This window comes from Cryobacterium sp. BB736 (genome assembly GCF_014980265.1).
In the GTDB taxonomy this organism is placed as follows: domain Bacteria; phylum Actinomycetota; class Actinomycetes; order Actinomycetales; family Microbacteriaceae; genus Terrimesophilobacter.
Genome location: NZ_JABXWQ010000001.1, coordinates 456,270 through 512,622 on the forward strand (window position 1 = coordinate 456,270; position 56,353 = coordinate 512,622).

Annotated in this window: 56 protein-coding genes and 1 riboswitch (2 of these 57 only partly in view); of the genes, 29 read left to right on the forward strand and 27 right to left on the reverse strand. The window is 67.1% G+C overall.

What is annotated here, in order from left to right:
* Window positions 1–664 carry the 3' portion of a succinate dehydrogenase iron-sulfur subunit gene (locus tag IRG63_RS02140; RefSeq protein WP_168625591.1) on the forward strand. It extends 113 nt beyond the left edge of the window, so the window shows 664 of its 777 coding nt (coding positions 114–777); its start codon lies beyond the left edge, outside the window; the stop codon is at window positions 662–664.
* 104 nt (window positions 665–768) lie between these two features.
* Here IRG63_RS02140 and IRG63_RS02145 read toward each other — a convergent pair whose 3' ends face one another.
* The gene (locus tag IRG63_RS02145) at window positions 769–2,265 is read right to left on the reverse strand and encodes a sigma-70 family RNA polymerase sigma factor (RefSeq protein ID WP_193509071.1); all 1,497 of its coding nucleotides are present in this window, start codon (window positions 2,263–2,265) and stop codon (window positions 769–771) included.
* 117 nt (window positions 2,266–2,382) lie between these two features.
* Here IRG63_RS02145 and IRG63_RS02150 point away from each other — a divergent pair, with 117 nt between their 5' ends.
* From IRG63_RS02150 to IRG63_RS02195, 10 genes are all read left to right on the forward strand, one after another.
* Complete coding sequence (locus IRG63_RS02150; RefSeq protein ID WP_193509072.1) at window positions 2,383–3,468, forward strand: YihY/virulence factor BrkB family protein; 1,086 nt, start codon at window positions 2,383–2,385, stop codon at window positions 3,466–3,468.
* 10 nt (window positions 3,469–3,478) lie between these two features.
* Window positions 3,479–4,312: an exodeoxyribonuclease III gene (locus IRG63_RS02155; RefSeq protein ID WP_193509073.1), complete on the forward strand. Its 834-nt coding sequence runs from the start codon at window positions 3,479–3,481 to the stop codon at window positions 4,310–4,312.
* Between the two features lie 150 nt (window positions 4,313–4,462).
* Window positions 4,463–5,467: a tryptophan--tRNA ligase gene (trpS, locus tag IRG63_RS02160; RefSeq protein ID WP_168625595.1), complete on the forward strand. Its 1,005-nt coding sequence runs from the start codon at window positions 4,463–4,465 to the stop codon at window positions 5,465–5,467.
* 2 nt (window positions 5,468–5,469) lie between these two features.
* Complete coding sequence (locus IRG63_RS02165) at window positions 5,470–6,015, forward strand: GNAT family N-acetyltransferase (RefSeq protein ID WP_193509075.1); 546 nt, start codon at window positions 5,470–5,472, stop codon at window positions 6,013–6,015.
* Between the two features lie 140 nt (window positions 6,016–6,155).
* Window positions 6,156–6,308, forward strand: a riboswitch (FMN riboswitch).
* A gap of 86 nt (window positions 6,309–6,394) precedes the next feature.
* A complete protein-coding gene (ribD, locus tag IRG63_RS02170; RefSeq protein WP_227411696.1) occupies window positions 6,395–7,489 on the forward strand; it encodes a bifunctional diaminohydroxyphosphoribosylaminopyrimidine deaminase/5-amino-6-(5-phosphoribosylamino)uracil reductase RibD in 1,095 nt (364 codons plus the stop codon).
* Window positions 7,490–8,095, forward strand: coding sequence for a riboflavin synthase (locus tag IRG63_RS02175; protein ID WP_168625597.1), 606 nt, complete (start codon window positions 7,490–7,492; stop codon window positions 8,093–8,095).
* Window positions 8,092–9,363, forward strand: a complete 1,272-nt coding sequence (gene ribB, locus IRG63_RS02180; RefSeq protein ID WP_168625598.1) for a 3,4-dihydroxy-2-butanone-4-phosphate synthase — start codon at window positions 8,092–8,094, stop codon at window positions 9,361–9,363. Before IRG63_RS02175 ends, ribB begins: the two co-directional genes overlap by 4 nt.
* Window positions 9,360–9,830: a 6,7-dimethyl-8-ribityllumazine synthase gene (ribH, locus tag IRG63_RS02185; protein WP_193509076.1), complete on the forward strand. Its 471-nt coding sequence runs from the start codon at window positions 9,360–9,362 to the stop codon at window positions 9,828–9,830. Before ribB ends, ribH begins: the two co-directional genes overlap by 4 nt.
* 261 nt (window positions 9,831–10,091) lie before the next feature.
* Window positions 10,092–11,450, forward strand: coding sequence for an MFS transporter (locus IRG63_RS02190; protein WP_193509077.1), 1,359 nt, complete (start codon window positions 10,092–10,094; stop codon window positions 11,448–11,450).
* Between the two features lie 187 nt (window positions 11,451–11,637).
* Window positions 11,638–11,988 carry a hypothetical protein gene (locus IRG63_RS02195; RefSeq protein WP_193509078.1) on the forward strand — a complete coding sequence of 117 codons (351 nt, stop codon included), beginning with the start codon at window positions 11,638–11,640 and terminating at the stop codon, window positions 11,986–11,988.
* A 13-nt stretch (window positions 11,989–12,001) separates the two neighbouring features.
* Here IRG63_RS02195 and IRG63_RS02200 read toward each other — a convergent pair whose 3' ends face one another.
* The 3 genes from IRG63_RS02200 to IRG63_RS02210 are packed head-to-tail and all read right to left on the reverse strand — an operon-like array spanning window position 12,002 to window position 14,594.
* A complete protein-coding gene (locus IRG63_RS02200; RefSeq protein WP_349236082.1) occupies window positions 12,002–12,832 on the reverse strand; it encodes an ABC transporter permease in 831 nt (276 codons plus the stop codon).
* Complete coding sequence (locus IRG63_RS02205) at window positions 12,829–13,671, reverse strand: ABC transporter permease (protein ID WP_193509079.1); 843 nt, start codon at window positions 13,669–13,671, stop codon at window positions 12,829–12,831. Before IRG63_RS02205 ends, IRG63_RS02200 begins: the two co-directional genes overlap by 4 nt.
* A complete protein-coding gene (locus tag IRG63_RS02210; protein ID WP_168625604.1) occupies window positions 13,668–14,594 on the reverse strand; it encodes an ATP-binding cassette domain-containing protein in 927 nt (308 codons plus the stop codon). Before IRG63_RS02210 ends, IRG63_RS02205 begins: the two co-directional genes overlap by 4 nt.
* 205 nt (window positions 14,595–14,799) lie before the next feature.
* Here IRG63_RS02210 and IRG63_RS02215 point away from each other — a divergent pair, with 205 nt between their 5' ends.
* Entirely contained in the window at window positions 14,800–15,030 is a 231-nt protein-coding gene (locus IRG63_RS02215) for a hypothetical protein (RefSeq protein WP_168625605.1), read from the forward strand.
* Between the two features lie 18 nt (window positions 15,031–15,048).
* On the forward strand, window positions 15,049–16,941 hold the full coding sequence (locus tag IRG63_RS02220; RefSeq protein WP_193509080.1) for an ABC transporter ATP-binding protein: 1,893 nt from the start codon (window positions 15,049–15,051) through the stop codon (window positions 16,939–16,941).
* Window positions 16,942–17,065: 124 nt separating this feature from the next.
* Here the strand turns inward: IRG63_RS02220 and IRG63_RS02225 are convergent, their stop codons facing one another.
* Window positions 17,066–17,857, reverse strand: a complete 792-nt coding sequence (locus IRG63_RS02225) for an RNA methyltransferase (protein ID WP_193509081.1) — start codon at window positions 17,855–17,857, stop codon at window positions 17,066–17,068.
* A gap of 147 nt (window positions 17,858–18,004) precedes the next feature.
* On the opposite strand from IRG63_RS02225, the gene IRG63_RS02230 reads away from it, so the two are divergent.
* Window positions 18,005–18,409 carry a YjbQ family protein gene (locus IRG63_RS02230; protein WP_193509082.1) on the forward strand — a complete coding sequence of 135 codons (405 nt, stop codon included), beginning with the start codon at window positions 18,005–18,007 and terminating at the stop codon, window positions 18,407–18,409.
* 76 nt (window positions 18,410–18,485) lie between these two features.
* Here the strand turns inward: IRG63_RS02230 and IRG63_RS02235 are convergent, their stop codons facing one another.
* The 12 genes from IRG63_RS02235 to gabT all read right to left on the reverse strand — a co-directional run bounded on the left by IRG63_RS02235 (window position 18,486) and on the right by gabT (window position 31,232).
* Window positions 18,486–19,223, reverse strand: coding sequence for a 3-hydroxyacyl-CoA dehydrogenase (locus IRG63_RS02235; protein ID WP_193509083.1), 738 nt, complete (start codon window positions 19,221–19,223; stop codon window positions 18,486–18,488).
* A gap of 2 nt (window positions 19,224–19,225) precedes the next feature.
* Complete coding sequence (locus tag IRG63_RS02240; RefSeq protein ID WP_193509084.1) at window positions 19,226–20,386, reverse strand: thiolase family protein; 1,161 nt, start codon at window positions 20,384–20,386, stop codon at window positions 19,226–19,228.
* Window positions 20,387–20,518: 132 nt separating this feature from the next.
* A complete protein-coding gene (locus IRG63_RS02245; RefSeq protein WP_168625611.1) occupies window positions 20,519–21,508 on the reverse strand; it encodes an Lrp/AsnC family transcriptional regulator in 990 nt (329 codons plus the stop codon).
* A gap of 70 nt (window positions 21,509–21,578) precedes the next feature.
* The gene (locus IRG63_RS02250) at window positions 21,579–22,631 is read right to left on the reverse strand and encodes an ABC transporter ATP-binding protein (RefSeq protein ID WP_193509085.1); all 1,053 of its coding nucleotides are present in this window, start codon (window positions 22,629–22,631) and stop codon (window positions 21,579–21,581) included.
* Window positions 22,631–23,431 (reverse strand): ABC transporter permease, encoded by an 801-nt coding sequence (locus IRG63_RS02255; RefSeq protein ID WP_168625613.1) that lies wholly within the window; start codon window positions 23,429–23,431, stop codon window positions 22,631–22,633. The genes IRG63_RS02250 and IRG63_RS02255 overlap by 1 nt, the downstream gene beginning before the upstream one ends.
* 4 nt (window positions 23,432–23,435) lie before the next feature.
* Window positions 23,436–24,257: an ABC transporter permease gene (locus tag IRG63_RS02260; RefSeq protein WP_370566156.1), complete on the reverse strand. Its 822-nt coding sequence runs from the start codon at window positions 24,255–24,257 to the stop codon at window positions 23,436–23,438.
* On the reverse strand, window positions 24,254–25,327 hold the full coding sequence (locus tag IRG63_RS02265; RefSeq protein WP_168625615.1) for an ABC transporter substrate-binding protein: 1,074 nt from the start codon (window positions 25,325–25,327) through the stop codon (window positions 24,254–24,256). Before IRG63_RS02265 ends, IRG63_RS02260 begins: the two co-directional genes overlap by 4 nt.
* Window positions 25,328–25,399: 72 nt before the next feature.
* Complete coding sequence (locus IRG63_RS02270; protein WP_168625616.1) at window positions 25,400–25,873, reverse strand: DUF3830 family protein; 474 nt, start codon at window positions 25,871–25,873, stop codon at window positions 25,400–25,402.
* Between the two features lie 36 nt (window positions 25,874–25,909).
* Window positions 25,910–26,659: a gamma-glutamyl-gamma-aminobutyrate hydrolase family protein gene (locus IRG63_RS02275; protein WP_193509087.1), complete on the reverse strand. Its 750-nt coding sequence runs from the start codon at window positions 26,657–26,659 to the stop codon at window positions 25,910–25,912.
* 1 nt (window position 26,660) lies between these two features.
* Window positions 26,661–28,145, reverse strand: coding sequence for an aldehyde dehydrogenase (locus IRG63_RS02280; protein ID WP_193509088.1), 1,485 nt, complete (start codon window positions 28,143–28,145; stop codon window positions 26,661–26,663).
* Between the two features lie 219 nt (window positions 28,146–28,364).
* Window positions 28,365–29,840 (reverse strand): NAD-dependent succinate-semialdehyde dehydrogenase, encoded by a 1,476-nt coding sequence (locus IRG63_RS02285; protein WP_193509548.1) that lies wholly within the window; start codon window positions 29,838–29,840, stop codon window positions 28,365–28,367.
* A 54-nt stretch (window positions 29,841–29,894) separates the two neighbouring features.
* A complete protein-coding gene (gene gabT, locus IRG63_RS02290) occupies window positions 29,895–31,232 on the reverse strand; it encodes a 4-aminobutyrate--2-oxoglutarate transaminase (RefSeq protein WP_193509089.1) in 1,338 nt (445 codons plus the stop codon).
* 102 nt (window positions 31,233–31,334) lie between these two features.
* Here gabT and IRG63_RS02295 point away from each other — a divergent pair, with 102 nt between their 5' ends.
* Window positions 31,335–32,750 carry a PucR family transcriptional regulator gene (locus IRG63_RS02295; protein WP_193509090.1) on the forward strand — a complete coding sequence of 472 codons (1,416 nt, stop codon included), beginning with the start codon at window positions 31,335–31,337 and terminating at the stop codon, window positions 32,748–32,750.
* A 109-nt stretch (window positions 32,751–32,859) separates the two neighbouring features.
* Here the strand turns inward: IRG63_RS02295 and IRG63_RS02300 are convergent, their stop codons facing one another.
* The gene (locus tag IRG63_RS02300; protein ID WP_193509091.1) at window positions 32,860–34,758 is read right to left on the reverse strand and encodes an FAD-binding monooxygenase; all 1,899 of its coding nucleotides are present in this window, start codon (window positions 34,756–34,758) and stop codon (window positions 32,860–32,862) included.
* 103 nt (window positions 34,759–34,861) lie between these two features.
* On the opposite strand from IRG63_RS02300, the gene IRG63_RS02305 reads away from it, so the two are divergent.
* The 8 genes from IRG63_RS02305 (at window position 34,862) to IRG63_RS02340 (ending at window position 41,974) form a co-directional block, all read left to right on the forward strand.
* On the forward strand, window positions 34,862–35,560 hold the full coding sequence (locus tag IRG63_RS02305) for an IclR family transcriptional regulator (protein WP_193509092.1): 699 nt from the start codon (window positions 34,862–34,864) through the stop codon (window positions 35,558–35,560).
* Window positions 35,561–35,721: 161 nt separating this feature from the next.
* Window positions 35,722–37,251: a fumarylacetoacetate hydrolase family protein gene (locus IRG63_RS02310; protein WP_193509093.1), complete on the forward strand. Its 1,530-nt coding sequence runs from the start codon at window positions 35,722–35,724 to the stop codon at window positions 37,249–37,251.
* Window positions 37,248–37,943 carry a GntR family transcriptional regulator gene (locus tag IRG63_RS02315; RefSeq protein WP_193509094.1) on the forward strand — a complete coding sequence of 232 codons (696 nt, stop codon included), beginning with the start codon at window positions 37,248–37,250 and terminating at the stop codon, window positions 37,941–37,943. Before IRG63_RS02310 ends, IRG63_RS02315 begins: the two co-directional genes overlap by 4 nt.
* Window positions 37,940–38,887, forward strand: coding sequence for a 4-hydroxy-tetrahydrodipicolinate synthase (gene dapA, locus IRG63_RS02320; RefSeq protein WP_193509095.1), 948 nt, complete (start codon window positions 37,940–37,942; stop codon window positions 38,885–38,887). The genes IRG63_RS02315 and dapA overlap by 4 nt, the downstream gene beginning before the upstream one ends.
* A complete protein-coding gene (hpaE, locus tag IRG63_RS02325) occupies window positions 38,884–40,380 on the forward strand; it encodes a 5-carboxymethyl-2-hydroxymuconate semialdehyde dehydrogenase (RefSeq protein WP_193509096.1) in 1,497 nt (498 codons plus the stop codon). The genes dapA and hpaE overlap by 4 nt, the downstream gene beginning before the upstream one ends.
* Entirely contained in the window at window positions 40,377–41,423 is a 1,047-nt protein-coding gene (hpaD, locus tag IRG63_RS02330; protein ID WP_193509097.1) for a 3,4-dihydroxyphenylacetate 2,3-dioxygenase, read from the forward strand. The genes hpaE and hpaD overlap by 4 nt, the downstream gene beginning before the upstream one ends.
* A 159-nt stretch (window positions 41,424–41,582) precedes the next feature.
* Window positions 41,583–41,792: a hypothetical protein gene (locus tag IRG63_RS02335; protein ID WP_193509098.1), complete on the forward strand. Its 210-nt coding sequence runs from the start codon at window positions 41,583–41,585 to the stop codon at window positions 41,790–41,792.
* Window positions 41,792–41,974: a hypothetical protein gene (locus tag IRG63_RS02340; RefSeq protein ID WP_193509099.1), complete on the forward strand. Its 183-nt coding sequence runs from the start codon at window positions 41,792–41,794 to the stop codon at window positions 41,972–41,974. Before IRG63_RS02335 ends, IRG63_RS02340 begins: the two co-directional genes overlap by 1 nt.
* Window positions 41,975–42,066: 92 nt before the next feature.
* Here IRG63_RS02340 and IRG63_RS02345 read toward each other — a convergent pair whose 3' ends face one another.
* Entirely contained in the window at window positions 42,067–42,588 is a 522-nt protein-coding gene (locus IRG63_RS02345) for a DUF488 family protein (protein ID WP_193509100.1), read from the reverse strand.
* Between the two features lie 119 nt (window positions 42,589–42,707).
* Here IRG63_RS02345 and IRG63_RS02350 point away from each other — a divergent pair, with 119 nt between their 5' ends.
* Complete coding sequence (locus IRG63_RS02350) at window positions 42,708–43,229, forward strand: DUF2231 domain-containing protein (protein ID WP_349236084.1); 522 nt, start codon at window positions 42,708–42,710, stop codon at window positions 43,227–43,229.
* Window positions 43,210–44,163 carry an SDR family oxidoreductase gene (locus IRG63_RS02355; RefSeq protein ID WP_193509101.1) on the forward strand — a complete coding sequence of 318 codons (954 nt, stop codon included), beginning with the start codon at window positions 43,210–43,212 and terminating at the stop codon, window positions 44,161–44,163. The genes IRG63_RS02350 and IRG63_RS02355 overlap by 20 nt, the downstream gene beginning before the upstream one ends.
* Here the strand turns inward: IRG63_RS02355 and IRG63_RS02360 are convergent.
* The 7 genes from IRG63_RS02360 to IRG63_RS02390 all read right to left on the reverse strand — a co-directional run bounded on the left by IRG63_RS02360 (window position 44,160) and on the right by IRG63_RS02390 (window position 48,716).
* The gene (locus IRG63_RS02360) at window positions 44,160–44,672 is read right to left on the reverse strand and encodes a hypothetical protein (RefSeq protein ID WP_193509102.1); all 513 of its coding nucleotides are present in this window, start codon (window positions 44,670–44,672) and stop codon (window positions 44,160–44,162) included. The genes IRG63_RS02355 and IRG63_RS02360 overlap by 4 nt on opposite strands.
* A gap of 98 nt (window positions 44,673–44,770) precedes the next feature.
* Window positions 44,771–45,595 carry an SDR family NAD(P)-dependent oxidoreductase gene (locus IRG63_RS02365; RefSeq protein ID WP_193509103.1) on the reverse strand — a complete coding sequence of 275 codons (825 nt, stop codon included), beginning with the start codon at window positions 45,593–45,595 and terminating at the stop codon, window positions 44,771–44,773.
* A gap of 19 nt (window positions 45,596–45,614) precedes the next feature.
* Window positions 45,615–45,980 carry a PIN domain-containing protein gene (locus tag IRG63_RS02370; RefSeq protein WP_193509104.1) on the reverse strand — a complete coding sequence of 122 codons (366 nt, stop codon included), beginning with the start codon at window positions 45,978–45,980 and terminating at the stop codon, window positions 45,615–45,617.
* Entirely contained in the window at window positions 45,977–46,126 is a 150-nt protein-coding gene (locus IRG63_RS13670) for a hypothetical protein (RefSeq protein WP_227411699.1), read from the reverse strand. The genes IRG63_RS02370 and IRG63_RS13670 overlap by 4 nt, the downstream gene beginning before the upstream one ends.
* A 251-nt stretch (window positions 46,127–46,377) precedes the next feature.
* Window positions 46,378–47,625: an NAD(P)/FAD-dependent oxidoreductase gene (locus IRG63_RS02380; RefSeq protein WP_193509106.1), complete on the reverse strand. Its 1,248-nt coding sequence runs from the start codon at window positions 47,623–47,625 to the stop codon at window positions 46,378–46,380.
* Window positions 47,626–47,856: 231 nt separating this feature from the next.
* On the reverse strand, window positions 47,857–48,321 hold the full coding sequence (locus IRG63_RS02385; RefSeq protein WP_193509107.1) for a hypothetical protein: 465 nt from the start codon (window positions 48,319–48,321) through the stop codon (window positions 47,857–47,859).
* A 23-nt stretch (window positions 48,322–48,344) separates the two neighbouring features.
* Window positions 48,345–48,716 carry a YccF domain-containing protein gene (locus IRG63_RS02390; protein ID WP_193509108.1) on the reverse strand — a complete coding sequence of 124 codons (372 nt, stop codon included), beginning with the start codon at window positions 48,714–48,716 and terminating at the stop codon, window positions 48,345–48,347.
* A 115-nt stretch (window positions 48,717–48,831) separates the two neighbouring features.
* On the opposite strand from IRG63_RS02390, the gene IRG63_RS02395 reads away from it, so the two are divergent.
* The 3 genes from IRG63_RS02395 (at window position 48,832) to IRG63_RS02405 (ending at window position 52,121) form a co-directional block, all read left to right on the forward strand.
* Complete coding sequence (locus IRG63_RS02395) at window positions 48,832–49,182, forward strand: YciI family protein (protein ID WP_193509109.1); 351 nt, start codon at window positions 48,832–48,834, stop codon at window positions 49,180–49,182.
* Window positions 49,183–50,088: 906 nt separating this feature from the next.
* A complete protein-coding gene (locus IRG63_RS02400) occupies window positions 50,089–51,621 on the forward strand; it encodes a hypothetical protein (RefSeq protein ID WP_193509110.1) in 1,533 nt (510 codons plus the stop codon).
* On the forward strand, window positions 51,618–52,121 hold the full coding sequence (locus IRG63_RS02405) for a WD40 repeat domain-containing protein (protein ID WP_193509111.1): 504 nt from the start codon (window positions 51,618–51,620) through the stop codon (window positions 52,119–52,121). The genes IRG63_RS02400 and IRG63_RS02405 overlap by 4 nt, the downstream gene beginning before the upstream one ends.
* A 21-nt stretch (window positions 52,122–52,142) precedes the next feature.
* Here IRG63_RS02405 and IRG63_RS02410 read toward each other — a convergent pair whose 3' ends face one another.
* Complete coding sequence (locus tag IRG63_RS02410; protein WP_193509112.1) at window positions 52,143–53,078, reverse strand: DarT ssDNA thymidine ADP-ribosyltransferase family protein; 936 nt, start codon at window positions 53,076–53,078, stop codon at window positions 52,143–52,145.
* 679 nt (window positions 53,079–53,757) lie between these two features.
* Here IRG63_RS02410 and IRG63_RS02415 point away from each other — a divergent pair.
* On the forward strand, window positions 53,758–56,353 hold the 5' portion of the coding sequence (locus IRG63_RS02415; RefSeq protein WP_193509113.1) for a VWA domain-containing protein. The gene runs 170 nt beyond the window's last position; the window shows 2,596 of its 2,766 coding nt (coding positions 1–2,596); the start codon lies at window positions 53,758–53,760; its stop codon lies off the right edge, out of view.

Genomic DNA, 56,353 nt, shown 5'->3' on the forward strand with positions numbered 1-56,353 from the left:
CGAGGAACCGCGCTGGCAGGACTTCGACGTCGAGATGTTCCCGACAGACCGGATCCTGGACGCGCTGCACAAGATCAAGTGGGAGCAGGACGGTTCGCTGTCGTTCCGGCGCAGCTGTGCGCACGGCATCTGCGGCTCGGATGCGATGCGCATCAACGGCCGCAACCGCCTGGCCTGCAAGACGCTGATCAAGGATCTCGACATCTCGCAGCCGATCTACGTCGAGGCGATCAAGGGCCTTCCGCTGGAGAAGGACCTCATCGTCGACATGGAGCCGTTCTTCGAGAGCTACCGTGAGGTGCAGCCGTTCCTCATCGCGAGCTCGAAGCCGAAGGATGGCAAGGAGCGCCTGCAGTCGGTTGAGCAGCGCGCGATCTTCGACGACACCACCAAGTGCATCCTGTGTGCCGCGTGCACCTCGAGCTGCCCGGTGTTCTGGACCGATGGGCAGTACTTCGGCCCGGCCGCGATCGTCAACGCGCACCGCTTCATCTTCGACTCGCGCGATGACGCGGCCGACGTGCGCCTGGACATCCTGAACGACAAGGAAGGTGTGTGGCGCTGCCGCACCACCTTCAACTGCACCGAGGCGTGCCCGCGTGGCATCCAGGTGACGCAGGCAATCGCGGAGGTCAAGCAGGCGATCCTGCGGGGCAAGCCCTAGGGTCACGAGTTGCCCACTTCGGCCCCTTTTCCAGCGAAATCAGGGGCCGAAGTGGGCGACTCGCGGTTAAGGGGTGCCTCTCGGCGCGCCTGAGCCGGCGGGCGTCAGCCGGCGAGGGTCACGTTCGCCGGCAGGTTCGGCACACTGAGCGGTCGCATCAGGTCCGCAACGAGCGGGTCGCCCGTTCTCGTGAGCTTGTTGGGCACTCCGCTTCCGTCGGAGCCGGCGATCGGGCTGCTCTCATCGATGGCCTGCACCAGTTCGAGTGACCCCACACCGCTCGGCACCGCAGTCGCGACAAGCGAGAAACTGCCGTCAGCTGCGATGGAGGTCGTCGCGTAGATCTGGCCGGCTGCCTGCAGCGACACTCTGGCACCCGGGGTGCCGGTGCCCGCCAGCGAGATGTCGGCGCCGACCACTCCGCCTGGCGCACTGTGCGCTGGCGGCGGCGCGTCGGATCCGGTCAAGGTGTCGATCACTCCCCCGACCAACCGTTCCAGGTCCGGAACGGCGCTCGGGTCGACCGCCGGGACGTCCGACTGGGCCGGCGCCTGGTCGCGCACGATCTCCGGCACCTCGACCAGCTCGGTGTTGGGCGCCTCCGCGCTGACCGGGGGCGGTGGCTCCTCCGCGGGCGGCTCTGCCGTGACACCAGCTGCAACACCGGCGAACATCGCCACTCCGCCGGCAATCGGCGCCATCACCGTCGTGACGAACGACGACGCAGCGCTCGGGGCGGCTGCGGCGGCGGATACTGCGGCATCCGGAATGAACAGCTCGGCGGCCGAATCCGGGATATGCGCCGACCGGCCCGCGCCGAACGCGGCGAGCATGCTCCCGCCGACCACACCCCCGAGCGTGAGCGGAAGCAGCACCGCTGCTAGGCGTGCGCTGATGTCCTCGACTTCCTCCGCCACGATCCCGCAGCGCGCGCAGGACGCGATGTGGTCGTCGAAGCGTTTGCGGTCGCGTGCACCGAGCCCGTCCCGCGACCGGTCGCCGATGCGGGCCGAAACCCACCGGCACTCCCGGGTGACGCCCGCGTGGCTGACGTGCGCTTGCAGCCACGCGCGGCGCAGCCCCTCGCGGGCGCGGTAGGCGAGAGCTGCGACACTGTTCGCGTTCATACCCAGGTAGGGCGCGACCTGGTGCGGGTCGAGACCTTCGACCTCGGTGTACCAGAGCACCGCCTGCCAGCGCGCCGGCAGCGCGCCGAACGCCCGCGCGGTCAGCGACCTGTCGAGCTCCAGCGACGGGTCATCGGGCAGAATCGGTTCGGCCACCGCGTCAAGGTCGGGAACCTGAACCGCCCGGTCTGCGCTTCCCCAGCGGGCGGCGAGATTCCGGATGACGGTGTACAGGTAGGGGCGGAATGCGCCGGTCGGGCCACCGCCGGCGCGGACCTGCTCGTAGATGCGCAGGTACGCCTCGGAGACCAGATCGTCGGCATCGAGGCTGGTGGTGAATTCACCGGCGACCCGGCGTGCGGCGGTGGCGTGGCGACGCCAGAGTTCAGCGAACGCGCGCGAATTGCCGCTGCGGGAGCGTAGGACGAGAGCCTCGTCCGACGCCTCCCCCTCTTTTCTTCCCCTGATCCCCACGTAAGGCCTCCGGCAATTCACGGGTAAGCGAGTCGTCGGACTGACCTCAATCGTCCGCTGGATCGGCCCGGGAGTCCATACCCCCAATTCGACCCCCCGATGGGGGAGACTGGTGCCGTGGCGAGCGGGCTGGGTGAGCGGGCGAAGCGGGCCGTCGAATGGGCGAAGCAACTGCGCCCGGTACGGGTGTTCGTTCACTTCATCGAGTTCCGCGGGCCGCTGATGGCCGCGGGCCTGGCCTTCCACGGCATCTTCGCGACGTTCGCGGCGATCTGGGTGGCGTTCGCGAGCGCCGGGCTGTTCATCGAAGCCAATCCGGAGCTCAGGGACGCCCTGTTCGACATCATCGATGCGTCGGTGCCGGGACTGCTTGAGTGGAACGGGACGGGTGCGGTCGACACGCAAGTGCTGCTCGAGGCGCAGATTCTGGGCTGGACCGGCCTGATCGCCGCCGTCGGTCTCCTCATCACGGCACTGAACTGGCTTGCCGCTGCGCGTGACGCGGTGCGCGCCCTGTTCGACCTGCCCAACCAGGAACTCAACTTCTTCCTCCTCAAGCTCAAAGACGCCGGCCTCGCCGTCGCATTCGGCATCGCGCTCGTGATCTCGTCCGGGCTCTCGGTGTTCAGCACCGCGGCCCTGGACACCATGCTCGGCTGGCTCGGCATCCCCACGGACTCGCCAGTCGCATCCGTCGCCGTGCGCGTTATCGGTCTCCTGCTCATGCTCAGTCTCGACACGGTCGTGCTCGCCGCGCTTTTCCGGGTGATGTCGGGGCTGGTCATCCCAGCAAGGCGGCTGTTCGCTGGGGCGCTGATCGGCGCGGTCGGACTCGGCGTGCTCAAGGTGCTCGGAACGGTGCTGCTCGGCGGGGCGACCCGCAACCCGCTGCTCGCATCCTTCGCTGCGATCATCGGTCTGCTGATCTGGTTCAACCTGGTGTGCTCGGTCATTCTGCTCGCGGCGTCCTGGATCTCGGTCGGGATGACCGATGTCGGGCTCATCGCCGACCCGCACGTCGCGGCCGAGCGCAAGGAGGCGGCTCGACGCGAACGGGAGCTCATTGCGCGGCAGCTCGAGGCGGAGCATCGTCGACGTCATGGTCGGCTGTGGCGGCTGTTGCATCCCGGGCGGCGCGACGAGCCGGATGCGAGGGACGGCCTCGCTGCGGCGGCGGACGAGCGCGTCGGGGGCGATCGGTAGGCTGGAATGCATGCCTCAACCCCTCCGCATTGCCAGTGTCAACGTCAACGGGGTTCGAGCGGCTTTCCGCAAGGGCATGGGCGACTGGCTCGAAAATCGTGGGGTCGACATCCTCGCGCTGCAGGAGGTTCGCGCCTCCAGCGATGACCTTGAGAACCTGCTCGGCAGCGAATGGGACATCCTGCACGACCCGGCCACCACGAAGGGCCGCGCGGGTGTCGCGCTGGCCAGCCGGCACCGGGCGAGCATCCACCGGGTCGACCTGGGGCATCCGGATTTCGACACCGCGGGCCGCTGGCTCGAGGCCGACTACGAGGTCGACGGCAGCGTCATCACCGTCGTCAGCACCTACGTGCACTCCGGCGAGGTCGGCACCCCGAAGCAGGACGACAAGTACAAGTTCCTCGACGCGATGACCGCGCGGATGCCGGAGTTGGCCAAGCATTCCGAGCACGCGGTCGTGCTGGGTGACCTGAACGTCGGGCACCGCACCCTGGACATCCGGAACTGGAAGGGGAACCAGAAGAACGCCGGGTTCCTGCCGGAGGAGCGCGCCTACTTCGACCGCATCCTCGGCGCTGAGGACCACCCGCGGTACAACGCGGGCGCCGGGCTCGGCTGGGTCGACGTCGGTCGCAAGTGGGCGGGCGAGGTCGAAGGCCCGTACTCCTGGTGGAGCTGGCGCGGCAAGGCGTTCGACAACGACTCCGGCTGGCGCATCGACTACCAGCTGGCGACACTGCCGCTCGCGGAGAAGACCGTCGGCTACTCGATCGACCGCGCTGCCGCGTGGGACGAGCGATGGTCGGACCACGCTCCCGTCGTGGCCGACTACGCCATCTGAGCCACATCGCTGGACGAAGCCACGCGCGCACAGCCTCGAGGGGTCAGAAACAGCCCCTCCCGCCGCCCACGAAGGCCCCTTTGCGACCCCTCGGGCTACCGGCCGCGCCCCTGCACGAAACACCCTCTCAACACCTGAAAGACTGAACCCATGACCAAGACCCGCCTGTTCTCGGGCATGCAGCCCTCCGCCAACAGCCTCCACATCGGCAACTACATCGGCGCGCTGGAGCAATGGAAGCGGATGCAGGCCGAGTACGACGCGATCTTCTCGATCGTCGACCTGCACGCGATCACCGTCGCGCAGGACCCGGCCGAGTTGCGGGCGAACACCCGCCGCACCGCAGCCCAGTACATCGCCGCCGGCATCGACCCGGCCGAATCGACGCTGTTCGTGCAGTCACACGTGGCCGCGCATCCGGAACTCGCCTGGGTGCTGAACACCATCACCGGCTTCGGCGAGGCGAGCCGGATGACCCAGTTCAAGGACAAGTCGACCCGGTTCGGAGCCGAGTCGACGACGGTCGGCCTGTTCGCCTACCCGGTGCTGATGGCGGCCGACATCCTGCTCTACGACGCCGCGGTGGTGCCGGTCGGTGACGACCAGCGTCAGCACGTCGAGCTCACGCGCGATGTCGCAGGGCGGTTCAACTCGCGCTTCGGCGACACCTTCGTGGTGCCGGAGGCGCAGATCATGAAGGAGACCGCGCGCATCTACGACCTGCAGGATCCTGCAGCCAAGATGAGCAAGTCTGCCTCGAGCGAGGCCGGCGTGGTATGGATGCTGGATGAGCCGTCGGTGACCGCGAAGAAGATCAAATCGGCGGTGACGGATGCCGAGCGCGACATCCGCTTCGACCGCGAGTTGAAGCCGGGCATCGCGAATCTGCTGACCATCTACTCGGCGATCGACGGCCGGTCGATCGGTGAGCTCGAGCAGGACTACGCGGGCCGCGGCTACGGCGACCTGAAGAAGGAGCTCGCCGAAGTCGTCGTCGAGGCGTTCACGCCGATCCGGCAGCGCACGCTCGAGCTGCTGGACGACCCGGCAGAACTCGACCGGGTGCTCGCGGGCAACGCCGACCGGGCCGCCGAGATCGCGAACGCGACCCTCGCGCGGGTGTACGACCGCATCGGGCTGCTGCCGAGGGCCTGAGCGTGGAGCCGTTCGACCTGACCGCAGGGCCGCTCGTGCTGGACCAGCCGACGCGCGCCGACGTGCCGCTGATCACCGAGTACTGCCAGGATCCGCTCTTCGAGGCGTACATGACGCTGCCGTGGCCGTACGAGCCGAAGCACGCCGAGTTCTTCGTGGACGAGTTCGTGCCGCGCGGCTGGTCGAGCGACACCGAAGTGACGTGGGCGCTCCGGCGTGATGGGGAGTTCCTCGGCGTCGTGGGCCTTCGCAAGAACACGATGATCGGCTTCTGGCTTGGCGCCCCGCACCGCGGTTCCGGCTACACGCCGCTCGCGGTGAACGCGGTCGTCGACTGGGCATTCGAGTCGGGCTGGGTGCCCGAGGTGCGCTGGGAGGCGATCGTCGGCAACACGGCGTCGCTCGCGGTCGCGCGGAAGGCCGGCTTCACGTACACGGGCGTCGAATCGGCCATGGTGGCCGGTCGCGACGGCTCGCATCCGGATTCCTGGCAGGCCGTACTCCGGCCAACCGACTCCCGCTCGCCGAAAGCCGGCTGGCCCGCTTAACCGTGTCAAGGAGATTCAGCGCCCGATCACCCCGGTTGACTGAATTTCGGCTCTCAAACCGCAGGTTTCCTTGAAACGGGTTAATCGCCTTCGGTGGGAGCGGGAATAGTTTCGCACTGGGTGCGTTTGTATACTCGAAGCACGTGCTCCGGGGTCGGTGAAAGTCCGAACCGGCGGTTACAGTCCGCGACCCGCGACTTGGCGCAAACCAAGAAGCGGTTGAGCTGGTGAAATTCCAGCACCGACGGTTATGGGATGGCGACATTCCTCAGTCCGGATGGGAGGTGCACGCGCGAACGCCCAAAAGCGGTCGCGTTGTCGGCATTCGCCGACCATTCCCGGGGCTCGTCTCTTGACTTACAGGGACTAGAGGGACCGGATGATCGACCACACGACCGAGCGAGCTATGCGGCACGCATTGACTCTCGCCGCGCGCGGTCCGCGCCCCGGCGTGAACCCCCAGGTCGGCTGCGTCATCATCTCCCCCACCGGCGACATTCTGGCCGAGGGCTGGCACCGCGGCGCCGGTACCCCGCACGCCGAGGCGGACGCCCTCGCGAAACTGTCCCCCGGGCAGGCCCGCGGTGCGACCGCCATCGTCACTCTCGAACCGTGCAACCACACCGGCCTGACCGGGCCGTGCACCGAGGCACTCGCCAACGCCGGCGTCGCCCGCGTCATCTACTCGGTTTCCGACCCGAACCCGGTTGCGAGCGGCGGCAGCGACCGGCTCCGCGCAGCCGGCGTCGAGGTCGAGGGCGGACTGCTCGTAGATGAGGTCGGCGAGTTCATGCACCGCTGGCTCACCGCGGTGCGCACCGGCCGGCCGTTCGTCACACTCAAGTGGGCGGCGAGCCTGGACGGACGCACCGCCGCCGCCGACGGCACCAGCCAGTGGATCACCGGCGCAGCCGCCCGCCAGCGCGTGCACGAGCAACGCGCCGCCCACGACGCGATCGTCGTCGGCATCGGCACCGTGCTCGCCGACAACCCATCGCTCACCGCACGCGGCGATGCGGGCGAGTTCCTGGCCGAGCAGCCGATCCCGGTCGTGGTCGGGGAGCGAATGATCCCGGAAGACGCGCGCGTGCTGCAGCACCCGCGCGACGTGCTGCACTTCCCCGGCCATGACCTCGAGGTGATGCTGCGCGAACTGTTCACCGCAGGCATCCGCTCGGCGTACGTCGAGGGCGGGCCGACACTCGCCAGCGCATTCGTGGCAGCCGGGCTGGTCGACGAGTACGCGGTATTCATCGCGCCGGTGCTGATCGGCGGCCCGCGGGTCGCAATCGGCGACATCGGCGCCTCCACCCTCGGCGAGGCCCGGCGGCTGCAGTTGAGGGAGATCGAGCAGCTGGGCGAGGACATGCTGATGGTGGCGCGGCCGGGTCTCGACAGGCTCGACCACCGAGGGGGTCTCGACCACCAGGAACGACTTGAGCAGCAAGACGAAGCCAACAAGGAAGGCAACTGAGTGTTCACCGGAATTATCGAAGAGCAGGGCGAGATCCTCGCGTGGGAGCCCTCGGGCGACGCCGCCCGTATCACGGTGCGCGCACCGCTGGCGGTGTCGGATGCCGGTCACGGCGACTCGATCTCGGTCTCCGGGGTGTGCCTGACTGTGATCGACCAGGGCGCCGACTGGTTCACCGCCGACGTCATGGCGGAGACCATCCGGATGAGCACCCTCAAGCAGCCCCAACCAGGCGACCGCGTCAACATCGAGCGCGCAGCCGCGCTCGGCGACCGACTCGGCGGGCACATCGTGCAGGGCCACATCGACGGCACCGCCGAACTGCTCACCATCACCGACGGCAGCGCGTGGCGTGTCCTGCGCTTCAGCCTCGATTCGGAACTCGCACCGCTGGTTGCCCGCAAGGGCTCCATCGCCCTCGATGGCATCTCACTCACCGTGAGCGACGTCGGCGACGACTGGTTCGAAGTCTCCCTGATCCCCGAAACCCTCACCGCCACCTCGCTCGGCACCAAGAAGCCCGGCGAGAAGGTCAATCTGGAAACGGACATCGTCGCGCGTCAGGTGCAGCGGATGCTCCAGTTCACCGAAAGGACTCAGCCATGAGCCTCGCCGACATCCCCAGCGCCCTCCGGGAGCTCCGCGCCGGAAAGCCGATCATCGTGATCGATGACGAGGGCCGCGAGAACGAGGGCGACCTCATCATCTCGGCCGAGCTGGCCAGTCAGGAGTGGATGGCCTTCATAGTCCGCCACACCTCCGGCTTCGTGTGCGCGCCGATGACCAACGAGATCGCCGACCGCCTCGACCTCCCGATCATGGTGCCCACCAACGAGGACCCGCGCAGCACCAACTACACGATCACGGTGGACGCCTCCGACCGCAACACCACCGGCATCGCCGCCTCCGATCGTGCACACACCCTCCGGGTGCTTGCCGACCCGGCCTCGACACCGGGCAACCTGCGCCGCCCCGGCCACGTCATCCCGTTGCGCGCGGTTGACGGCGGCGTGCGCGAACGCGACGGCCACACCGAGGCATCCGTCGACCTGATGAAGCTCGCCGGGCTGCACCCTGTGGCCGCGATCGCCGAGATCGTGCAGGACGACGGCGAGATGATGCGCCTGCCCGCTCTGCTGCAGTTCGGCGAGCGCGAGGGGCTCGTGGTCGTCACCATCGCCGAGCTGATCGAGTACCTCAACGCCCACGGCGAGGGCATCGTCGACGAAGCCACCAGCATCCCGGAGTCCGGACGCGTCATCTTCGAGGTGGAGACCAACGTGCCCACCATCCACGGCATGTTCCGGATGCGCGCCTACCGTGACCGGGTCACCGGCGCCGACCATGTCGCCATCATCGCCGGCGAGCTGGGCGCGAACCCGTTCGTCCGGGTGCACTCGGAGTGCCTGACCGGTGAGGCATTCGGCTCCATGAAGTGCGAGTGCGGGCCGCAACTCGACACAGCGCTCGAGCACATCCAGCGCGAGGGCGGCATTGTCATCTACCTCCGCGGCCACGAGGGACGCGGCATTGGGCTGGTCAACAAGCTCAAGGCCTACAAGCTGCAAGAGCAGGGCCTCGACACTCTCGACGCCAACCTGCACCTCGGCCTGCCTGCCGACTCGCGCGACTACGGCGCTGCCGTCGCGATGCTGGACCACATAGGCGTCGAGTCGGTGCGCCTGCTCACCAACAACCCGGAGAAGGCGCGTCAACTGCGCGACCGGGGCATGAACGTCTCTGAGAGCGTTCCGCTGGTCGTCGGCATCGGCGAGCACAACGAGGCCTACTTGGGCACCAAGCGGGATCGCATGGGACACCTCCTTCCCGAGGACGTCTCTGCCCTTATCGAACTGGAAGGACACCCGTCATGAGTGGAGCAGGCACCCCCGACATTGAGGTCGACGGCACCGGCCTGAAGGTGACCATCGTCGCCGGGCATTGGCACGAAGAGATCACGAACGGGCTGCTTGCCGGTGCGCACCGGGTGCTCGATGCATCCGGGGCAGAGGTCACCGAAATCCGCGTCCCTGGCAGCTTCGAGCTGCCGGTCGTCTGCAAGGCGGCGCTGGAGAGCGGCGCGGATGCGGTGGTCGCGTTGGGCGTGATCATCCGGGGCGGCACGCCGCACTTCGAGTATGTGTCGGCGGCGGCGACGGATGGGCTCACTCGCGTCGCGCTCGACACCGGCAAGCCGATCGGGTTCGGCGTGCTCACCCTCGATGACGAGCAGCAAGGCATCGACCGTGCTGGACTCCCCGGCTCACAGGAGGACAAGGGCGCCGAGGCTGCGTCAGCGGCGCTCGCCACGGCGGTCGCCCTGCGCGAGGTGCGCGCCTAGCCATCCCCTCAGGATGCGAGCTGCCCACTTCGGCCCCTCCTGGCGCCTGATTCAGGGGCGAAAGTGGGCAACTCGGAATCGGGTGGTGAACTCATGCCCGCTGTGGGGGCCGAGACGGGGCTCCCATTTCGAGCGGGTACACTAACCCGGTTGGCCGCCACAAGCGGGCCCTAACCCGAGCGCCGTTGCCCGAGTCCTCTTATTCGCGCAACTGCGACGGGCTTGGGTGGGCCATTTCCTCGCTCCCCGGAGATCCCTCTTTTGTCATCCACGACCGTCACACAAGCATCCGCACCAGCCAACTCCCGATCGCGCGTCATCCTCGCGAGCCTCATCGGCACCACGATCGAGTTCTACGACTTCTACGTCTACGCGACTGCCGCAGTTCTCGTCTTCCCGCACCTCTTCTTCCCGGCCGGTGACGCCACCACCGCGCTGCTCTCCAGCTTCGCCGTCTTCGGCGCCGCGATGGTCGCCCGGCCCCTCGGCGCGATCTTCTTCGGACACCTCGGCGACAAGGTGGGCCGCAAGACCACGCTGGTCGCCGCACTGCTTACCATGGGCATCGCGACGTTCCTGATCGGCCTGCTGCCGACCTACGCGATCGCCGGATGGTTCGCTCCGCTGCTGCTCGTGCTGCTGCGCCTCGCGCAGGGCTTCGCCCTCGGCGGCGAGTGGAGCGGTGCCGCACTCGTCGCGACCGAGAACGCCCCTGAGGGGAAGCGCGCCTGGTACGGCACCTTCCCGCAGCTCGGCGCCCCGCTCGGCTTCATCATCGCCAACGGACTGTTCCTGGTCATCGCCGCGCTGCTGCCGTCAGCTGACCCGTCGATGCCGTCGACGGCGTTCCTCGAGTGGGGCTGGCGCATCCCGTTCCTGTTCTCCGCCGTGATGGTCATCGTCGGCCTGTGGGTACGGCTGCGTCTGGTCGAGTCGACCGCGTTCACCAAGACGGTCGAGTCCGGCAAGGTTGTCAAGCTGCCGCTGGCCGAGGTGTTCCGCAAGAACTGGAAGGAACTGGTCCTCGGCACGTTCTTCATGCTCGCCACCTACGTGCTGTTCTATCTGATGACCACGTTCTCGCTGAGCTACGGGCGTGCGCCGATCGAGCCGGCGGACGCGACCCAGCTTCCAGGGCTCGGCTACAGCTACACGACCTTCGTGCTGATGATGATCGTCGGCGTGGTCTTCTTCGGTATATTCACCCTGGTCTCCGGACCGCTGGCCGACCGGTACGGCCGCCGCAAGACGCTCATCTGGGTGACGCTCGGCATCATCGTCTTCGGCCTGGTGTGGGTGCCGCTGCTCGGTGCCGGGTTCGCCGGTGTCATGGCCTGGCTGATCATCGGGTTCACCCTCATGGGCATGACCTTCGGGCCGATGGGTGCGCTGCTGCCCGAGCTGTTCCCAACCAACGTGCGCTACACCGGATCAGGCATCTCCTACAACGTGAGCTCCATCCTGGGGGCAGCAGTCGCGCCGTTCATCGCGGTCTGGCTGTGGGGCCTCGCCGACGGAAGCCCGGTGCTGGTCGGGGTCTACCTCGCGGCATCCGGCGTCCTCACGCTCGTCTCGCTGCTGATCAGCAAGGAGACCCGCGACATCGACATCGACCGATAATGTTGGAGCCATGAAGTTCAACGGCCCCCGCATCCTTCTCGCCCTCTGCACTCTCGCGGCACTCGCGCTGTTCGTACTGTGGGCGCTGAACGTGTTCCCGCTGGACAACCCGATCCTCTAGCAGCACCGGAAGGCGCAAGGACCACCACGGTCCTTGCGCCTTCCGCATGTCTGGGAGGATTGAGGCATGGAAATCGCGTACAACATCCTGCTCATCCTGCACTTCGTCGGTCTCGCCTCGCTGCTCGGAGGAGTGATGGTGCAGTTCCGGCCGCTTGCTGCTGGCAAAGCTGTTGTGAACGCGGCGATGTTCCACGGTGTACTCACTCAGCTGGTCACGGGCCTGCTGATGGTCGGTATCGCCGAGATGGGCGACGGCGACGTCAACCACATGAAGATCGGCATCAAGCTCGCGGTGCTGATCGTCATCACGGTGCTCGTGTTCATCTACCGGCGCCGGCAGAACGTCGCGTCGTGGGTCGTCTGGCTGATCGGCGCGCTGACCGTCGCCAACATCGCGATCGCTGTGCTGGTCTAGCTGTCCCCGAGCGTCACTCCAGGAAGAGCGCCTTCAGCCTGCGCGTCGTCAGGGTCAGCCCGACAACCACCATCACGACGTAGTAGAGCACGTGCCAGATCATCCCGCCGGTCATGATCCCGGTGGTGAGTCCGCGCATCAGCTCGACGCCGTGCCACAGTGGCATCGCTTGAATGATCCACTGGATCCACTCCGGGTAGACGCTCAGCGGGTAGAAGGTCGCCGAGAACAGGAACATCGGCAGCAGGATGAAGTTGATCCAGTCCATCTGCTGGAACGTCTTCATGTAGCTCGTGATGCCCATCCCGAAGCTCGCGAAGCCGAAGGCGATCAGCAGCACGGCCGGTAGCGCCAGAATCGCGGTCCAGGACAGGTTCAGCCCGAGCACCTGCATCACGAGCATGAACCCGCAGGCGTAGGCGAGACCGCGCGCGAGCGCCATCATGATCTCGCCGAGCGCGACGTCGAACGGGCCGAGCGAAGTGGCGAGCATCCCGTCATACAGCTTGCCGAAGTTCATCTTGAAGAAGACGTTCCACGTCGAGTCGAAGATCGCGCCGTTCATGGCGGCAACCGCGAGCAGCGCCGGTGCGATGTACGCAGCGTATGGGATCTCCTGCCCGCCAGCGGTCTGGATCGTGCCGATGTACGCGCCCAACCCGATGCCCATCGCGAGCAGGTAGAAGACGGGCTCGAAGAAGCCGGATACGACAATCAGCCAGTTCGAGCTCGCCGTGGCCTTCACAGCGCGCTCCATCACCGAGCGGGCGTTGCCCGCGTACAGCGACGGCAGCAGGAACGGACGGTTGACGTGCGCGACGGGTGGCGCCTCGATGGTTGTCACTTGTTCAGCCTCCTCACCGCGAGTCGCTGGGCGACCACCCAGCCGATGACAGTCAGTGCGATCAGGTAGATGACGTGCACGGCGGTGAGCCATCCGGGCTCGTCGAGGCCGTACGCAAACACGCGGGACAGCTCGACGCCATGCCACAGCGGTGAGATCCACCCGATCCACTGCAGGAAGGACGGCAGCGTCTCGAGCGGGAAGAACGTGCCGGAGAACAGCGTCATCGGGATGACGCCGAAGCGCATCACGTAGTTGAACTGGCCGCGATCCTCGTCGAGGTGGGTGGCGTAGGCCATGATGAGCGTGCCGACAGCCATCCCGGTGAGGGTCGCGACTGGAATGGTGAGCCAGCCGAGCGGGCTGGGGACCGCGCCGAAGAGCAGCATGAACGCGTAGTAGACGATGCTCTGGCCGAGCATCCGGATGATGACCGCGTAGACGACGCCGTTGATGATCTGCTGGCCGGTGAGCGGGGCGGAGTTCATGCCGAAGAAGGTCGGGTTCCACTTGAACCCGAGCATGATCGGGTAGCTGAACTCCTCGGTCGCGGTGGTCAGTGCCGCGCTGCACAGCAGTGCTGGGGCGACGAAGACCAGGTAGGTGACCGCGGCCTGCTCGGAACCGACGCTCGCGTCGACGATGGTGGCGAGCCCGACGCCAAGCGCGTACAGGTAGAGCAGCGGCGATCCGATGCCGGTCGCGATCATGGTCTGCAGGTAGGAGCGCATGACCATCAGCCGGTGCTCGGCGACGTACCAGCCGCCGAATCGGCGCGGCTTCACACCGCCAGCGACGGCCTGTTCCTTGGCGCGCTCGAGGGAAACGTCGATGCTCATTCGATCAAGCTTCTTCCGGTGAGCCGCAAGAACACGTCCTCCAGGCTGGACCGGCGGACGAGCGAGGTGATCGGGTTCAACCCTGCCTCGGTCACGCGCTGCAGCTCAGCCTCGCCGTTGTCGCTGTAGATCAGGATGCGGTCGGGCAGCACCTCGATGCGATCACCGATACCGGCGATCTGCTCGGCCACTGCGGCGTTGCGGTCGGAGCCGAAGCGCAGCTCGAGCACCTCGCGGGTCGAGTACTGGCGGATGAGCGACGCCGGAGTGCCCTCAGCCATGATCGACCCCTTGTCGATGACGACGAGTCGGTCGCACAGCTGCTCGGCCTCGTCCATGTAGTGGGTGGTGAGCACGAGGGTTGTGCCCTGCTCCTTGAGCCGGAACAACCGGTCCCAGAGCACGTGCCGCGCCTGCGGATCGAGACCGGTCGTCGGCTCGTCGAGCAGCAGGATGCGCGGGTTGTTGATCAGCGCGCGCGCGATGGTGAGGCGGCGCTTCATCCCGCCGGACAGGTCATCGACGCGGGACTTCGCCTTGTCGGTGAGCTGGGCGAATTCGAGCAGCTCGTCCGCCTTCGGGCCGAGGTAGTTGCGCGGGAACCCGAAGTAGCGGCCGTAGATGATCAGGTTGTCGCGCACCTTGAGATCGGCATCGAGGTTGTCCGCCTGCGGCACGACCCCAAGCTGAGACCGGATCTCCGGACCGTTCTGGTTGGGGTCGAGCCCGATGATCGACAGGTCGCCCGCGGTGCGCGTGGACACCGCACCGACCATGCGCATGGTGGTGGACTTGCCTGCACCGTTCGGTCCGAGGAAGCCAAAGGACTCACCGGGCGCGATGTCGAAGGAAATCCCATCGACCGCCGGGAAATCCTTGTACTTCTTGACGAGATTCTTCGCGCTGATGACTGCTTCTGGCACGGGAGCCAAGCATAGACTGCGGCACCGACATCCGTGTGACGCGCAGCTCGTGCTCTCGCCGCAGCATCCGCCTGCATGCCTCGGCGAGACTGCGGAAACCTGCGCTTTGGGCGCTCAGAGCGCAGGTTCGTGCAGTTTCGCGGGTCCGATCGGCGGCTGTCAACCTCGGTTGACGAGTGTGCGATTGTCAACTAAGGTTGACGGCATGTCCGAGCCGCTGCACACCGCGAGCGCCGAGCGGGAACCCAACCCGCTGACGGAGCTCCGGGCGCTCGCCGGGCGGCGCGAGGAACTCGCCGAGCTGCACGCGAACCTCGACCGGGAGCAGGCGGCGCTGGTGCGCAAGGCGCGTAACGGCGGGTACGGCTGGCAGATGATCGCGAGCGCGCTCGGGGTCAGCAAGCAGGCGGTGCACAAGAAGTACGGACGCAGCTGAAACGATGGAAGAGAGACGATGAGCACCACGAATGCCCGGCCGGGGCGACGCAGGAACAAGGACGTGCCGGAGGGCCCGCGCGCCAAGTTCTCGCAGCTGCTGCCGTACATCCTCGCCCACAAGGGCGTCGTGGCCGGGGTGATCGGGCTGAGCATCGTCGGGGCAGCCGCATCCCTCGCGCAACCGCTGCTCGTGGCCCAGGTGATCGCGCTGGTCGAGCACGAGCGGGATCTCGGCTCGCTGATCTGGTGGCTGGCCGCGCTCGTGGTCGCCGCGGCGGTGATCAGCGGATTCCAGCACTACCTGCTGCAGCGCACCGGAACCGGCATCGTGCTGGACGCGCGCCGCTCCCTCGTGCGCCGGATGCTTCACCTGCCGATCAGCCAATTCGACACCCGCCGCACCGGCGACCTGGTCTCCCGGGTCGGCAGCGACACCACCATGCTCTACGCGGTGATGACGCAGGGCCTCGTCGACGCGGTCGGCGGCGCGCTGATCTTCGTCGGCGCTCTGATCGCCATGCTCATCCTCGACGCGGTGCTGCTGGGCATCACCCTGCTCGTCATCGCGATCGCGTTGGCGCTCGTGATCGGGCTGAGCTCGCGCATCCGGGTCGTCAGCCAGAAGCAGCAGCGCAAGGTCGGCGACCTCGCGGCCAGTGTCGAGCGGGCGGTGAGCGCGATCCGCACGGTGCGCGCGGCGAACGCGACCGAGCGGGAAGCGGATGCGATCGATGAGGAGGCGCGCGGCGCCTACCGGATGGGCATCCAGCTCGCGAAGGTGTCGGCGTTGGTGGTGCCGGTGGCGGGCATCGCGCTGCAGGTGACCTTCCTGACCATCATCGGCGTCGGCGGGTACCGGGTCGCCACCGGGGACATCACGCTGGCGACGCTGGTGTCGTTCATCCTGTTCCTGTTCCTGATGATCGGCCCGCTCGGGCAGGCGTTCGGCGCGATCACGTCAGTGAGTCAGGCGCTGGGCGCGCTCGGTCGCATCCAGGAGATCATCGACCTGCCGAGCGAGACCGAGGCGGATGCCGGGATCGTGCCGGCCGCGGCGATCGAGACCGACGATGTGATCCGCTTCGAGGACGTGTCGTTCGCGTACCCGGCCGCGCCTCCTGCTGACGGTGCCGCGACATCCCCGTCGGTTGACGGCGCTTCGAACTCCACTCCGCTGGTTGAGGGATCGCGAAGCGAGCGTCTCGAAACCAGCCCCGACAGCGACCCCCGCCCCGTCCTCCACAACATCTCCTTCACCGCCCCGCGCGGCAAGCGCACCGCGCTGGTGGGACCATCCGGTGCCGGCAAGTCCACAATCCTGGCGCTCATCGAGCGTTTCTACGACCCGACGTCCGGGGTGATCCGGTTCGGCGGGGTGGACATCCGCGGCCTCGACCGCACGGAGCTGCGGTCGCAGATCGGCTATGTCGAGCAGGATGCTCCGGTGCTGGCCGGCTCGCTGCGCGACAACCTGCTGCTGGCCGCTCCGGACGCGTCGGATGCCGATTGCGTTGAGGTGCTGCGCTCGGTCAACCTGACCGGCGTGCTCGAGCGCGACGAGCGCGGGCTGGACGCGCCGGTCGGCGAGGACGGTGTGATGCTCTCCGGCGGTGAGCGTCAGCGGCTCGCGATCGCGCGGACCCTGCTGGCCGCGCCGCCGGTGCTGCTGCTGGACGAGTCGACGTCCTCGCTCGACGGGCTCAACGAGAGACTGCTGCGGGACGCGATCGACGCCGTTGCGCAGAACCGCACGCTGATCGTGATCGCGCACCGGTTGTCGACGGTGGTCGACTCGGACCAGATCGTCGTGGTCGAGGCCGGCCGGGTTGTCGGTGTCGGCACGCACGACGAGCTGGTCGACTCGACACCGCTGTACCGGGCGCTCGCGGAGCACCAGCTGCTCGCCTGACCCTTGCACCGTCGCCCGCTTGTGGCCTAGCAGTTCCGAGGGGTCGAAAACTGCCCTTCGCGCGCCCGGAAGGCCTCTTTTCGGCCCCTCGTGGGCGGCAGGTACAGCTAGCGAGTGCGCGCGACTACTCGCCGACCGCCCACATGGCGACGGCGGCCGCCGCGGCGACATTCAGCGAGTCGATGCCGTGCCGCATCGGGATCTGCACGACAGTGTCCGCCGCGGCGATCGCATCCGGGGTCAGCCCGTCCCCCTCGGTGCCGAGCACGAGCGCCAGCCGCTCGGGCGGTGCAAACTCGCGCAGGCTGACAGCATCGTCGGTCAGGGCGAGCGCTGCAAGGTGGAATCCGGATGCGGTGAGCAGCTCGCGCGTGGACGCCCAGTCGCCGACCCGCGTCCACGGCACCTGCAGCACGGTGCCCATGCTGACCCGGATAGCGCGACGGTAGAACGGGTCTGAGCAGCGCGGGGTGATGAGCACCGCGTCCGCGCCGATTCCCGCGACCGAGCGGAAGATCGCGCCGACGTTGGTGGGCGCGACGACGTTCTCGAGGATCACCACGCGGCGGGCGGCTGCAAGCAGCTGCTCCGGGGCTGGCAGCGGCGGACGGTGCACGGACGCGATCAGCCCGCGATGCAGGGCGTACCCGGTCAACTCGGCGAGCAGCTCGCCCGGCCCGGAGAACACCGGCACGTCGTCTCCAACCAGGGCGACGGCCTCGTGGACAGTGCCGCCGAGAGCGAGCACCGATCGGGGACGGTGGCCGGCACGCAGTCCCCGTTCCAGCACGAGCGCCGACTCGGCGATGTACAGCCCGTGCCCCGTGCCGCGTGCCTTCTTCAGTGCGACATCGTTCGCGCGCGTAAAGTCGGCCAGGCGCGGGTCGGAGAGGTCCGTGATGTCGATGACCGGCATCCGACCAGTCTTCCGCACCCCATTCACGCTCCCTGCTCATCGATGCTCCGGTTTGTTATCGATGCGCCTGCTGTAAAGGGCGCATCAATAACAAGCGGGCACATTCGTTCGGGCGCTGACCGCCGGGGACTCTGTCAGCATGAATGCATGCGCTCGGAGACCATCCAGTTCACGACCGGCGACCGCGAGGTGGTGCTCGACATCACGCGCGAGTGCGCCGATCTCGTCGCCGGCGAAGGCGACGGGCTTCTGCACGTGTTCGTGCCGCATGCCACCGCCGGCATCGCGATCATCGAGACCGGCGCCGGCAGCGACACCGATCTGCTGCGGGCGCTCGACGACCTGCTGCCCGCGGACGACCGGTGGGTGCACCGGCACGGCAGCCGCGGCCACGGACGCTCGCACGTCGCACCCGCGCTCATCCCGCCGTACGCGAGCATTCCGGTGCTCGGCGGCGCGCTCGCGCTCGGCACCTGGCAGAGCATCTGTCTCGTCGACCTGAATGTGGACAACCCGGTGCGCTCGGTGCGACTGTCGTTCCTGCCCGGCTGAGAACCCCACCCACATTGAGTCGGGAGTATTGGCCGTTTTGAGCGCGCCAAAGCGGCCATAACTCCCGACTCGATGACTACTTGGGGGCCATCCGGATCGCGCCGTCGAGGCGGATCGTCTCCCCGTTCAGCATCGGGTTCTCGATGATCTGCCGCACGAGCAGCGCATACTCCTCCGGCCGGCCCAGCCGCGACGGGTGCGGCACCTGCTGCCCCAGCGACTCGCGCGCCGCCTCCGGCAGCCCGGCCATCATCGGCGTGTCGAAGATACCGGGCGCGATCGTCATCACCCGGATGAGCCGTGGCGCGAACTCCCGCGCGAGCGGCAGCGTCATCGCGGCCACCGCGCCCTTCGACGCCGAATATGCGGCCTGCCCCACCTGACCGTCGAACGCGGCGACGGATGCGGTGTTCACGATCACCCCGCGCTCCCCCTCATCCGGCTCGGTCGCCGCGATCGCCTCGGCCACGAGGCGGGTCACGTTGAAGGTGCCGATCAGGTTGACCCGGATGACGCGCTCAAAGTTCTCGAGCGGCTGCGGCCCCTCGCGTCCGAGCGTGCGCTCCGCGGTCGCGACCCCAGCGCAGTTCACGGCCACCCGCAGCGGTGAGCGCGCTGCGCCGATCGCCGCGCGCACCTGCGCCTCATCGGTGACGTCGCCCTGCACGAACTGGATGCCGTCCACCGGCTCGCGCGGCTCGGCGCGGTCGAGCGCGATCACCTGCGCACCCGCAGCGGCGAGTTCGCGGGCCGTTGCCAGCCCGAGGCCGGAGGCGCCGCCGGTGACGAGCGCCGAGCATCCGGAAATCCGCATTCTTAGAGCCTCTCGATGATCGTGGCGTTGGCCATGCCGCCGCCTTCGCACATGGTCTGCAGTCCCCAGCGGCCGCCGGTGGACTCGAGCTGGTTCACCAGCGTGGTGAGGAGACGAGTGCCGGATGACCCGAGCGCGTGCCCGAGCGCGATCGCCCCGCCGCGCGGGTTGAGCTTGTCCGGGTCGGCGTCGAGGTCCTGCAGCCAGGCGAGGGGCACGGATGCGAATGCCTCGTTGACCTCGTAGGCGTCCATGTCGTCGATGTTGAGGTCGGCGCGCTCCAGCACCTTGCGCGTCGCCGGGATGATGCCGGTGAGCATGAGCAGCGGGTCGCTGCCGGTGACCGCGAACGAGTGGAAGCGCGCGCGGGGCGCGAGGCCGAGGCTCTTCGCCTTCTCGGCGCTCATGATGAGCGCGGCGGATGCCCCGTCGGTCAGCGGGCTGGAGTTTCCCGGGGTGATCTTCCAGTCGAGGTCCGGGAAGCGCGCGGCGAGCTCGTCGGTGCGGAACGCAGGGTTCAGGCCGGCCAGCCCCTCGGCGGTCGTCGACTCGCGCACGGTCTCGTCGACCAGCATCCCGCCGATCGGGATGATCTCGTCGGCGAAGGCGTCCCGCGCCTCGACCGCGAGGCGGTGCGAGCGCGCCGAGAACTCGTCGAGCTGCTCGCGGTTGAAGCCCCACTGCTGGGCGATCAGCTCGGCGGAGACGCCCTGGTTGACCAGCCCCTCCGGGTAGCGCTCCTTGATGCGGGTGCCGTACGGGTTCATCCCTCCGGCGGAGGAGCCGAGCGGGATCCGGCTCATCGACTCGACCCCGGCCGCGATCACGATGTCGTACTGGCCGGTCATGACGCCCTGCGCGGCGAACATCGCCGCCTGCTGGCTGGAGCCGCACTGGCGGTCAATGGTCGTGCCCGGCACGGTGTCGGGGAAGCCCGCGGCTAGCACCGCGTTGCGGGCAACGTTGAACGTCTGCTCACCCGCTTGCGACACACATCCGGCGATCACGTCGTCGATGGCTGCCGGATCGACGCCGTTGCGCGCGACCAGAGCCTCGAGGGTCTCGGCCAGCAGGTCGACCGGGTGAATTTCGGACAGTTGCCCGCCGGGCTTGCCGCGTCCGGAGGGCGTGCGGATTACGTCGACTATCACAGCATCGTGCATGGCCCCAGCCTATCCGTGAGGGTCACGAACCTTCCGTGAGGGGTCACAAACCTGCCTTCGCGGGGTACCGCCCGGACGGTTGGCGACCCCTCAGCGAGAGGGCGGCGAGCACCGGCACGAGAAACGTCGGGGTCAGCTGGCCGGGGAGTCGAGCACTAGGAGGGGCCCCCGGCGCACCGCTTGCATCACAATGCGTGCCTCATCGATCTGGACGTCAGGGAAGCGGCCGATGACATCCGTCTGGAATGCGTATAACTCGTCTTCATCCTCGACGAGCACATCGATCAGAAAACTCGCGTGCCCGGTCGACGAGGCGCAGAACCGCACGCTGCGGTGAGCGCCCAGGGCACGGCCGAGCTCATCGCTCAGCGCTGACGGCGCTCGCAACCACATGACCGCCTCAACGCTCAAGCCAAAGATCGCCGGCGTGACCTCGGTGCGCACGTGAAGCACGCCGGAGGAGAACAAGGCATCCACCTTGCGCCGTGCGGTCTGCGCGCTCACTCCGACATCGGTCGCCAGACTGGAAATCGCCGCGCGACCGTCGATCGCGAGCAGGTCGATCAGTTGCCGGTCTGTGTCATCGATGTGCACGTTCGCGTTGACCGTACGGTCCGCGGTCCACAACCCCTCGGTGAGCTGCTGCACGACATGATCGGGCAAACCGCCGGCGTTCCAGTCGTAGCCCGAGCGGTGAAGCTTGAGCACTGTGCCGACGTCAAAACTGATCAGCCCAGTCAGGTCAGGAAGGTCTCGGAACAGAAAGCGGTTCAATGCGTCGGGATCCGGCGGCAGGAAGTAGCCGGCGATGTTGCCGGAGCCTTCCAGAATCGACACCGAGGATGCGTCGGCGCGGTGGGCGAGGATGGCAGCGACCTCGTGCACTCGGCGTGTCTCAATCTCGGCGCGCAGCAGGATGCCACGCGCGTGCGCAACGCGGGCAACATCCAGGTAGGTGGAGACGCGCACGGTGCCGTCATCGAGCAGCCTCTGTCCCCGCCGAGCCGCTGTGCGTTCAGGGATGTCCAGCGCACGTGCGACGGCACCCCACGATGCGCGCCCATTGACCTGCAGTGCCGCCGCGATGGCGCGATCGACGTCCTTGCCGTTGCCCGAGGTCATGATGCCTCATTGTGCCGCACGTCAGCGATCATCGCTCAACACGGTATTCGAGCACGCCCACGCACCGCGCTCATGACAACACGAGCGCGTCGCTCGACGACCAGCTCAGCTCGACCTGGTCACCGGCTGACAGCATCGACTCACCGTTCGCGACCACGCGCAGCATGGCACCCTGATACTCGACGAGGTACTGGACCTCGCCGCCACGGAAGACGCGTGAGACCACGGTCGCGGTGACCACCGAGTCGTCTGTCGAGAGCCGATCACCGATGCGCACCTTCTCCTGCCGCAGCACGAGGGTTGCTGCCCCGGAGTTCGACGCGCGAACGGGCACGGTGTGACCACCGGCGAGGACGGCCGTAGCGCGGGAGTTGTCGATCTCCACCGAGACGTCCAGCAGGTTGGCCGCACCGAGGAAGTCGGCCGCGAAGGGAGTGCGCGGACGGCGGTACAGCTCCTCCGGGGTGCCGGCCTGCTCGACCACACCGTCCCGCATCAGCACGACCTGGTCGGAGAGGCTCATTGCCTCGTCCTGGTCGTGGGTGACGAACACCGTGGTCAGCCCAAGCACACGTTGCAGCTCGATCAGCTCGACCTGCATCTCCTCGCGCAGGCGCGCGTCGAGGTTCGACAGCGGCTCGTCGAGAAGCAGCACGCGTGGCTCACCGGCGATCGCGCGCGCAAGCGCGACGCGCTGCTGTTGACCACCCGACAGCTCTCGGGGCAGCCGCGACGCGAAGTCGCCCATGCGCACCTGGTCGAGCGCCTGCTTGGCGAGTTCCTTCTGCTTGGCACGATTGCCGTAGCGCTTGCCCTGCATCCGGAGCGGGAAGCGCACGTTGTCGAGCACGGTCATGTGCGGGAACAGCGCGTAGCTCTGGAACATCATGCTGAGACCGCGCTTCTCGGGCGCGAGGTCGGTGACGTCTTGCCCGCCAACCGTGATCGAGCCGCCGGAGGTTGTCTCCAGTCCGGCGATGCAGCGCAAGAGGGTGCTCTTGCCGCATCCGCTCGCCCCAAGGAGCGAGACGAAGGTGCCGGACGGCACGCTGATGTCGATGCCCTTCAGCACTTCGGTCTCGCCGAACGACTTGCGCACGCTGGAGATGATGAGTTCGGCCATTAGCTGAATGCCTTTCCGAGTCCGACGACCTTCTCGATGACAACGATGGCGATCGCCGTCAGCAGCATCGACAGGGTCGACACCGCCGCAACCGTGGGGTCGGCGCTGAATTCGAGCTTGCTGTAGATCGCCATGGGGAGTGTTTCGAGGGTCGGTGTCCTGACGAACAGCGCGATGACCGCGTCGTCGAACGAAACGATGAATGCGAGGAATGCGCCCGCGACGATGCCCGGGCGGGCCATCGGGAGCAGGATGTGCCAGTAGCGGCGCCACCATGGCGCCCCCATCACGCGCGCCGCCTCCTCCGTGAAGCGGTCGCTTCGGGAGATGACGCCGACGACCGTGCGCATCACGTAGGGAATGGTGATGACGATGTGGGCGATGGTGAGGATGATCGCGGATGGCCCGCCGAGGAACTGCGACGAGAACGAGAGCATGCCGATGGCGAAGATGATGCTCGGGATGATAAGCGGTGACATCGCCATCGACTGCACGAACGCTGCGCCAGGGAACCGGTGGCGGGTCACGGCCAGCGCCGTCAACGTGCCGATTGCGGCAGCCACGAGCGCCGTCACCGCGGCGATCTGCACGCTGGTCAGGAACGGTGTCATGTAGGTGTCATCGCTGAGCACCATCGCGAACCAGTCCAGCGTGAAGCCGGTCGGCGGAAACGCGAGGAAGCGCGATTCGTTGAATGCCGCGCCGACAACGACGATAAGCGGCGCGAACATGTACACGGTCACAGCCACGAAGAGCGCGACGGTGAGGATGCGTGCCCACAATGGGACAGAACGAACCATGTGGTTATCTCCTGGCCGAGAGCTTCGCCGTCAGCCCGATGGTGACCAGGACGACGATGAGCATGAGCAGTGACTGGGCAGCAGCAAACGGCCAGTTGAGGTTGGTCGTCGCATCGGTGTAGATGATGGCTGCAAGGACGGGGATCTGTGCTCCGCCGATGAGGTTCGGCGTGATGAACGAGCTGATGGACATCGCGAAGGCGAGGGTGCCGCCAGCGATGACGCCCGGGATTGCGAGCGGGAAGACGACGCTCCAGGCCGTGCGCCCGAACGACGCGCCCATGGTGCGAGATGCTTCCTCGAGCCGCCGATCCACACCGTTGAGCACCCCCAGGATGGACAACACCGCGAACGGCACCAGCACCTGCACCATGGCGATGTTCACGCCGAGCTCGGTGCCGAGCAGCCCCTGACGCGACTTGCTGAGCTCAAGGAAACCGGGGATGTCGGCGAGCGGACCGGCAGGGCCGATCAGGATGACCCAGCCGAAGCTGCGCACGACGACGCTGGTCATGAGCGGTAGCACGATCGCGATCATCATGAACGCCTGCACCTTCGCCGACGCGCGCGACATGGCGTACGCGAGCGGCAGCGAGATGAGGAGCACAACGGCCGTCTGCACGAGGGCCATGCGCAGCGATCGCATGGCTGCACCGGTGTGGAAGGCGGACTCGAAGAACCTGGTGAAGTTCTCGATGGTCCACCCCCCACCCGGGGTGGTGAAGCCGGACAGCAGAACGCTGGCCACGGGCAGCACGAAGCCGACCAGAAGCAACACCACCACGGGCAGGATGAGGAGCCAAGGCTCCAGTTTCAGGCGTCTCACTGTGCGATGCGCAGGTTCCACTCGTCGGTCCATCCGGCGCGGCGCTCGTTGAGAACCGTGCTGTCGTAACGGACCAGCTTGCTGAGCGCGTCGCCGTGGATCACGGTGTCCGCGATGTCGCTCGAGAGCTCCGTGGTGGTGTTCACCGGGGAGTACAGCATTGCCTCAGCGAACGTCGCCTGCGCCTCGGGGCGCAGCGAGAAGTCGACAAGCTTCGTCGCCAGGTCGGAGTTCGTCCGCCCTGCAACAACGTTCGCCGTGATGAAGGATGCCGGGGCACCCTCATCCGGGACCGCGAACTCAACGTCCAGGCCGGCCTTGCGGAGGGTCTCCGCGTAGTCCTGCGAGTACGGTGCGATCCAGATGTCACGCGCCGAGAACGCCTGCTGCATGTCCGCCGACGTCTTGATCACGATGGCGTCACCCGACTGGGCGAGGTCACCGAGCGCGTCGAGCCCGGGCTCGAGGTCGTCCGTGTCGCCGCCGAGCGTCTCGTTCACCGCGAGCAGCGAGAGCAGCCCGTAGGAGTTCGACAGGTCGGTGAGTGCGACGTGCTGCGCGTACTTGGGGTCGAAGACGTCCTCCCACGAGTTCGGAGCCTTCTCGATGACGTCAGAGCGGTAGACGATACCGATCGGGGTCACCTGCATGACGGGTCCCTCGCCGCGCTCGAGTCCCTCGGTCGCGATCGGCGACAGGTCGTCGAAGGTGGTGAGGTCGGCGGGGTCGACCGGGTCGATGAGACCCTGGGCGGCCGCAATGGCCTCCTGTCCGCCCGAGAAGTGCACGACGTCGAGCTGCGGGGCGGATGCCTGCGCCGTCAGCTGTGCCAACGCGTCGGCGCTGTACAGCGTGACCAGCGTGATCTTGGCGTTGTACTCCTCTTCGAACGGCTTGACGACCGCTTCGATGTAGGCCTTCTCCCAGTCACCGCCGAAGGACGTGACCACGAGCTCGACGGGGGCTCCCCCGTCGCTGTTGCCGGAAGGGGCGGACGTGGTGCTGCAGGCGCTGACCGCGAGCGCGAGGCCGATGGCGGCCGCCGCTGCGAAGGGTTTCGCAATTTTCACGTGAGTGTATCCTCTCTGATTTTCTCTTGGTGCTTCGCCGCCAGGTGCGGCGGAGCGTGCCTCGTGAGCGGTCTAGACGCGACCGATCGTGAGCTTCTTGATGCCGTTGATCCGGATGTCGTACGACTCCTTCGCGAACTCCTTCAGACCCTCCGAGATGGTCGCGAAGATGTTCACGGGGGTCCATCCGAGCGGACCGAGGGTGCGGGCACCGGGCGCGTAGAAGACGCCGATCTCCCAGTACTCGAAGGGGAGCCCACCCATCTGGTAGGGGCGCTGGTAGTACCACTGCAGGTCACCGACACCGGGGATCACCTGCTGGTTCTCGGCAGGGACCGCCTCGGGGTCGAACGTGTGGTGCGTCTCGGGCAGACCGACCATCACCTCGGGGCCGGCGTAGATGGCGTGCATCGCGTCCATGGTCGCGGGCTTCTCGAAGGCCTTCCACAGGGTCTCGCACGTCTGCGGTGCGAGGTCGAAGTGCAAGTCGGCAATCGCGCGCGGGCCGTTCTCGTACTCGAGGAAGAACTGACGTACATCACTCATGGTTCTTACGTGTTTCCGTTTCTTGGGTGGTGGGTGTCACACCGAGCGGTGGGACGCGGTCTTCGCGTGCGCGCGAACGACGCTCACGAAGTGGTCAAAAAGGGAGCGCCGATGCGCCGGCTCGTGCATCTTCTCCGGGTGCCACTGCACCGCCAGGAAGTCCCAGTCCGTTGATGACTCGACTGCCTCGATCACGCCGTCCTCTGACACGGCAGCAATGCGGAGGCCATCGGGCACCACGTCAGCGGCCTGATGGTGGATGCTGTTCACCGCCGTGCGGGTGCCGACGACGCCCGCGAGCGTGCTCTCCGGCTCGACGATCACGTCGTGCCGCCACGCCAGAAGCTCCGCCCCGGTGAGTCCGCGCGGGTGCTGCGCGGTGGTCGGGATGTCCTCGATCAGCCGGCCGCCCAGCGCTACAACGCCGATCTGCAGTCCCCGGCAGATGCCGAGAGTCGGGAGCCGTGCGACGCGCGCCGCGCGGATGAGGGCGATCTCCGTCTCGTCTCGACCGCGGTCGTACCTCTCCGCCTCGGACGGCGTTCCGCCGTAGTTCTCCGGATGCACGTCGCCGCCGCCCGCGATGACGACTCCGTCCAACGTGCCGATCAGGCGCTGCGCGCCGGTCACGTCCGTGTCGGGAATGAGCACGACCTGCGCGCCGGCATCCGTCAGCGACTGCACGTATTCGACGCCGAGCGTGTACAGGTCGGTGTTGTCGGACGCGTAGGTTGGCAGCTCACGGCGCCACATGGTGATGCCGATCAGCGGGGCCCCATCGGTCATGTCAGAGCTCGATCCAGGTCGTCTTGAGGTCAGTGAACTTGTCGATCGCGTGAGCGCTCTTGTCACGCCCGAACCCACTGCCCTTGACGCCGCCGAACGGCACCGACATGTCGCCTTCCTCGAAGCAGTTCACCCAGACGATTCCTGCCTTCACGGCGCGGGACACCCGGTGCGCCGCTCCCAGGTCGCGGGTCCACACGGATGCGGCGAGGCCGTACTCGGTGCCGTTGGCCACGCGGATCGCCTCTTCCTCGCTGTCCACCGTGATGACGGACAGTACCGGGCCGAATACTTCCTGCTGCTCGATGCGCATTCCCGGCGTCACGCCGGTGAGGATCGTCGGAGCGACGTAGGAACCGCCCGGGTGCGCGTCGACGACTGCCCGCTCGGTCGAGCCCTCGACGATCTCGGCACCGTCGGCGACCGCGTTCCGCACGTGGCCGAGCACGCGTTCGAGGTGGGCCTCGCTGACCAGCGAGCCGAGCGGGGCGTCCTGATCGAGCGGGTCGGCCGGCGCCATCTCGCGCGCCTGGGCTCGAGCGTGCTCGAGGACCTCGTCGACGACGTCGCGGTGCACGACCATGCGGCTGGAGGCGCTGCACATCTCGCCCTGGTTGTAGAAGGAGCCCCACGCGGTCATGCGGGCTGCCTTCTCGAGGTCAGCATCCGGAAGGATGATGCTCGCCGACTTGCCGCCGAGCTCAGGCCAGACCCGCTTTCCGTTGGATTCACCGGAGTAGCGCAGGAACGCGCGACCCACTTCTGGAGAGCCGGTGAAGGTGACGATGTCGACGTCGTGGTGCAGGCCGAGGGCCTTGCCTACGATGTGTCCGCGCCCCGGGACGACGTTGAGCACGCCGTCCGGCAGGCCCGCCTGAAGGGCGAGTTCGGCGAGCTTCAGCGCTGAGTACGGGGTCTGCTCTGCGGGCTTGAGCACAACACTGTTGCCAGCGACAAGCGAGGGGCCAAGCTTCCACGCGGTCATGGTGAGCGGGAAGTTCCACGGCACAACCGCGGCGACCACACCCGCCGGCTCACGCGTGATGAGGGCGACGACGTCATCACCAGCGGCCGGGCTCTCGTCGGGTCGCTTGTCGGCGATCTCGCCGTACCAGCGAATGCAGTTGGCGACCGCGCGCAGCTCGACTCCCAGCGCCTCGCGCACCGGCTTGCCCATCTCGAGGGAAATAGTGAGCGCCAGGTCGGCGGCGTTCTCCTGGATGAGCTCTGCCCACCGGCGCAGAACGGCGCCGCGCTGGGCGGGACGCAGTCCGCTCCACCGACGGTCCTCGAACGCGGCCCGCGCGGTCGCGACCGCTCGGTCGACATCGCGTTCGTTGCCAAGGGCGATCTGGCCGAGAACCGAACCGTCGCGTGGGGCGACCACGCTGAAGATTTCATCGCCGAGCGCATCAACCCAGCCACCATCGACCAGATGTTTGGCTGGCAGAACAAGGCTGTCAGCACTTTCGAACCAGTTGGTCACTGCACTCCCTCATCGTCGAACGCGAGATTTCGGATGATTGTGGCACACTTTCGCCACTAACGCACTTTCGATGGTTTATTCTCGCCAGTCAAGGCCTTTGGAGTATTACTTAGCGCCGAATTCGTTATCTGGACGAGATGTCTGCTCGCGTTGTATTCCGGCTTTCGCGCACAAAAAAGTGGGGCCGCCCTGAGGGCGACCCCACTTCTCGATACCGAACTACCCGAACGGGTCCGGCGTCAGCGTGTACTTGGTCGACAGGTACTCGTGGATACCCTCGAACCCGCCCTCACGGCCGAGCCCCGACTGCTTCACCCCGCCGAACGGCGCCGCGGCGTTCGAGACCACGCCAATGTTCAGGCCCATCATTCCGGTGTCGACGGCGTCGATCATCCGCTGCCCGCGCGCGAGGTCCTTGGTGAACACGTAGCCGACCAGGCCGTACTCGGTCGAGTTGGCCATCCGCACGGCCTCCGCCTCGTCCTTGAACGTCACGATCGACAGCACCGGCCCGAAGATCTCCTCGCTCAGGATGCTGCTGCCCGGCTGCACGCCGGTGACCACGGTGGGTTCGAAGAAGGTCCCAGGACCGTCGATCGCGGACCCGCCGGTGACGACCTGCGCACCCCGGCCAACGGCATCCGCGACCAGCTCGGACACCTTCTTGATGGCGTCCTCGTCGATGAGCGGACCGATGGTCACGCCCTCCTCGGTGCCACGCCCGACGCGCATCGCCTTGACCCGCTCTGCGACCCGGCGGGAGAACTCGTCGGCGACCGACTCGTGCACGATGAACCGGTTCGCGGCGGTGCAGGCCTGCCCGATGTTGCGGAACTTCGCAGCCAGGGCGCCGTCGACTGCCTTGTCCAGGTCGGCGTCGTCGAAGACGATGAACGGCGCGTTGCCGCCGAGTTCCATCGACGTTCGCAGCACCTTGTCGGCCGCCTGCTTCAGCAGCGCGACACCGACCAGGGTCGACCCGGTGAAGCTGAGCTTGCGAAGCCGGTCATCCTCGAGGATCGGCTTCGACACCGCGCTCGAGCTGGACGATGTCACCACGTTCACGACACCGGCGGGCACGCCGACCTCTTCGAGCAGCTTCACGAAGTGCAGCGTCGTGAGCGGCGTCACCTGCGCGGGCTTGACGATCACGGTGCAGCCGGCGGCGAGCGCAGGGCCGATCTTGCGGGTCGCCATTGCGAGCGGGAAGTTCCACGGGGTGATCAGGTAGCTGGGGCCGACCGGGCGCTGCGACACGATCATCCGTCCGGTGCCCTCCGGGCTGGTCGCGTAGCGGCCGTGGATGCGCACGGCCTCTTCGCTGAACCAGCGCAGGAACTCTCCACCGTAGGTGACCTCGCCCTGCGCCTCGGCGAGCGGCTTGCCCATCTCGATCGTCATCAGGAGCGCGAAGTCGTCGCGGCGCTCCATCATCAGGTCGAACGCGCGGCGCAGCAACTCGCCCCGCACGCGCGGCGCGGTGGCCGCCCACTGCTCCTGCGCGTTCGCGGCGGCATCCATCGCCTTCTGCGCGTCCTCGGCCGTGGCGCTCGCGATCGTCTTGATCACGTTGCCGGTGGCCGGGTCCTTGACGTCGAAGGTGCCGCCGCCGGTCGCGTCCACCCACTGCCCGCCGATGTACAGCTGGTGTGGAACGGATGCGAGCAGCTCGCTCTCGCGCGTGCTGGTGGTCATAGTGTCAGTCATCATTACTCCTTGTAAGTCACGCTAGGTCGGCCCGCTGGGGGTTCACTTCGTGGCTGCGAGCGCCTCGGCCAGCACGTCCAGGCCCTCGTTCAGCAGGGCGTCGCTGATCGACAGCGGCGGCAGGAACCGGATGACGTTGCCGTAGGTTCCGGCGGTGAGCATGATCACGCCGTGACGGTGCGCGTACGCGGCGAGCGCCTTGGTGAGCTCGGCATCCGGCTCGGTGGTACCCGGCTTGACAAGCTCGATCGCGATCATCGCGCCGCGGCCGCGCACGTCGCCGATCCGGTCGTCGCCGGCCTGCAGCTCGGTGAGGCGGGAGATCAGGATGTCTCCGACCTCGACCGCGCGCTCGACCAGATTCTCGCTGACGATGGTGTCGTAGCTGGCCAGCGCGGCGACGCACGCCAGCGGGTTGCCGCCGTAGGTGCCGCCGAGGCCGCTGACCTGCGGCGCGTCGAGGATCTCGGCGCGGCCGGTGATGGCGGCCAGCGGCAGACCGCCGGCGATGCCCTTGGCGGTTACCAGCACATCCGGGACGATGCCCTCGTGCTCGCTCGCGAACAGCGCGCCGGTGCGGGCGAAGCCGGTCTGCACCTCATCGGCGATGAACACCACGTTGTTGGCGTTGGCCCACTCGACGATCGCGGGCAGGAAGCCCTCGGCAGGGACGATGAACCCGCCCTCACCCTGGATCGGTTCGATCAGGATCGCGGCGAGATTCTCGGCGCCGACCTGCTTCTCGATCACGCTGATGGCCTTTGCCGCCGCCTCGGCGCCGCTGAGTCCATCGTGGTACGGGTAGGACAGCGGCGCGCGGTACACCTCGGGTGCGAACGGCCCGAAGCCGCTCTTGTACGGCATGCTCTTCGCGGTCAGCGCCATCGTGAGGTTGGTGCGACCGTGGTAGGCGTGGTCGAAGACGACGACGGCCTGCTTCTTGGTGTAGGCGCGGGCCACCTTGATCGCGTTCTCGACCGCCTCGGCGCCGCTGTTGAACAGGGCGGAGCGCTTCTCGAAGTCACCGGGGGTGATGCGGTTGAGCAGCTCGGCGACCTCGACGTAGGGGCCGTAGGGGGTGATCATGAAGCAGGTGTGGGTGAAGGCCTCGACCTGGGCCTTGACCGCCTCGACGACCGCGGGTGCGGCGTTGCCGATGGTGGTGACGGCGATGCCGGAGCCGAGGTCGATGAAGGTGTTGCCGTCGACGTCGCGCAGCACACCGCCGCCCGCGGATTCGGTGTACACCGGCATGGTGGTGCCGATGGCGGATGAGACCGCCTTGGCCTTGCGCGCCGCCCACTCCTGCGAGTTGGGGCCGGCAGTGATCTCGCCGGTCGTGCGCTGTTGGTCGATGGCTGGGCCGCCCAGAATCGTCATTGTTCCTCCTTGGATGTCTGGTTCGAGGCTACGTCTCGGGCGGGACGGATGCAGTGGCATCGATGCACAGCTGGATTCTGTCGGTTGTGCGAGACTGACACCGTGCCCACTGTCTCGGAAATCGTGGCGCTGCGGGCGCTCGCGCTGTCCGCGGTGACCCTGCCGCATCCGGATGCCGCGGTGCGCTGGGTCGCGACAAGCGAGCTCCCCGACCCGAGCCCGTACCTCGAGGGCGGCGAACTGCTGCTGACGACCGGGCTGGTCGACCGCGACGCTGCCGGCTGGGGCGAGTTCGTACGCGTGGTGCTGGAGGCCGGGGTCGTCGCTGTCGGATTCGGGGTGGGCGTGCGGCATCCGGAACTTCCGGCTGCGCTTGCCGCAGCCGCAGCACGGGACGGTTTGAACCTGTTCGTCGTACCGCAGCCGACCCCATTCATCGCGGTGAGCAAGGCGGTCGCCGACTCTCTCGCGGACGCCGAGCGGGACGAGGACCGGCGCTCGCTCGCCCACCAGCAGGAGTTGACGCGCGCTGCCGTGGTCGGCTCGGCTGAGCTGGTGGATGCGCTCGGCCGGATCGTCGGCGGGTCGGCCGCCGTCATCGGCCAGGAGGGTGACGCGCTGTTCGGATTTGCAGGGCTTGGCGACCGGGCGCGACCGCTCATCGAGCGGATGCAGCGCGGCGACCGCCGCAGCGCGTTCGCCGAGATCGGGGCGGCCGGCCGGATGCTGGTGCAACCGGTCGAGCTGCACGGCCGCACCGACGCCTATCTGGTGATCGAGTCGCCGGACGCTCTGAACCCGGCTCAGCGCACGGCGGTATCAACGGCGCTCGCGTTGCTGACGCTCGAGCGCGACCGGGCGCGGGTGGAGCGGGATGCCGAACGGCGCATCCGGGCTGGCGCGGTGTCGCTGCTGCTGCAGGGGGATGCTGTCGCGGCCGAGGCGGTGCTCGGTGAACTGCCGTGGACGTCGGCGCGGGTCGTACGCGCGCGCGGCGCGGCCGTCGCGGAGGCTCTGGCGACCCTCGAGCACCTCGGTGCTATCGCCACCGTGACACCCGACGACGAGCTGATCGTGATCTCGCCGGATGAACCGGAACTGCCCGGCCTTCTCGTCGGGGTGGGCCCGGTGCAGCCGCTCGCCGCGCTGGGGGTCAGCGACAGCGCCGCGCGGGATGCGCTCGCGGCCGCGTCACCGGGACGACCGGTGGTGCGCTGGGAGGAACTCGCGAGCGAGGGCGTCGACGCGCTGCTGTCGTGGGAGTCGCTCGCGTCGTACACGGCGATGCTGCTCGGGCCGGTGCTGACGCGTCCGGATGCCGGTGAACTGGTGGCCGCGCTGCGGTCCTTCCTGAGACACAACGGGCAGGTCGGGCCGGCGGCCTCTGAGCTGGGCGTGCACCGCAACACCGTGCGCAACCGGCTGGCTTTGGCGGAGGACTTGCTCGGGCGTTCCCTGCAGGACCCGCAGGCCCGCGCGGACCTGTGGATCGCACTCAAGCACGTCACCGCTGGTTGAGGGATTTCGCGCCAGCGAAATCGTCTCGAAACCAGCGTGCCGGGGGTGGTTTCGAGACGATCGCTTCGCGATCCCTCAACCACCGGCGTAGACGATCGCTTCGCGATCCTCAACCACCGGACGTACGCATGCAGCCGGCGAAGAAGTCGGTGAGTTCGTCCCGCGCGGTCAGCGGCAGCACGTGCGCGACGTACTGGTCCGGTCGGACGATCACCAGGCATCCGGTGCGGTCGATGCCGCGCTCGTCGAAGATGTCGCCGCGCTTCGGATCCACGGCGTAGACCTTCTCGTAGTCGATCAACCCGAACGGCCCGACGCGCGGCAGGAAGATCGGCGGGACCCGGCCCAGGTCGACGTCCTCGTAACTCTGCTGGAAGACGACTTTGAAGTCGAACACGCCGTCCACGTCGCTGCCCTCGGGGGTGAACCGTGCGACTGGCGAGTCCCCTGATGTCGCCAGCCACTCGGCCCAGTCGGTCAGCGCCGACGCTTCGCCCGCCGCGGGGGCATCCGCGAACGCGTACACCCGCCAGCGGCCATCCGCACGGTGATGGTGCCCGAGGTGCACCGGGTTCGCATCCGCGACCCGCAACGCCCGAGCCGACTTGAAGCGCTTGCCGATCGGGAATCCGGATGCGAGCTGCTGGTGCGTGGCCTCGCCGGTGATCATCGACGGCTCGTACTGGGTCATGAACCCGGCCGGGAACTCAGCCGTGGTCACGTAGAACTCGGCGAGCTCGGCTGGGCTCTCGAATTCCTCCGGCTTCTTCGCCATCATGGACGCCCACTCGCGGTCGAAGTCGATGAGGTTCTGCGCGACGACCTGCCGTTCAGCCGAGTAGGTCTCCAGGAGCGCCTCTGGGGCGCGTCCATCGAGGACCTGCCCGAGCTTCCAACCCAGGTTGAAGCCGTCCTGGATGGATACATTCATGCCCTGGCCGGCCTTCGCGCTGTGCGTGTGGCAGGCGTCCCCGGCGATGAATACGCGCGGGGCGCGCTGCCCGGTGAGCTCCACCGGGACGTCATCGAACTTGTCGGTGACCCGGTGACCGACCTCGTAGACGCTGGACCACGCGACGTTGCGAACGTCGAGCGTGTACGGGTTCAGGATGGCGTTGGCCTTGGCGATGATCTGCTCGATCGTGGTCTGCCGCACCTGGTGCTGGTCATCAGCGCCGACGGCGCCGAGGTCGACGTACATCCGGAAGAGGAAGCCGCCCTCGCGCGGGATGAGCAGGATGCTCCCGTTGTGGTGCGACTGGATCGCGCACTTGGTGCGGATGTCGGGGAAGTCGGTGACCGCGAGCACGTCCATCACACCCCAGGCATGGAACGACGGGGTGCCCAGGTGCTTGCGGCCGATGGACTCACGCACGGCACTCTTCGCACCGTCGCAGCCGACGACGTACTTCGCGCGGACGACGCGCTGCTCCCCCACGCGCTCGCCGGCGGTGGCCCGCACCATCACGGCCACCGGATACTCGGCGCCCTCGGTGATCTCCAGCGTGACGAAGTCCCAGCCGTAATCGGGCTTGATGCGGGCCGGGCCGTTGGCCGCGAACTCCGCGAAGTAGTCCAGCACGCGAGCCTGGTTGACGAGCATGTGCGGGAACTCGCTGATGCCGTGCGGGTCGTCTTCGGTGCGCTGCGTGCGGATGATGCTGGTCGGGTTCGCCGGGTCCGGCGCCCAGAAGTTCATCGCAGTCAGCTGGAACGCCTCCGAGATGAGCCGCTCGGCGAAGCCGAAAGCCTGGAACGTCTCGTTGCTGCGCGCCTGGATGCCGTCCGCCTGGCCGATCTCGAGTCGTCCGGCTCGCCGCTCGATGAGCCGCGTGGTGATCGAGGGGTATTGCGACAGCTGGGCGGCGATGACCATGCCGGCCGGGCCGGAGCCGACGATCAGCACGTCCATCTCGTCGGGGAGCTCGTCCGGGCGGTTGAGGCCGGTGCCGGCCGCCGGGAGCACTCGGGGGTCACCGGATACGTAGCCGTGGTGGTGGAACTGCATCGTTCGCTTCCTTGTCCCGGTCAGCGAGCGTGTTCTATAATCGAACACCTCGTTCTATTCCAGAACAGTATCTCGTTTGGTCTAGCGCACCACAAGGGCAGGGATGAGCACCACCGCACCGCACTCGCAGACCCTGTCGCGGGGCATCCGGATGCTGGAGATCCTCGCTGAGTCGACCTCCCCGATGACGATTGCCGACGTCGCCGCGGCGCTCGGGGTGCACCGGTCGATCGCGTACCGGATCCTGCGGACGCTCGAGGACCACGGGCTTGTTGTGCGTGACGGCGCCGGGGCAATCGAGCTCGGGCCGCGGCTGGCGGCGCTCGCGCGGAGCGTGTCGCGGGACCTGCAGGCGGCGGCACTGCCGGAGCTGACCCTGGTGGCGAACGAACTGCGGATGACCGCGTTCGTGTCGGTGCTGGACCAGCACGATGTCGTGACGCTGGTCAGCGTCGAGCCGCGGCACGCGCAGGCGACGGTGGTGCGGCGGCCGGGCACGCGGCATCCGCTCTCCCGGGGCGCGCCCGGACTGGCGATCCAGTCGATGTTGACCCCGGCCCAGTGGCGCGCGCTCGAGTCGGAGCACGAGCGGCCGGAGGCCGAGCTGGCCGCAGCCCGGGGCTATGCGACCAGTCACGACGAGGTGATCGCCGGGCTGTCGTCGGTCGCGGTGCCGCTGGCGATCGCCGGGCAGTCGCCGGCAGCGGTCGCGGTGGTCTACGTCGCGGCAGGCGAGGACCAGGCCGCGCTCGCCGCGCGCCTAAGCGCGGCCGCCCGCACCATCGCGTCCGAGCTGCAGTAGCTCGCGCGCGGCAACACCCGCACCAACAGCTCATCGAGTCGGGAGCTATTGCCCTTCTCACGCCCGCAAAACGGCTTTTCCTCCCGACTCGATGAAGGGCTTGACTGCCGATCCCGTAAGTGGTGGGATCGTATATTATTTCGTACACCAATGGAGGTGGCATGGAACCGCTGGCCCGCGTCGAAGCGCTCCTGGGGTCTCGTCCCGGCAAGGTCATCGCCGTGCACCTCAACTATCCGAGCCGGGCCGCGCAGCGCGGTCGCACGCCAGACCAGCCGAGCTACTTCCTGAAGCCGTCCACCTCGCTCAGCCCAAGCGGCGAGTCGATCGAGCGGCCCTACGGATGCGAGCTGCTCGCCTTCGAGGGCGAGATCGCCCTGATCATCGGCGCGCGCGCGCGACGCGTGCATCCGGATGCGGCGTGGGCGGCGGTTGAATCCTTGACAGCAGGGAACGACTTCGGCGTGTACGACCTGCGCTGGGCCGACAAGGGCTCCAACGTGCGGTCGAAGGGCGGCGATGGGTTCACCCCGATCGGCCCGGCGCTGATTCCGGCCGACCAGGTCGACCCGCGCTCACTGCGTGTGCGCACCTGGGTCAACGACGAGCTTGTGCAGGAGGGCACGACCGCCGACCTGCTGTTCCCGTTCGAGCAGCTCATCGCGGACCTGTCCCAGCTGATGACCCTCGAGCCTGGCGACGTGATCCTCACGGGCACACCCGCCGGGTCGACCGTGGTGCAGCCCGCGGATGTCGTCGAGGTCGAGGTCGACACCGAGGGCTGGTCGACCGGGCGGCTGGTCACGCCGGTTGTGGCGGGTGCGGTGCCGTTCGCGTCCTTTGGCGCCGGCCCGGTTGTGGATGACGCGCAGCGCGCGGAAGCGTGGGGCTCCGCGGAAGCTGCCGGGGTCTCGGCGCCGCTGGTTGAGGGATCGCGAAGCGATCGTCTCGAGACCAGCCCCGAAAGCGCACCAGTCTCGACAGGCTCGACCACCGGTGGCACCCTCTCCCCCGAGCTCCGCGAGAAACTCGCATCCGTCGGCACCGCAACCCTCAGCGCGCAACTGCGCAAGCGCGGTCTCAACACCGTGAGCATCGACGGCGTCACGCCGACCAGACCGGGCCAGCACATGATCGGCCTGGCTCGCACGCTGCGCTTCATCCCCGCCCGTGAGGACCTGTCGCAGCAGTTCGGCGCCGGTTTCACCGCGCAGAAGCGCGCGTTCGATTCGCTCAACGCCGGCGACGTGCTCGTCGTCGAGGCCCGCGGCGAGCGCGGCACCGGCACCGTCGGCGACCTGCTCGCCCTCCGCGCCCAAGTGCGCGGCGCAGCCGGCATCGTGACCGACGGCGGCGTGCGCGACTTCGCTGTCGTCAGTGAACTGGACATCCCCGTCTTCCACGCCGGCGCACACCCGGCCGTCCTGGGCCGCCGCCACGTGCCGTGGGAAACCGATGTCACGGTCGCCTGTGGAGGAACGGCCGTCCAGCCCGGCGACGTGATCGTCGGTGACGCCGACGGGGTGATCGTGATCCCGCCGTCGCTGGTGGAGGAAGTCGTTGACGACGCCATCGAGCAGGAGCGCCAGGAGCGGTTCATCGGCCAGCAGATCGAGGCCGGCGCGTCCGTCGATGGCCTCTACCCAATGAATCAGGACTGGCTCGCCAAGTACCGCGAGTGGACGCCATGACGGCCACCGTCAGCAAGTCGCAGCTCGCCTACCGCACCATCAAGGAGCGCATCAGCGACGGCTCCTATAGCCCCGGCTACCGGCTGGTGCTCGGGCGCATCGCCGAGGAACTCGGCGTCAGTGCGGTGCCGGTACGCGAGGCGATCCGGTTGCTCGAGGCGGAAGGGCTCGTGCAGTTCGAGCGCAACGTCGGCGCGCAGGTCGCGATGCTCGACCCGACCGAGTACCAGGTCACCATGCAGACCCTCGCGCTGGTGGAGGGGTTCGCGACGGCGGTGTCCGCTCCGCACATGACCCCGGATGATGTCGCCCGAGCCCGCGCGATCAACGACTCCATGGCGCTGACACTCGAGCACTTCGACCCGGCGACGTTCACCCGCCTGAACCTGGACTTCCACGCGGTGCTGTTCGAGAACTGCCCCAACCCTCACGTGCTCGACCTGGTGCACCGCGGGTGGGCCCGGATGCGGGCGCTGCGGGAATCGACGTTCAGCTTTGTTCCCGGGCGGGCGCGGGAATCGGTCGCAGAGCACGCGGAGCTGCTCGACCTGATCGAGGCGGGCGCGGATGCGCTAGAGCTAGAGCTGGCGGCACGGAATCACCGGCTGCGGACGCTCGATGCGTTCCTCGCGCACTACGGGGCACCGGATGGGGTCTCGACAAGCTCGACCACCGGAGAGGGAGAACGATGAAGTTTCGCAGTGACCCGAGCCAGATCCGCGGATCAATCGCGCCGGTCATGTCGCCTTTCCTGCCCGACGGCTCCCCCGACCTTGAGAGCCTCGAGAACCTAATCCGCTGGCAGCTCGCATCCGGAACCCACGGCATCTCGATCGGCGGCTCCACGGGCGAACCGAGCGCGCAGACCATCGAGGAACGCGCTCAGTCCATCGAACTCGCAGCGCGGGTCATCGACGACCGCGTGCCGTTCATCCCTGGCACGGGATCGGCCAAGCTCGACGAGACCCTCGAACTCACCCAGCGCGCGCAGGATGCCGGCGCCGATGCGGCCCTCATCATCACGCCGTACTACGCGCGCCCGACCCAGGAGGCGCTGTACCGCTGGTACAAGACGGTCGCCGACGAGTTCCCGGACCTGCCGATCGTCGCCTACAACGTACCCAGCCGCACCGCGGTCGACATCGCGCCGGAGACCGTCGCCCGCCTGTTCCGTGACGTCGACAACTTCGTCGGCATCAAGGAGACCACCAAGGACTTCGAGCACTTCTCCCGCGTGATGCACCTGTGCGGGCCCGAGCTGCTGGTCTGGTCCGGCATCGAGCTGCTGTGCCTTCCACTGCTCGCGCTCGGCGGTGTCGGGTTCATCAGCGCCACCTCGAACATCGCCCCTGTCGCCCATGCGCAACTGTACGAAGCATGGGCAGCGGGCGACCTCGCACGCGCTCGCGAACTGCACTACGGTCTGCACCCTCTCGTGGACCTGCTGTTCGTGGAGACCAACCCTGCGCCAGGAAAGTGGGTGCTCGAGCAGCGCGGCCTGATCCGCTCCGGCTACGTCCGCCCGCCACTGATCACGCCGACGGATGCCGGCATCCAGAAGATCCGCACCCTGCTCGACGAGGGCGGCAACCTACTCAGCCCGGTCGACGACTTCCAGATTGGAGCGATGCGATGACGCACCACACTCCGGATGGCCTGCCGGAGCACATCCGGCACTTCATCGACGGCGAGTTCGTCGACAGTCTCGACGGCGCCACCTTCGACGTGCTCACCCCGCTGACCAACGAGACCTACACGCAGGCGGCATCCGGATCGGCGGCCGACATCGACCGCGCGGTCGCTGCGGCGAAGCGCGCCTTCGATGAGGGACCGTGGCCGAAGATGGTGGCGCGCGACCGTTGGCGCATCCTGAACAAGATCGCTGACGCGGTCGAGGCGCAGGACGCCCGGCTCGCCGAGCTGGAGACATTCGACACCGGCCTTCCCATTTCCCAGGCCCTCGGCCAGGCGCGGAGGGCGGCGGAGAACTTCCGGTTCTTCGCTGACCTGATCGTCGCGCAGACCGACGACACTTTCCGGGTGCCCGGTAAGCAGCTCAACTACGTGCACCGCAAGCCGGTTGGCGTGGCCGGGCTGATCACCCCGTGGAACACCCCGTTCATGCTGGAGAGCTGGAAGCTCGCGCCCGCACTCGCCGCCGGCTGCACCGTCGTTCTCAAGCCGGCCGAGTTCACCCCGCTGTCGGCCAGCCTGTGGGCGGAGATCTTCCGCGAGGCTGGGGTCCCGGATGGCGTGTTCAACCTGGTCAACGGATTCGGCGAGACGGCCGGCGATGCGCTCGTCAAGCATCCGGATGTGCGCCTCATCTCCTTCACAGGCGAGACCACCACCGGGCAGACCATCTTCGCCAACGCCGCCCCGCACCTGAAGGGGCTCTCGATGGAGCTGGGCGGCAAGTCGCCTGCCATCGTCTTCGCCGACGCTGACCTCGACGCCGCGATCGACTCGACCCTGTTCGGCGTGTTCTCGCTGAACGGCGAGCGCTGCACCGCGGGCAGCCGAATCCTGGTCGAGCGCTCGATCTATGACGAATTCGTCGAACGCTACGCCGCCCGAGCGCGCAGCATCGTCGTCGGCGACCCGCACGACAAGAAGACCGAGGTCGGCCCGCTCGTGCACCCGGAGCACTACGCCAAGGTGATGTCGTACGTCGAGCTCGGCAAGGACGAGGGCCGGCTGGTCGCCGGCGGCGGACGCCCGGACGGCGTGGGCGCAGGCAACTACGTCGCGCCGACCGTGTTCGTCGACGTTGCCCCGGATGCGCGGATCTTCCAGGAGGAGATCTTCGGCCCGGTCGTCTGCATCACCCCGTTCGACACCGATGCCGAAGCGCTCGCGCTCGCCAACGCGGTCAAGTACGGGCTCGCCGCGTACCTCTGGACGACCGACCTGGAGCGCGCGCACGAGTTCGCGCACGGCATCGAGGCCGGCATGGTGTGGCTGAACTCCCACAACGTGCGCGACCTGCGCACCCCGTTCGGTGGGGTGAAGGCATCCGGACTCGGGCAGGAGGGCGGCTACCGCTCGCTCGACTTCTACTCCGAGCAGCAGGCCGTGCACATCTCGCTCGGCCCAGTACACACCCCGCGATTTGGAGCATCCGTATGAGGGCACCTGACATCATCCGCGCCGCCTACGCCGAGCTGATCGTCACCGACTTGGCGGCATCCCGCCGCTTCTACGTCGACGTGCTTGGACTGGTAGTCAGCCACGAGGATGAGCACTCGATCCACCTGCGCGCCTTCGAGGAGTACCTGCACCACTCGCTCGTGCTGCGCCAGGGCCCTGTGCCGGCGCTGGCCGCGCTGGCCTACCGAGTGCGCTCCCAAGACGAGGTCGAGGTCGCCGCCCGCTATTACGAGGAGCTCGGGTGCCGCGTCGAACGTCGCCCGGCGGGCGCTCTCCTCGGCGTCGGCGCCGCGGTTCGGGTGGAGGATCCGCTGGGCTTCCCGCTCGAGTTCTTCTACGACGCCGAGCATGTCGAGCGGTACACGCGCCGGTACGACGCCCACGGCGCGGGCGCGATCAGCAGGCTCGACCACTTCAATGTGGTGACTCCGGACATCCCGACCGCCGTGCAGTACTACCAGGACCTCGGCTTCCGAGTGTCAGAGGACATCCAGGACGAGGACGGCACCATCTACGCATCCTGGCTGTTCCGCAAGCCGACGGTGCACGACATCGCCCTCACCGGCGGAGACGGACCCCGGCTGCACCACATCGCCTTCGCGACTCACGAGCGGGACCAGATTCTGCACATCTGCGACAAGCTCGGGGCGCTGCGGCGGTCCGATCACATCGAGCGCGGCCCCGGTCGGCACGGCGTCTCGAACGCGTTCTACCTCTACCTGCGAGATCCGGATGGTCACCGCATCGAGATCTACACCCACGACTACTACACCGGTGATCCCGACAACCCGGTCGTCACGTGGGACGTGCACGACAACCAGCGTCGCGACTGGTGGGGAAACCCGGTGGTCCCGAGTTGGTACGCGGAGGCATCCGTTGTGCTCGACCTCGACGGCAACCCGAGGCCACTGGTCGAGCGTGCGGAAGAGCGCGAGGCGGATGTCACCATCGGCGCCGACGGTTTCTCGTACACGCGCAAGGGTGAGGAGATGCCGGAGTACAAGCTGGGCAATCAGCTCTGAGCGGCTTTGCTGGTTGAGGGATCGACGAAGTCGATCGTCTCGAAACCAGCGTCCAGTCCGGCGCGCGGCAAGTTCCTTCACAGTCGGATAACAGCGGCGAGTTCTACCTTCCGGTTGCGAGCATCGGTCGAGCTCGCTTCGAAGGCGAAGGAGCCAGTGATGTCTGAAACCAACCCCTCCGGCATGTCGGAGCAGGATCCGAAGCAGGACGCCGGCGTGGACGAAGGCGGCATGGACACGAGTTCTGAGCTGGATGAGGGCGCGGGCGCGGCGATGGGCGATGCCCTCGGTGACGCCATGGGTTCCGGTAGCGGTGGTGGACTGGATGACAGGGGCGACTCTGGCGTCGATGAGGACGAGGAGTCCTGATGTCGGACCCGAATACGTCCCCGGGGCCGCAGGAAGAAGAGGCCGAGAACTTCGACGACTCGTTGGTCACGGATGAGCGCAGCGGCGCGGCCAACACCGACGAGGATGCTGCGATCGGCGACGAGGTGGAGAACGACGAGGACCTGGGCGCTCGCGGCAACAAGCCGCTAGAGGGCATCTGACTCGCTCGTTGCGCGGGTGCATCTTCCATGCGCTGGTCCAATTCGACCCGCGCGAGGAAGTTCGACCCGCGCGAGCGCGACCACGGTCCGACTCACTCCCCCGGGTACCAGACCCGTGTGCCGTCGACCCGCGCGAACGACGTCAACGTGTTCGGCTTGACCGATGTCTCGCTCATGATGTCGAGCACCTCGACGCCGCGCACCAGCAGCGCATCCCCGACCAGCGACCGGTGGCAGCGCCACGGCACCGCCTCCGCGCACATGATCGCCACCGTCTGCTTCTCGGCGAGCGAGACCAGCCGGTCGACGGCATCCGCAAACTCGTCCGTCTGCATGTAATCGGCGTAGCCCCGGAACGACTGGTTGCGCCACGCGGTGTTGATGCTGTCCTCGCTCGTCTTGCGCAGGCCGCCGAGCTCCTTGACCCACTGGTAGTCGATGCCGGTATCCGGAAGCGCGGTCTCGAGCGCCGCCTGCCCGAACTGCGGGTTGTGCCGCGAGCCGGGAACCGTGCGCACGTCGACGAGCCGTTGCACCGTGTTGGCGCGCAGCATTCCCACGAACTCGTCGAACGGATGCGTCGAGTGTCCGATCGTGAACACCGTGGTCGCCATGCTGTGACGCTAACCGGTTTCCCTCCGCAAACTCTCAGGCAGTGACAAGCACTCGACTCTATGGTGACGATTCCACGAGCACCCGAGCTCGGATGCTCCCAATACGGAAGGAGCACGCTGTGGCACGCACCGACTCCTCGCCGCACGCGAGGTCAAAGCGCCCTATTTCGCCGATAGCCGGACCGTATGGGCATCCGTTCCACCCGCTCATGGTGACGATTCCGATCGGGACCTGGGTGGCCAGCTTCATCTTCGATATCGCTGCCTTGACCAGCGACGACCCGCACGCGTTCGTGCGCGGCGCTGTGTGGCTGATAGGCATCGGCATCATCGGCGCGATCGTCGCGGCCGCTCTCGGGGTGATGGACTTCCTGACGCTGCAGCGTGGCACAAGGGCCTATCAGATGGCACTCACCCACATGCTCATCAACGTCGGCGTGCTGGTGCTCTTCATCATCAACTGGTTCATCCGCCTCGACGATGACTACGAAGCGCTCAACATCGTCGGATTCGTTCTGTCGATCATTGCGCTGCTGGCGCTGTCGGTATCGGGATGGCTCGGCGGCATGCTCGCGTACCACTACGGTGTGCGCGTGGCGGACGAGTCCACTCAGGCGGCAGATGGTTTCCAAAACCGCTGACGTCGTTGTCATCACCGGCGCCTCCAGCGGCATCGGGCGCGCGACCGCGCACGAGTTCGCCGAGCGCGGTGTGCGACTGGTGCTCGCCGCGCGGGATCCGGAGGGACTCGACGCGGTGGTCGCTGAATGCACTGAGCGTGGCTGCAATGCGGTCGCGAAGATTACGGATGTCAGTGACGAGACCCAGGTCCAAGCGCTGGTTGACCGGGCGGTCGCCCAATTCGGGCGGATCGACGTGTGGGTGGGCGCCGCATCCGTTTACGCATTCGGGTCGGTGGAACAGCTGCCGCGCGAGGTGTTCCGGCAGTTGGTGGAGACGAACTTCTTCGGCCAGGTGTATGGGGTGCGCGCGGTGCTGCCGCACATGCGTCGCGTGGGTTCAGGCACCATCATTCTGATCGGATCGGTGTATTCGAAGACCACGGCTCCCTACGTGTCGGCGTATGTAGCGTCGAAGTTCGCGACGTTCGGCTTCGCGCAGTCGCTCATGCACGAGTTGCGCCGCACCGGCATCTCACTATGCATGGTGCTGCCGGCGACGATCGATACCCCGATCCATCAGCATGCGGCGAATGCGACGGGGCAAGTCGTGAAGCCGATTCCGCCGATCGCGTCACCGCTGCGGGTGGCGCGGGCGATCGTGAGGCTGTCGAACCGGCCGCAGCCGGTGACGGTTGTGGGCTCGGTGCAGGGCTCGCTGATCTGGTTGCAGCAACTCGCGCCCGGAACATACTCGCGGGTGATCACGGCGATGTGGCATTGGCTCGGGCTGCGCGGCGGGTCGGTGCCGATGTCGCCGGGCACGGTGTTTGAGCCGGACCCCGCGTCCAACCAGCTGACGGGCGGATGGCGTTCGCCCCTCGCGCGCGCCGGCTTCGCCCTCGGGGCGGTGGCCGCGGTCGCACTGGCTGTCGGGCGCCGACGCCGCGCCTAGCCACGACCCCGCTGGTCCCGGCGACCACCCGCACCTCCGCGGGCAGCGCGACGTCTTTCCCGACGCTCGCGCTCCTGTTCCTTCAACTCTCGCCTGCCCGCAACCAGCAGCTCCTGAATATGACCCAATTGGTTTCCCTCGCATTCAACGCACACCATCCCTCCGTACACGATGCGGTCACGCAACTGGCCTGCGAAACGCAGCTGTTCAATCCGGGTGAGCGTGTCGATCTGCTTCCAGTCGTCGAGCAGGAAGGCGACGAGCCCCCACAGCACGCCGGCAGCACCGACGATGTGGAGCACGGAGTAGCGAGGGTCGAGTATTCGCTCGAGCGTCAGCACCGCATGGAGCTCCTCGGTACCGTGCTCGTAGATGTCCTTGAGCAGGCAAAACCCGAAGCGTTCATGCACTGCAAGCATCCGCTTGCGCACGGCGTCGCTCTCTCCCTCGAGGCGCTCCGCGAAGAACGGGGTCAGTATGTCGAGAGCCGGTGGCGATTCGATTTCCATGCGGCGACTGTCTGCCTGACCGCCGACACGCGCGCCCTCGGACAGCCGAGAGTGTGGATACCGATCAGGGAGCTGCCCCTCTGAAGGAGTGGACGGCGCTAGCCGCCCCGGCCGCGGAATTCGTCCATCGATCGATACACGCCGAACCACTTGCCGCCGATGGTGTCCCAGGCCCGGGTCGGCAGGATGCCCCGCAGCAGCTTGGACAGGTTCACCGACCACGGCAGGTACAGCAGCGGCTTACCGGCGAGCATCGCCCGCCACGCCCGGTCGACCGCGAATTCCGGCTTCATGATCGGCGTCAGCACCGGGCCGCGCGCGCCGGAGAACATGCCGGTGTCGATGTAGCTCGGCGCGAACGTCGTCACCTTCACGTGTCGATGCCCGGCCTTCACCAGCTCGAGCCGCACCGAGTCGCTCCAGCCGATGACCGCCCACTTGGATCCGGCGTAGACCGCCATCCGCGGATTCGACAGCGTCCCCGCCGCCGACGCCACATTCAGGATGCGCGCCTCGCGCCCACGCTCGATCATCCCTGGCAGGAACGCGCGCGTCACCTGCATTGGCGCGAGCGCGTTGATCGTCATGGTGAACTCGGTGTCGCGCTGCGGGTCCTGCTGCCAGAACCAGCCGCTGCGCACGACTCCGGCGTTGTTGATGATGATGTCCGGATGCGCGCCCTGCGCCGCCAGGTCGGCCGCGGCCTGCTCGATCTGGTCGAGCTTCGACACATCCACGACCTGTTCGATGACGGTGGTTCCGGATGCGGCGAGCGTCTCGCGAGTGGCAGCCAGGGCATCCGGGTTGATGTCCCAGAGGACGACCGTCGCCGCGCCCTCGCTCGCGGCTCGCTGCGCATAGAGCCGCCCCATGCCCATGCCTGCACCGGTGATCAGCACGGTCTGGCGGGCGGCGGCCTTCATGCGTTGAGGCTAGCGGCAGTCAGCGGATCAACTGGGCACGCGGGTGCCGCTCCCATTGACCGTCGGCCGTCAGTGCGGTGCCATCCAACCTTTCGGCGAGAGCCAGGCACAGGCGATCAGCCAGCGACAGCCCGGCCCCACGCCGCCAATCGGCGGCAGCCCGCTCAGCGTCCTCTGCGGTGACCGGTTCAACGCGTAACTCAAAACTGGTGAGCAGAGCACGAGCGAGTTGCCAGTCACCGCCAGCCGCGATCACTTTTTGGGCGACTTCGGACCAGTTCGCAGCACCGCAACTGCCTCCAGCGTCCAAGGCCGCCCGCACAACATCGTGCCCCGGTTCGCCACGGAGGTATGCGAGGAGCGCGGACGCATCGAATACGTTCACGACTGGTCTTCGGTGGCTGCCGCACGACGTCTTTCTTCGATGAGCTCCTTCACGACGTCCTTGCCCGCGAGCTGGTCACGAACCAGCTTTTCCAGTTCGTCTCGCTCGGTTAGGACGACACCGTGTTCGGTCTCGATAGCGACCAAGGTGGTGCCTTCCGTCCAATTGCGTCGCTGCCGGAGATCCGCGGGAAGCACCAACCGGCCGCGATCTCCCACACGCATTGCCGATGTCCCACTCATGTCCCGATCGTACCATCCAGTCTTGCGAGCTACCCTCCGCGCGAGCGAGGCGGAGCCGGCAGCCGCTGGTTGAGGGATCGCGAAGCGATCGTCTCGAAACCTGCAGCGTGGTTTCGAGACGATCGGCCTGCGGCTGATCCCTCAGCTACCCGCCACTACCGCCGGTCTGTGCCGATGAACACCTGCGAGCGCTCGTTGGAGAGGTAGTCCTGCACCCACGTGAGAATGGCGCGCACCTTCTGCCACCATCCGGACAGCAGCGCCACGTGCACCGCGAGCCAGGCGATGAACGCCGGGAAGCCCTGCATCCGGAACCGGCGCCGGCCGAGCTCGGCGACGGCCGCACCGCGCCCGACCATCGCCATGAAGCCCTTGTCGAGGTAGCGGAACGGCTGCCGCGGCTGCCCCTTCAGGTCGGCGACGATGTTCTGCGCGGCCCAGATCCCGGATTGCTTCGCCACCGAACCCAGTTGCGGCAGCGCGGTGCCGTGCGCGTCGATCATGTTGGCCGAGTCGCCGAGCACGTAGACGCCAGGGAAGCCCGGCACGCTCAGGTCCATGCCGACGTCGACTCGGCCACCGCGACCCTGCGGCAATCCGGAAGCCTGGATGATCGGCCCCGCCTTCAGCCCGCCCGCCCACACGACCAGCCCGCTCGGGATAGTGGTCTCGTCGGCGAGGGTGACCCCCACCGGGCTGACCTCGGTCACGCCGACGCCGAGTCGCAGGTCCACGTCGACCTCGCGCAGCCGTTTCTCCGCGTACTTCTGGTTTGGCTCGGCGAACGCGCTGAGCAGGTTGGGCACCATGTCCACGAGGTGCACATGGCAGCGGGCCGCCAGGTCGGGCGAGAAGTACTCCGGCACCACGTACTTGAAGGTCTCGGCGAGGGCGCCGGCGGTTTCCACGCCGGTCGGGCCGCCGCCGACAATCACCGCGTGGAGGTCTCCGCTCTGCGGTTCGCGGTGGGCATCCTCGAGCAGTTCCACCATCCGCGCGCCGAAGTTGATGGCGTCCTTCACGGAGTAGAGCGGGTAGGCGTTCTCCTCGGCGCCGGGGGTGTTGAAGAAGTTCGGCTCGGCGCCGGATGCGACCACCAGCACCCGCGCGGTGAAGGTGTCGCCGTCGGCCGTGGTGACGGTGCGGGCCTTCGCGTCAATCGCGGTGACGTCGGCGTGCAGCACGGTGACCCAGCGCCGCTTGCGGGTGATCGAGCGCAGCGGGCGGGCGACATCCGAGACCCCCAACTGCGCGGTGGCGACCTGGTACAGCAGCGGCTGGAACTGGTGGTAGCTGTTGCGGTCAATCAGCAGCACCCGCACGCCGCGGCGGGACAGTCGGGTGGCGGTTTCAACGCCGGCGAATCCTGCGCCGACAACGATGACGGGGTACTTGGTTCGCATGCGGCGGACGCTACGCGCGCGAGCCGTGAGCGCCCTTGGCGTTTGCGACTAGTCGTCAGGGAACCCTCGTTTGCGGATGTCGCCACCCCTGTTGTGCAGGACATTCGATTGCTTTCGGGCCGGGATCCCAATGGATGCGTTGCTGAAGACCCGAATGTCCTGCACAACAAGGAATGTCCTGCACAACGGGGCGGGCCTGCCGATACCGGTGGTCGAGCCTGTCGAGACCCGTCAGTCCTCCGGGAACACCCGCTTGTACTTGCGCCCGTCGCCCAGCTCGACCGTCTCGGCGCGCAGGGTGCCGCGGCTGACCTGCAGGTAGATCGCCTGCGGCGTCACCCCAAGCTTCTTCGCCGCCTCCGACACCGACATCCCGGGCAGGTCGGTGGGCACGCTGCTCGGTCGCGCGGCGCGCTTGCGTCCGGCCTGGTGGCGAGCGGCGATCTCCTCGTCGCTGCCCTGCCAGCGCCACTTGGCGGCTGCAGGCTTGAGGCCGGCGGCGGATGCGATGTCGTCCCACGAGCTTCCGGATGCGACCGCGTCGCGCACCGCGGTCAGCGTCGCCGGGTCCTCCTCCAGCGCAGCGAGAGCCGACCGGATGTCGCGGAGCCGCGCCAACGCATCCGGAACCGCCCCGGAATCACCCTCGACAACCCGCTCGAGTGCGACGCGCGTTTCGTCCGACAGGTACGGCATGCAGCGATCGTAGCCAGCCGCGCTCAGGCCGGCATGATCTCCTTGCCGAGTGGGGCGAGCGAGACCGGCACCATCTTGAAGTTCGCGATGCCGAGCGGGATCCCGATGATGGTGACGCACAGGAGGAAGCCGCTGACGATGTGCCCGATGGCGAGCCAGATGCCGGCGAGCATCACCCAGATGACGTTGCCGAGGAATGACCAGGCGCCGGCGTCCGACCGCTGTACGACCCGGCGGCCGAACGGCCACAACGCGTACATGCCGACGCGAGCGGAGGCGATGCCCCACGGGATGGTGATGATGAGAATGAACATCAGCAGCGCGGCGAACATGTAGCCGAGCCAGAGCCAGAAGCCCGAGAAGATCAGCCAGATGATGTTGAGGATGGTCGACATGGTGCTTCTCAGTCTGGCAGTCCGCGGCGGGTGGCGGAGGCGAGCCCTACCCATCGCCCGTCCGACCTGTCACAGTTGAACGACGTGAGCCGCGGCATCCGGGCGAGGAGTGACGATGAAGTTCATGATCATGGTGTTCGGCGATGAGGCGGACCTGCGCGAGAAGTCGCCCGGCTGGATCGAGCGGGTGACCGCATTCATGGCGCACTTCGATGACGAGATCGCGCAGACCGGGGAGCTCGTCTACTCCGAGGTGCTCGAGTTCGGCTCGAAGGCGACGCTCGTCGACCGGCACGGTGGGCTGCACGCCGGCACGTTCAGCGGCACCACCAAGCCGCTGGCCAGGTTCTGGGTGGTGACCGTTCCGGATGAGACGCGCGCGCTCGAGCTGGCGGGTCACGTCGCCGAGGCGGTGGAGTCGGCGGTCGAGGTGCGGCAGGTGATGGAGGGGTCGCAGCGGCCGTAGTGTGAGCCGGCCGCCTCGGGTGCGGCCCTGCCGCCTTCATGTACCGCTCCAGCGAGTAGTGGTTGTAGGCCGACACCGCAATCACGACATTGGAGTCACGCCAGTCGAGCACGATCAGCCGCATCGTGGCGGTCGGTCCGAGCACCACGTGCACCGGTGAGATCCACGCGCGCTGGAACAGGGGCGCAGCATCGATGTGTTTCCGGTCCTGGCAAGCGGTCGCCTTGGCGGGATCCAGCTGGACGTTGAGGGCGTACCCGGCGAGGCGGCCCACTGTCACCACAGACTCCCCGAACACCTCGATGCCGTCCCGGTTCCGCAGCACGTCGACGATCTCCTTCGCACTGCGACCGACACCTGGCTCCCTCGCATCCGAGCAGTCAGCCGCTGCCACAAACACGCTCTGGTAGACCGTGATGTTGTTGAGGCTGAATGCTTCGTCGTTCAGGTCGCCGAGCCGTTGCAGCCGGATATCGCCCGCTTGGTCGCGGACGTCGGTCCAGCCGATCGGGACGCTAAATACCAGCGCGGGAGTGAACTGCGTCGTGCGGTACGTGCCCGGCTCGAGCGCCTGCCCGGTTCCGGTGACTGCGGAACGACCGACTTCGGCCAGTCCGCCGGCGGCGGGTTCCGGTGCTGATACTCGTTCGGTTGCAGCGGACGCGCATCCTGAAATCAGTGCAGCGATCGCCGAGACGATGAGCGCACTGTGAGCCCAGCTAGTATGCCGGGGTGGCACGGGGGTTCCGAATTCCGGCCCCCGCGGCCGTGGCCGCTTCGTTGTTGTGTTCATGAAGACCAGGTCCCCAGGCGCGGTATCCGCTCGGCTCGAGAGCGGTATGCGTTCGGTATGCAAGCCAACCTCGGCGATTGACTGCACCGATGAAGCGGTCGCACAATTCAGGTGTGAACATCACGGTCTTCGGACCGTTGAGGTTGGATGGTCCGGAACACCTCGGCCCGCGCGAACGAGTGGTGCTGAGCACGCTCCTGCTGTACCGCAACCAACCGGTTCGCACCGACACCATCGCCGATGCGTTGTGGTCGGATGCACCGCCTCTCACGTGGCGCAAGCAGTTGCAGGCGTCGGTGGTGCAGGTGCGTCGCGCGGTGGGTCCGGATCGTGTTGTGACGGTTGCAGACGGTTACCAGCTGCGCGCCGAGGTCGATGAGGTCGATGTTGACCGCTTCGACGAGCTGATCGCCCGAGCGCGGATGCATGCGAGCGCGAGTGAACCGGAATGCGCTGTGACGGCCGCGGAACGGGATGCGCGACAGAACGTCCGGCTGCGTCGGTTGCTGGTGGCGAGCGCCGCGCTCCTAGTAGTGGTACTCATCGCGGGCGGGCTCGCAGTATTCAATGCGGTGCGGTCCCAGCGGGCGGAGATGGAAGCGCAACTGTCGGCGGTGGTGAGCAGCTCGGAGTCGCTGCGGTCGTCCGATCGGGCGACCGCGGCCCTGCTGGCGGTGGAGGCGTATCGCAGGTGGCCGGATGACCCGAGGTCGCGCTCTGCGCTGCTTGGTACCTTCACATCGGCGCCGGGTTTCCTCGGCTACTCATATGTCGCCGGTGCCGACGATGTTTACGGAACGGTGCTTGACGACGGCGACCACGCGATCGTTCCCCTACCGGGTGGGGACTTCGCTCGAATCGAGTTGGCATCCGGAGAGATCGTCCAGCGATTCGACGGTCTCGCGAACGACGACAGACCGGTCCAGCAGCTGGCAGCAAGCGCAAACGGGGATATCGCAGTGGTGGCGTACCCAGCGCAGGTGCTCGAGCAGTGCGGCGAGTTCGCAGTTGTGTGCAGCGACATCCGGGTGCTGGACCTGCGGACCGGGGATTGGCGCAGTGTCACGCGCAAAGCCGACATAGAGAAAGGCGACCTAGCGGTCCACCCATCCGGCAGCACCGCTGCGTTCGTGCAAGAGTGGTCGGGACGGGTGAGGATCCTCCCGCTGGACCACGGGTCGCTTGAGCCGCTGGAGGTTCCGAGCGAACGGACAAGCTCGACCGCGCGAGGGGCATCCGGTTCTATCGCCTTCACGGATGATGGGCTGCTTGCGGTGGGCTCACCGGTCAGTCTCCGTCTCGTCGACCCCGACACGGCGGCGGTGCTGACGAGAATCCCGACTCCAACATTCACCGCCAACCAAGCCATCGCCACGGCCGACGACGGGGTCCTCGTCGCGTCCGGGTCGAAGGGGCTCATGCGCGTCGACGCGAAGACCGGTGAAGTTGTGTGGTCGGTCACTTTCGGGAGCAGGCTGCCGATACCGTGCCCGAGGCTCGCGGTATCCGTACCTGCTGGGGCGGTGTACTGCGGCACCTATTACGGAACCATCGAGGAGCGCCGACTGGAAGACGGTGGACTTACGGGCGTGCGATTCGACCCGCAGTTCGGCGACGTGGGCGAGTTGACGACACCGGCACGATGACCCTCTTCGACGGCGACACGGGCGAGCCGATCCACCCAACGGTGACCGGGCCGGTCGCGAGTGCGCTCGGCCCGGACGGAACCGTGTTCGGCGGAAGCGGCACACGGATCGTGAGGTACGACAAGGAGCTGCAACCTGTCAATGCGATCTCTGTCGCGCGCGTTGGGGTCGCGTCGCTGCAGCTCAGTGCCGACGGCTCGGTGCTCCTGTCGTCCTCAGCAGACCAGACGGTGTCGCTGTTCGACGCCGCAACGGGCACCCGGCTGGGCACGAGCATCACCGTGCACGCGCCGCTGATCACCCCCGGTTTCGTTCGCCCCGACGGAATGGAAGCTGCTGTCACCGGCAGGCACGGTGTGCTCCTGTGGGACCTCAACCCCAACCACCTGGCCGACTACGCGTGCACGCTCGCGGGCCGCAACCTCACCGCCGAGGAGTGGCGGACGCACCTCGCGGCGATCGGCGAGCGGCGGGAGACGTGCGAGGAGTTCAGCGACTGAGCTCGAGTGTTAGTGACGTTGTCACAGCCCAAACCACTTGGGCAGAACGTTCACCACCGGCGCCTTATCCCTGTCGCTGAACAGAGCCTCAACCTGCTGCCGTTTCGCGTGATCGCTTACGACGATCTGCTTTATTCGCAAAGTCGGCACGAATCCTCGGACCAGGAGCTCGGACTTCTCAAGAGGCCAGTCGCCATTCCCACCGGCGCGCTCTGACAAGAGCTGATGGAGCGCATCCGCGCTTGTGGCGAATAGTGCGTTGGGGCTCCCCGCATCACCGGAGGTGATGACGATGTCCGCGTTCCGCCGCAGCGTCTCGTAGTCGCTGACCAGGATCGCGAAGTCGGTCGCGACGGGTGTCACAGGTTCGGGATCCTCCGGCGGATCGACGATGGATCGCCAGAACTCTGAGCGTGGAGTCAACGCGAACGGCACATACTCATCGACGGTTGACGACGTGCCGTCCACTATGCGAGCGCGGGCAGTTCGCTGTTGCGGCGATGAGATGTCAACAGCTGGAAGCGCGGAACGATCTTCGCTACGCCACGAATGGAGCGCCTTGTCGCACGCGATCTGCGCAAGGTTGGCGATGGGTGTCGCGTGGAGTGCGATTTGCAGTCTGTAGTCGACACGGCGGTTGTGAAGGGCGATCTCGGTAGCGGTCCAGGTGCGCGGTCCTGTTGCCGCGTAACACTCGGAACACTTCGGCAGGCGGCGCGACAACGCATACTCCCGCGAGACGAGCACGTCGGGGTTCTGCAGCGTGCCTTGTTTCTGCTTGCCGCCGATAAGAAGGGAGCAATCATCCGTGGCGTGGAAGACGGATGCTCCGCTGTAGCTTGATAGCCACACTTCAGGCGGATCAGCGTCGCCAAACACGCACTTCATACAGGTGTCAACTTCGAGCGAGTGCGCGCAGAATCGCAGTTCGGTCGACGCTTGAGTGTTATTCCACATCGGAAGCGAGAATCACACACCTATGTTCGCCCCGCCATCCCGTGTTTGCGGGGCATGCATGTCGACTCGAAAGCGGCACTTCGCACCGTCGGCGAGCGGCGCGACACGTGCGAGTGGCTCGAGTCGGGTTAAGCGTGGTCCTAGTAATGGGGGCTGTGCCATGTCGGTGGATTGCACTAGCGTCGGATGAACCCGCGTGGAACTGATACATCGCTGCGTGACCGCTCCTTACTAAAGGGGTCGCAATGCACTGCCTGGTGCAGGCAGGTCGGATCAGGCCATGCCTGGCTTCGCGTCCCGACGCGAATACAGGAAGGGGCGGTCGCCTAGACGCCGCTCCGAGAAAGAGAAGGATCCCGATGGACTCAGGGGCTCGCATCACGACGCCGTGGTGGCCAGCAGCTGTATCTGCACTCTGCGCCATGGCCGCTGTGGTTCTTGCGGTTAACGATTTCATCGCGGCGGAGACATCTGTTCCGCTACTGGCCATCGGGTACACCGTCGGGGCAGTCCTGACGACCGTGTTCTCTTCGACCTACCGCGGGCTTCGCAACTCCCGCCGCAACCACCCTCGTTTCAAACCACAACCGACACTTGACATGCTCGCGCGTGCTTCGATGTGGGTGGGCGTCGTCGCTGGACTTGCAATCGCTTACCTTCTAGCGACGGAGCTCGCGAAGTGAGCGCCAGTCGGCAGAGCAACTGGACTCGAGTTCTTAGGGTTGCCACGGTCATTGGGCTTGGGGCCACCATCTCAATCGGATCGGCGGTTCCGGCGACCGGCGCCGAACTCAGTGAAACCGGTTCAGAAGCCTTTGCCGACATCGCGTCGTGCGCCGCCACTGGCGACCGTCTCTTAGCGGCAATCGTCGTTGACACTTCAGGAAGCCTGCGCCAGACCGACCCTCAGGACAGTCGCGTCGGCGCGATTCTTCAAGCCCTCGAATCTCTCGCTCAGCTGAACTCCTCATCGAGTAGCGCTTTAGACGTAGAGGCGAGCCTCGCGACCTTCTCCGACGTATATCGCACACACGTCGACTGGGGGTCGGTTGCAGATGCTCACTTGGCTAGCTTGCGGGACTTTGCCAATGGCCCACTACGCGGCATGGACAACGACGACTTCACTGACTACCGCGCTGCCCTCCGGGGGGCGCAGCAGTCGCTGAACGACCGGGCCGCCGCCCTGGACGGCACGAGCTGCAAGGTCCTGCTCTGGTTTACGGACGGAAAGCTCGATGTAGGAGCGGCCACAGAAACAGCACGGTCCGAACTCTGTACACCGCAGGGAATCGTGGATGGCGTGCGGGGCGACAAGATCTCAGTGGTCGCACTCACACTGTTCACCGCAGCTGGAAAAGGGTCGGTTGAGGAGGTTGACCGAGATCGGCTCCGGGCGATAGCGGAGGGCGAGTCGGGCGCGGAACGGTGCGGTACCTTACCGGTTCCGCCCTCTTCCGCTCGCGGCGCGAATCTCAATGCAGACGACGCGACTGGAATGCGAAGGTTGTTCGCCCAGGCGACGGCGATGATCGAAGGCGCAACCCCCGGGTTGTCCGCCCTCTGCCCTCAGGAATGCCCAGACGGGGAATTGCCCATTCCTGTGGACCCGGGCATCGGCGGCTTCCGGCTGATCCTTGAGCGTTCGCCGTCGGCGGCGGCGCCGAAGCTTCACGCTGCCGACGGCAGTAGCGCCACCCTGACTCCGGATACAAAATCGCTGGGCGGAGCCGACGTAGTGGTCTCCGACCTAGACGGCCTTCTGACTGCGGATGTCACGTTCGCTGATCCGGACATCGAGTCAGTGGAGTGGCGGCTGGCTGCAGATCCGGCGGGCACGACGGTGGTTGACCTGTATTACTTCTGGGGCGCGTCCCTCCTTATCGAGCCACCGTCTCACTTGTTCGTTGGGGAAACCAGCACCGTAAGTTTCCGGCTCATTCATTCGGACGGATCCGTTCTCGATCCAGCCATCTACGACTCATTTGACCTGCTCCTCTCCCTTGACGGAGTTCAGAGAACCGCGCGACCCAGCTCCGGCGGTAGCTGGTCCCTGGACATTGACCTTCCGACGACTGAGGCGACGCCAACGGTGCAGATCGAGGCAACGGCTCGCGCGTATACCTCTCCGAATCGGCTGAGCCTCGGCCCCCTGACGGCGAGCATGGAGCTCGCAACGTCGCTTCCTCCCTCTTTTCCGACGGTTAGCCCGTCGCGGCTCACTCTCCCAACTATCGTGGGCGAGGACGCGGTCGTCGGCACTCTGACGATCGCCGGCAGCGAGCGCGGGGCCACGCGCGCGTGCTTCAACGAATCAGCGATCAACTCCCCTGAGTCGGCGGGTACGGCGACATTCACGTCGGCGCTCGACTGCATCGATGTGCCACAGGGCGAGACAGTCATGGTCGAGTTCAACCTCAGCACCGAGCGTCCAGCCGACGGGCGCATCGATGGGGTGCTCCCGATCACTCTCGAGGCCGTCGACGCAAGTGACACCGTCACGTTGAACGTTCCGTTCAGCACGACGATGGTGCGACCTGTCAATGAACCCCTTCGGTTGCTCTTCACCGCTTTGTTCGTTGTGCTTGCGCTCGCCGTTGTGTGGCTGACAGCCGAGGCTGCCCGTCGAATGAGCGACAAATTCATACTCGGTTTGGATGCGCGGGTGGCCTCAATCGAGGCCGTCGCCACGCCTGCCGGACTCCGTCGGTCTGACGGTCGCGGTGGGTCGCTACTGGACGCTGCATTCGACTTCCAGCCAGTCGGAATGGATAAGCGCAGACGCTTGAGCTCCTTCTCGGCGGGCGGCTTGGACTTCCGGAGAAGCTTTCCCCTTAACCCTTTGCAGCCTGGCAAGGGCTGGGTCAAGGACCCTGGCGGCAAGATCGTTGTGTCGCCCGGAGCGCGCGACATGGTTCTCAATCCGGATGGCACAAGGGCACCGGTGGAATTCCCCGGCACCTTGGGGGCCCTCTTCATTGCCGACCCTCGTTCTGGCGACGCAAATGACGCAACCGAGGCGCGCGGGCGACTCGTAATGGTCATTGACTCCCCCGACGGCGTTGCTTCCGTGTTAGAAGAACGAATCGATGAGATTCAGCGCGTCAACTGGGAGGACGTCATCGAGAAACTCCGAGTCATCCGATCGGTCCGAGCTGATCAAGCGGCGAAAGCAGTGAGCTCACCGAAAGCGTCAAGGAAGCCGTCCCCCAAAGGGACCCGGAGCGTTCACGTCGAGAGTTCGGAGTCGATGGTATCCGGTCCGCCGCCCACTGCCT

Bases quoted from the DNA above. Each gene is read 5' to 3' on its own strand.
- IRG63_RS02155 (WP_193509073.1), top strand. From the start codon at position 3,479: ATGCCTCAACCCCTCCGCATTGCCAGTGTCAACGTCAACGGGGTTCGA.
- trpS (WP_168625595.1), top strand. From the start codon at position 4,463: ATGACCAAGACCCGCCTGTTCTCGGGCATGCAGCCCTCCGCCAACAGC.
- ribD (WP_227411696.1), top strand. From the start codon at position 6,395: ATGATCGACCACACGACCGAGCGAGCTATGCGGCACGCATTGACTCTC.
- ribB (WP_168625598.1), top strand. From the start codon at position 8,092: ATGAGCCTCGCCGACATCCCCAGCGCCCTCCGGGAGCTCCGCGCCGGA.
- ribH (WP_193509076.1), top strand. From the start codon at position 9,360: ATGAGTGGAGCAGGCACCCCCGACATTGAGGTCGACGGCACCGGCCTG.
- IRG63_RS02195 (WP_193509078.1), top strand. From the start codon at position 11,638: ATGGAAATCGCGTACAACATCCTGCTCATCCTGCACTTCGTCGGTCTC.
- IRG63_RS02205 (WP_193509079.1), bottom strand. From the start codon at position 13,671: ATGAGCATCGACGTTTCCCTCGAGCGCGCCAAGGAACAGGCCGTCGCT.
- IRG63_RS02215 (WP_168625605.1), top strand. From the start codon at position 14,800: ATGTCCGAGCCGCTGCACACCGCGAGCGCCGAGCGGGAACCCAACCCG.
- IRG63_RS02220 (WP_193509080.1), top strand. From the start codon at position 15,049: ATGAGCACCACGAATGCCCGGCCGGGGCGACGCAGGAACAAGGACGTG.
- IRG63_RS02225 (WP_193509081.1), bottom strand. From the start codon at position 17,857: ATGCCGGTCATCGACATCACGGACCTCTCCGACCCGCGCCTGGCCGAC.
- IRG63_RS02230 (WP_193509082.1), top strand. From the start codon at position 18,005: ATGCGCTCGGAGACCATCCAGTTCACGACCGGCGACCGCGAGGTGGTG.
- IRG63_RS02235 (WP_193509083.1), bottom strand. From the start codon at position 19,223: ATGCGGATTTCCGGATGCTCGGCGCTCGTCACCGGCGGCGCCTCCGGC.
- IRG63_RS02240 (WP_193509084.1), bottom strand. From the start codon at position 20,386: ATGCACGATGCTGTGATAGTCGACGTAATCCGCACGCCCTCCGGACGC.
- IRG63_RS02245 (WP_168625611.1), bottom strand. From the start codon at position 21,508: ATGACCTCGGGCAACGGCAAGGACGTCGATCGCGCCATCGCGGCGGCA.
- IRG63_RS02250 (WP_193509085.1), bottom strand. From the start codon at position 22,631: ATGGCCGAACTCATCATCTCCAGCGTGCGCAAGTCGTTCGGCGAGACC.
- IRG63_RS02255 (WP_168625613.1), bottom strand. From the start codon at position 23,431: ATGGTTCGTTCTGTCCCATTGTGGGCACGCATCCTCACCGTCGCGCTC.
- IRG63_RS02270 (WP_168625616.1), bottom strand. From the start codon at position 25,873: ATGAGTGATGTACGTCAGTTCTTCCTCGAGTACGAGAACGGCCCGCGC.
- IRG63_RS02275 (WP_193509087.1), bottom strand. From the start codon at position 26,659: ATGACCGATGGGGCCCCGCTGATCGGCATCACCATGTGGCGCCGTGAG.
- IRG63_RS02285 (WP_193509548.1), bottom strand. From the start codon at position 29,840: ATGACCACCAGCACGCGCGAGAGCGAGCTGCTCGCATCCGTTCCACAC.
- gabT (WP_193509089.1), bottom strand. From the start codon at position 31,232: ATGACGATTCTGGGCGGCCCAGCCATCGACCAACAGCGCACGACCGGC.
- IRG63_RS02300 (WP_193509091.1), bottom strand. From the start codon at position 34,758: ATGCAGTTCCACCACCACGGCTACGTATCCGGTGACCCCCGAGTGCTC.
- IRG63_RS02305 (WP_193509092.1), top strand. From the start codon at position 34,862: ATGAGCACCACCGCACCGCACTCGCAGACCCTGTCGCGGGGCATCCGG.
- IRG63_RS02310 (WP_193509093.1), top strand. From the start codon at position 35,722: ATGGAACCGCTGGCCCGCGTCGAAGCGCTCCTGGGGTCTCGTCCCGGC.
- IRG63_RS02315 (WP_193509094.1), top strand. From the start codon at position 37,248: ATGACGGCCACCGTCAGCAAGTCGCAGCTCGCCTACCGCACCATCAAG.
- dapA (WP_193509095.1), top strand. From the start codon at position 37,940: ATGAAGTTTCGCAGTGACCCGAGCCAGATCCGCGGATCAATCGCGCCG.
- hpaE (WP_193509096.1), top strand. From the start codon at position 38,884: ATGACGCACCACACTCCGGATGGCCTGCCGGAGCACATCCGGCACTTC.
- hpaD (WP_193509097.1), top strand. From the start codon at position 40,377: ATGAGGGCACCTGACATCATCCGCGCCGCCTACGCCGAGCTGATCGTC.
- IRG63_RS02335 (WP_193509098.1), top strand. From the start codon at position 41,583: ATGTCTGAAACCAACCCCTCCGGCATGTCGGAGCAGGATCCGAAGCAG.
- IRG63_RS02340 (WP_193509099.1), top strand. From the start codon at position 41,792: ATGTCGGACCCGAATACGTCCCCGGGGCCGCAGGAAGAAGAGGCCGAG.
- IRG63_RS02345 (WP_193509100.1), bottom strand. From the start codon at position 42,588: ATGGCGACCACGGTGTTCACGATCGGACACTCGACGCATCCGTTCGAC.
- IRG63_RS02355 (WP_193509101.1), top strand. From the start codon at position 43,210: ATGGTTTCCAAAACCGCTGACGTCGTTGTCATCACCGGCGCCTCCAGC.
- IRG63_RS02360 (WP_193509102.1), bottom strand. From the start codon at position 44,672: ATGGAAATCGAATCGCCACCGGCTCTCGACATACTGACCCCGTTCTTC.
- IRG63_RS02365 (WP_193509103.1), bottom strand. From the start codon at position 45,595: ATGAAGGCCGCCGCCCGCCAGACCGTGCTGATCACCGGTGCAGGCATG.
- IRG63_RS02380 (WP_193509106.1), bottom strand. From the start codon at position 47,625: ATGCGAACCAAGTACCCCGTCATCGTTGTCGGCGCAGGATTCGCCGGC.
- IRG63_RS02385 (WP_193509107.1), bottom strand. From the start codon at position 48,321: ATGCCGTACCTGTCGGACGAAACGCGCGTCGCACTCGAGCGGGTTGTC.
- IRG63_RS02390 (WP_193509108.1), bottom strand. From the start codon at position 48,716: ATGTCGACCATCCTCAACATCATCTGGCTGATCTTCTCGGGCTTCTGG.
- IRG63_RS02395 (WP_193509109.1), top strand. From the start codon at position 48,832: ATGAAGTTCATGATCATGGTGTTCGGCGATGAGGCGGACCTGCGCGAG.
- IRG63_RS02405 (WP_193509111.1), top strand. From the start codon at position 51,618: ATGACCCTCTTCGACGGCGACACGGGCGAGCCGATCCACCCAACGGTG.
- IRG63_RS02410 (WP_193509112.1), bottom strand. From the start codon at position 53,078: ATGTGGAATAACACTCAAGCGTCGACCGAACTGCGATTCTGCGCGCAC.